Genomic DNA, 55922 nt, shown 5'->3' with positions numbered 1-55922 from the left:
ACGCCATCGCCGACCGGCCCGGGCTCGCGCCCGGCTTCATCATGGGCGCGCTCGCGACCAACCTCGCGGGCTTCGCGGCCGGCGACGGCGCCGCCGCCCCGCAGACGGGATTCATCGGCGCGATCGTCGGTGGCGTCCTGGCCGGCGTGGTCGCCCTGGCGATCAGCCGGTGGCGGGTCCCCGCGTGGGCGCGCGGTCTGATGCCGGTGCTCGTGATCCCGCTCCTCACCAGCATCGTCGCGGGCCTGGTCATGCTGCTCCTGCTCGGCCGGCCGATCACCTGGCTCATGGACCGTCTCAGCGACGGGCTCAACGGCATGAGCGGCTCCAACGCGGTCATCCTCGGCGTGGTGCTCGGCATGATGATGGCCTTCGACATGGGCGGTCCGCTCAACAAGGTGGCCTACAGCTTCGCCGTCGTCGGCATCGGTGGTGCCAGCCTCGCGAGCGACGCTCCCGAGCTGAAGATCATGGCCGCCGTCATGCTCGCCGGCATGGTGCCGCCGCTCGCGATGGCGCTCGCCACCGTTGTACGCCCCGCCCTGTTCAGCCCGGCCGAGCGGGAGAACGGCAAGGCGGCCTGGCTGCTGGGCGCGTCCTTCATCTCCGAGGGCGCCATCCCGTTCGCCGCGGCCGACCCGCTGCGGGTGATCCCGTCGATCGTCCTCGGCAGCGCGGTGACCGGCGGCCTCGCCGAGGCGCTGGACGTGAGCCTGCGCGCCCCCCACGGCGGCATCTTCGTGCTCTTCGCCGTCGACGGCGTCCTCGGCTTCTTCATCGCCCTGGTCGCCGGCGTGGTCGTCGCGGCCGCGGCCGTCGTCGTCCTCAAGTCGCTCGGACGCACGACGGAGCCCGACACCCGGCCCGACACCACCGCACCCGAGCCCGCCGTCGCCTGACGCCGATCACCCACCACCCGAGAGGAAATCCATGCACACCGTCACCGTCACCGTCGGCTCCGCCGTCGGCCTGCACGCCCGCCCCGCCCAGCTCATCGCCGAGGCCGCTGCCGACCTGGACTCCGAGGTCCTCATCGGGGTCCCCGGGGACGAGGCCGTCGAGGCCAGCTCGGCCCTGCTGATCATGACCCTCGGTGCCGGCAACGGCGATCAGGTCGAGGTCTCCGGCGAGTCCGAGGCCGACGTCGCCAAGATCGCCGCGCTGGTCGAACAGGACCTCGACGCCGAGTAGTCGCTGATCCGACGCTGTGCGGACCCCCTCGGCCGGTCGGTCCGGCCGAGGGGCGGGTCAGTCGAACGCGAGCCGGAAGTCGGCCATCCGGAACGACCCCAGCTGGCGGGCCTCGCGCATGAACCCGAGCGGCCCGTCGGCCGCGAACGTCCACCGGCCCCGGCACGGCAGTGCCTTGGCGGTGCCCTTCATCACGACGTCCGCGGTCTCGGGATGCTCCGCGATGCCGGGCTGCTCGACCAGGCCGGTGAACGGCGCTCGCACCGCGGCGCGCGAGACGTCGGTGAAGCGGGCCTCGACGATCGGTCGCCGCTCGACGGTGGCGGTCCAGTCGGTGGAGGTGACCGGTCCGCGGAAGCTGCTCTCCAGGTCGAAGTCGCACAGGTCCTTGGGGATCGCCCACAGGGCGCGCCCGCCGGCCCGCGAGGCGGGGGAGTCGACCCAGATGTCGGTGATCGTCACCGCGCCCTTGCCGGCGCTGTTGCGGACGGTCCGGGCCAGCAGCAGCTCGTGGTAGGTCAGCGGGCTGGGCTCCTCGTAGGACACCAGTGCGGCGCCGTACGTCCCCCGCGGGTGGCGCTCGTCGACGTCGTGCCCCAGCCGGAAGACCGAGAGCCACAACGATCCGTGCATGTGCCAGGGTGCCGGGGGATAGGGGTTCACCGGTCGTCCTCCAAGAAGAGCTGGGCGGTGTGCTCGAGCTCGGCCTCCATCGCGGCCGGCAGGGCGTCGGTCAGCTCGGCGGCGATCGGGCTCTGCTCGCGAGGTCCGAGCCCCGCCGCGGCCTTCTCGACGGCTGTGCCCACGTCGATGACGGTGGCCTGGCGGACGTAGGGCTGCTGGAGCTCCTTGGCGACGTACTTCGCCACGAACCGGCGCAGCTCGCCCTCGACGTTGGCCGCCCTGCTGGTGAACGAGGCGCGCAGGCCCTGCGCCCTGAGGCGGACGACCACCTGCGCGGGACGCGGCGGCGTCACCTCGAGGACGATCGCCAGGTCGGCGCGACCGCGCGCCGTGATGACCAGCGGCACCGTGATGTCGGCGTCGAAGTGCTGCCTGTCCATGCCGAGGTCGATGCTGAACGCCAGGGTGACCGGCAGGTCGATGTGGAAGGCGACGGGGTCGGCGCCGACGCGCTGTCCGGTGGCGGTGCCGATCGTCCCGGTCGCCGTCACCCTGGCGATCCGGCCCGGTCCCACGCCGAGGGGGCCGACGTCGATCGGGCGCCCGGCCAGCACGTTGACGCCGTCGAGCACGCGCTCGGCGGTGACGGCTGTCGCGAAGAAGCGCTCGCCCCAGGCCGCGTAGTCGATCAGCTCCTCGCTCACGCGGGAGACACTAGTGCTTGCGCGGTGCCCGAGGGCCGGTCGCCAGCCCGCGAATGACCAGGTCCAGCGTGCGGGCGATGGCGCTCTCGCGCTCCGCCTCGCCGAGCTCGGAGAGCGGCCCGTCGATGAGGAGCATCGCCAGCCCGTGCACCGCCGCCCAGGGGGCGGCCTCGCCGTCGGGACGGTCCTCCGGGGCGAGATAGCCCACCGCGACGAGCTCGTCGAGCATCTCGCCGAGGAGGAGGTACGGCGCCGGGTCGCCCATGCCGCTCCCCCCGTTGGCGCCGTCGTCCGGGATGCGGAGACCGCCGGTGAAGCAGGTCCGGAACACGCCCGGCTCCTGGATCGCGAACCTGATGTAGCCGCGGCCCGTCGACCGCAGGCGCTCGACGGCACGAGTCACGGGATCGCTGTCGGCCGGGACCTGGGCGAGGTAGTCGGCCATGGCCGCGACCATGCCGTCCATCGCGAGCGTGCGCGCCGCCTCGAGCAGCTCCGCCTGATTCTCGAAGTGGCGGTAGGCGGCCGTCGGTGTCACTCCGACCTCACGGGCCGCGCCGCGGATGGTCACCGCGTCGGGCCCTCCGGTCGCGGCCAGCTCCGCGGCCGCTCGGGCCAGCGCGTTGCGCAGGTCGCCGTGGTGGTAGCCGCGCTTGGCCTGCCGTGGCGTCGGGGTGCTCACCGGCACATGTTGACACCCGTACACATCTTATGCCAAGTTAACGGCAGCAAAGTTTACGGGCGTACACATGGGAGGTCGTCATGTTCGGCTGGATCGGTGGACTGGTCACGAGGCGGGCCCGCACGGTGCTCGCGCTCGGCCTGCTGGGGGTGGCTCTCGCGGCGGTCGTCGGTGTCGGCGCCTTCTCGAAGCTGCAGACGCAGGGCTTCGACGACCCGGACTCGGAGAGCAGCCGCGCGGCCGCCCTGCTCGAGGAGCGCTTCGCCGGGGGAGCCGACTACGTGCTCGTCGTCGAGGCCGCCGCGGGCGACGTGGACGCCCCCGCGGCGAGCGAGGCCGGCGCGGCGCTGACCGAGCGGCTGCGCTCGGACCCGGCGCTGTCCGACGTCGTCTCCTACTTCGACGGCCGGCCGGCCCCGATGCGCTCGACCGACGGGCGGTACGCGCTGGTCACGGCGTCGGTCGCTCCCGGCGAGGAGGCCGACCCCGCTGCGGTCCTCGACGAGTACGCCGGCGCCGACGGCCCGCTCAGCGTCGACGTCGCGGGCGGCGAGGTCGTCGGCGAGGAGATCGGAGCCCAGATCGGCACGGACCTCGGGCTGGCGGAGAGCATCGCGATCCCGCTCATCCTGGTGCTGCTGGTGCTCGCGTTCGGCAACGTCGTCGGCGCGCTGGTCACCCTGGGGGTCGGGGTCGCGGCCATCCTCGGCACCTTCGCCGAGCTGTCCGTCCTCGGCTCGGCGACCGACGTCTCGATCTACTCGGTCAACCTGACGACCGGCCTCGGCCTCGGCCTCGCGGTCGACTACGGCCTGCTGATGGTCGCCCGGGTGCGGGAGGAGCGCGCCTCGGGACGCACCCACGTCGACGCCGTACGACGCGCGGTGGAGACCGCCGGCCGCACGATCGCCTTCAGCGCCACCACGGTGGCCGTGGCCCTCGCCGCGCTGCTGGTGTTCCCGATGTACTTCCTGCGCTCGTTCGCCTACGCCGGCATCGGCGTCATGCTGATCACCGCCTTCGCCGCGGTCGTCGTCCTCCCGGCGGGGCTCAGCCTCCTGGGCGACCGGGTCGACGCCTGGCGGGTGCCGGGCGTGCGCGGGATCCGGGGCGAGGAGGCCCCGGCCTGGTCGCGTCTCGCGCGCTTCGTCGCCCGGCGCCCGCTGCTCAGCGCCCTCCCGGTGCTCGCCGGGCTGCTGGTGATGGCGGTGCCGCTCGCCGGCATCGAGCTCGGCACGCCCGACGACCGGGTGCTCCCGACGAGTGCCTCCAGCCGGCAGGCCGGCGACGTGCTGCGCTCCGCCTTCGCCGGCGACGGCACCCACCCGATCCAGGTCGTCACCACCTCCGCCGTGGACGAGGCCGACCTCGCGTCGTACGCCGCGAGGCTCGGCGAGCTGCCCGGCGTCGTCCGGGTCGACACCCGAGCCGGACGGGATGCCGACCTGGTCTCCGTCGTGACCGATCTCGACCCGATGTCGGGTGAGGCCCGCAGCCTGGTCGAGGACGTCCGGTCGGTGCCCACTCCCGCCGGTGGCGACGCGCTCGTCGGCGGCGCGAGCGCGGAGCTGCTGGACCAGATGTCCGGCATCGGCGCTCGCCTGCCCCTGGTCGCGGGCTGGCTGGTGCTGACCACCGCGGTGATCCTGTTCCTGTTCACCGGCAGCGTCGTCCAGCCGCTGCGCGCGCTGGCGCTCAACGCGGTGGGTCTCGGCGCCACGCTGGGGGCCATGGTCTGGGTGTTCCAGGACGGCCATCTGGCCGGGGTGCTCGGCTTCACCCCCCAGCCGATGGACAGCTCGATGATGGTCCTGCTGTTCTGCGTCGCCTTCGGCCTCTCGATGGACTACGAGGTCTTCGTGATGAGCCGGATCAAGGAGATGCGCGAGCGCGGGATGGCCAACGAGGAGGCGCTGGTGCACGGTCTGGCCCACACCGGCCGGATCGTCAGCACGGCGGCGGCGCTGATCGCGATCAGCTTCTTCGCCTTCCTGGTGAGCTCGGTCAGCTTCATCCAGTTCTTCGGGCTCGGCACCGGGCTGGCCATCCTCATCGACGCCACCCTCATCCGGGGCGTCCTGCTCCCCGCGAGCATCCGGCTGCTGGGGGAGCGGTCGTGGTGGGCCCCGCGCCCGCTGCGCGCGCTGCACCGCCGGTTCGGCCTCTCCGAGGCGGCGCGTCCGGCCCCGCGACCCGTCGCATCCTGACCTCGGAATCCCGTCGACCCGGCCCGTCCCTCCCCTCAAATGACATCGACCCGGCGCATCCTTACCCCAGAGAGGTAAAGATGCGCCGGGTCGACGTGATTTCCGGGTCAGGATGCGCCGGGTCGACGAGAATTCCGGGTCAGGATGCGCCGGGTCGACGTACGCGCGGCGGCCTCAGTCCTCGGGGTCGTCGAGGCGGGCCAGCCAGGTGGCGAACCGCTCGACGGCGACCTCGAACTCCGGGTGGGTGTCGACGAACTCCTGCAGCCGCTCGCCGAGCCACGCCAAGGTGACCTCCTCGTCGCCCCGGCGCTGCTCGAGCTCCTCGATGCCGCGGTCGGTGAAGTACATCAGTCGCCGAACGCCTCGCCGATGAGGACCTTCGCCTCCTCCTGGTGGCGCTTGGCCGTGCCGACCGCGGTGGTCGAGGACGCCGCGCGGGTGACGGGCTGGATGGCCCGGCCCAGCTCCGGCACCACGTTGAGGTAGAACGACGGCCACGGGCCCTGGTTGTAGGGCTCGTCCTGGACCCACTTGACGGTGGCGTTGGGGTACTTGTCGAGCTCGGCCTTCACCTGCGCGGTCGGCCAGGGGTAGAGCTGCTCGACGCGCAGGATCGCCACGTCGTCGCGCTCGGCCTTCGTGCGCTCGACCATGAGGTCCCAGGTGAGCCGGCCGGAGACCAGCAGCACCGTCTTGACGTTCGCGGGGTCGACCGTCGCGTCGCCGATCACCGGGCGGAACTCGCCGGAGGTGAAGTCGGACGGCACCGACGCCGCCTCCTTGCGCTTGAGCATCGACTTCGGGGTGAAGACGATGAGCGGCTTGTGCTCGCCACCCAGCGAGTGGCGGCGCAGCAGGTGGAAGTACGACGCCGGGGTCGACGGCTGGGCCACGACCATCGCCTCGTCGGCGCACAGCGCGAGGAACCGCTCGATGCGCGCCGAGGAGTGGTCGGCGCCCTGGCCCTCGTAGCCGTGCGGCAGCAGCAGCACGACGCCGGAGTCCTGGCCCCACTTGGTCTTGCCGGCGGAGATGTACTCGTCGATGACCGACTGGGCGCCGTTGACGAAGTCGCCGAACTGGGCCTCCCACAGCACGAGGGCCTCGGGACGGGCCACCGAGTAGCCGTACTCGAAGCCGAGCGCGGCGTACTCCGAGAGCAGGCTGTCGTAGACGAAGAACTTCGCCTGGTCCTCGGTGAGGTTGGCCAGCGGCGTCCACTCGTCGGCGTTGATCCGGTCGATGATCGTGGCGAACCGCTGCACGAAGGTGCCGCGCCGCGAGTCCTGGCCGGCCAGGCGGACCGGGCGGCCCTCCATGAGCAGCGAGCCGAACGCGAGGATCTCGCCGGTGCCCCAGTCGATCGGGCCGTCGGAGATCGCGGCGGCGCGGCGCTGGAGCTGGGGCATCACCTTCGGGTGGACGGTGAAGCCGTCGGGCGGGGTGACGTAGGCGTCGGCGATCCGCTTGAGGACCTCCGGGGTCACGGCCGTCTGGGTCTCCCCGACGGGCTTGTCCGGGTAGTCCGGGACGGTGGTCCACTCCGACGGCGCGGCGCTCGCCTCGCGCACCTCGGTGGAGACCCGCTCCAGCTGCTGCTGGTAGTCGCGCAGGACCTGCTCGGCCTCCTCGATGGTGATGTCGCCACGACCGATGAGGGACTCGGTGTAGAGCTTGCGCACCGAGCGCTTCTGCTCGATGAGGTCGTACATCAGCGGCTGGGTGTACGACGGGTCGTCGCCCTCGTTGTGACCGCGGCGGCGGTAGCACACGAGGTCGATGACGACGTCGCTGTTGAACGCCTGGCGGTACTCGAAGGCGAGCCGGGCGACGCGGATGCACGCCTCCGGGTCGTCGCCGTTGACGTGGAAGATCGGCGCCTGGACCATCCGGGCCACGTCGGTGCAGTAGAGCGTGGAGCGCGACGAGCCGGGGGAGGTCGTGAACCCGACCTGGTTGTTGATGACGACGTGGATCGTCCCGCCCGTGCGGTAGCCGCGCAGCTGCGAGAGGTTGAGGGTCTCGGCCACGACGCCCTGGCCGGCGAAGGCGGCGTCGCCGTGGATGAGCATCGGCAGGACCGGGAACTCGGCGCCACGGTCGAGCACGTCCTGCTTGGCGCGCGCGATGCCCTCGAGGACGGGGTCGACGGTCTCGAGGTGGGAGGGGTTCGCGGCCACGGAGACCGCGATGGTCTCGCCGGTGTCGGCGACGAAGGTGCCCTCCGCGCCGAGGTGGTACTTCACGTCGCCCGAGCCCTGGACCGTGCGCGGGTCGATGTTGCCCTCGAACTCGCGGAAGATCTGGTTGTAGGACTTGCCGACGATGTTGGCCAGCATGTTGAGCCGGCCGCGGTGGGCCATGCCGATCGCGACCTCGACCAGGCCGGCCTGTGCGGCCGCCTCGGCGATCTCGTCGACGACGGGGATGGTCGTCTCGCCGCCCTCGAGCGAGAACCGCTTCTGGCCGACGAACTTGGTCTGCAGGAAGGTCTCGAAGGCCTCGGCCTGGTTGAGCTTGAGCAGGATGCGCAGCTGCTCCTCGCGCGGCGGCTTGCTGTGCGGCTGCTCGACGCGCTCCTGGATCCACTGGCGCTGCTCGGGGTCCATGATGTGCATGTACTCGATGCCGGTGGTGCGGCAGTAGGAGTCGCGCAGGATGCCGAGGATGTGGCGCAGCTTCATGAAGCGCCGGTCGCGCCCGCCGAAGGAGCCGGTCGGGAACTCGCGGTCGAGGTCCCACAGGGTCAGCCCGTGCGACTCGATGCGCAGGTCGGGGTGGCTGCGCTGCTTGTACTCCAGCGGGTCGGTGTCGGCCATCAGGTGACCGCGCACGCGGTAGGCGTGGATCAGCTCGAGGATCCGGGCCTGCTTGTCGATCTCGTCGTCGTGCGAGGTCGCGATGTCGCTGTTCCAGCGGATCGGCTCGTAGGGGATCCGCAGGGCGCGGAAGATCTCGTCGTAGAAGCCGTCCTCGCCGAGCAGGTAGCGGTGCACGAGGCCGAGGAACTCACCCGACTGCGCGCCCTGGATGACCCGGTGGTCGTAGGTCGAGGTCATCGTCATGATCCGGGAGATCGCGTTGCGCGCGATGGTCTCCTCGGAGGCGCCCTGGAACTCCGGCGGGTAGTCCATCGACCCGACGCCGATGATCGCGGCCTGGCCCTGCATCAGCCGCGGCACCGAGTTGTTGGTGCCGAGGCCACCCACGTTGGTGAGGCTCACGGTCGTGCCGGAGTAGTCCTCCATCGTGAGCTTGTTGTCCTTGGCCTTGCGCACGATGTCCTCGTACGCCGTCCAGAACTGCGCGAAGTCCATCGACTCGCACGCCTTGATGCTCGGCGCGACGAGCTGGCGGGTGCCGTCCTTCTTCTGCTGGTCGATCGCCAGGCCCAGGTTGATGTGGGCCGGCGTCACCATGGTCGGCTTGCCGTCGATCTCGGCGTAGGTGTTGTTCATGGCCGGCAGCGCCTTGATCGCCTTGATGATCGCGTAGCCGATGATGTGGGTGAACGACACCTTGCCGCCGCGGGCGCGCTTGAGGTGGCTGTTGATGACGATGCGGTTGTCCCACAGCAGCTTGACCGGGATGTTGCGCACCGACGTCGCGGTCGGGACCGACAGCGAGATGTCCATGTTCTTGGCCGTCGCGGCCGGGATGCCGCGCAGCACGGTCAGGGTCGGCTCGTCCTTGGCGGTCACGGGGGCCGGACGCGGGGCGTCCTTCGGCGTCGGCCGCTCGGCGTCGGCCTTCGGCGGCGTCGGCGTCCTCGAGGAGGCGGGGCTCACCTGGGGCGCCGGCGTGGCCTTCGGGGTCGGGGCCGCCGGCGCCGCGGCGGCGGGAGCGGGAGCCGCGGCCGGCGGGGCGGCCGGAGGAGTCGCGGCCGCCGGGGCGCTGGCTGCCGTGGCGGTGGCTGCCGGAGCGGCCGCCGCGGTCGTCGTACCGTTGCCGCCGCTGCCGTTCCGGAAGTACGTCGCCCACGCGGGATCGACGCTGTTCGGATCGGCCTCGAAGCGCTCCTTCATCTCCTCCACGAGCCACTCGTTGGCTCCGAAGTCAGCAGGAACGGGAGATCCGGTGGACTGGTCTGACGACTGCGTCACGACGTGCTTCGCCTCTTCCGATGAGCGGGACGCACCCGCCGCCGATAGCGGGTGGCTGTCGACCGCCAAGGCTAGTCCCCCGAGAGGGCAAATACCGACCTGTGGTCACCCAATGTCTTCGAGGTGTTGTCGAACAGACACCGATCACGCCCCGAGGCGGGGCTCGGGAGCACCGACGACGCCGTCGCGCGCCTCGCGGGCACCGCGCCCGGCGAGCGCGTCGGCCCGCTCGTTGCCGGGGTCGCCCGCATGGCCCTTGACCCAGTGCCAGGTGACGTCGTGACCCGTCGCGGCGGCGTCGAGCCGGCGCCACAGGTCGTCGTTCTTCACGGCGGCCTTGGCCGTCGTGCGCCAGCCGTTGGCCTTCCACTTCGCGACCCACGACATGATCCCGTTGCGGACGTAGCTGCTGTCGGTGTGCAGGTCGACCGCCGAGCGCCGGTTGAGCGACTCCAGTGCCTGGATGGCCGCCATCAGCTCCATCCGGTTGTTGGTGGTGGCCGGCTCGCCGCCGTACAGCTCCTTCTCGTGCTGGCCGTACCTGAGCAGGGCGCCCCAGCCGCCCGGCCCCGGGTTGCCCAGGCAGGCGCCGTCGGTGTGGATGGTGACGCGGGAGGACGATTCGGTCGGCACAGGGGCAGAGCGTACGGCCCATGGACCCTCGAGAACCGGCGCCTCCAACCCTCCGCCCTACCCTCGCTGCATGGACGACGCGCCAACGCCCGCCGGTCGATCGGTCCGGACCTCCGCGTCCGGGACGTTCCGGAAGTCTGAGCTCAGCCTGGAGAAGGCCGGCTGGGTGACGGCGATCCTCTTCCCGCTCGTCGGCATCGTCATCGGGATCATCCTGACGAGGCGCGGCACCCGGTCCGGCGTCCAGGTCATCCTGCTGTCGCTCGCGATGGCGATGCTCACCGGGATCCTCCTGCACCAACGGTCGGCCTGAGGTCGAACGAACCATCCTGGCCGGACACGTGGTCGGGTACGACGCAGGCCCTCGACCTGCTGATGCAGGCCGGGGGCCTTCTCGTGCGCCTCCGGCAGGATTCGAACCTGCGACACCTGGTACCGGAAACCAGTGCTCTATCCCCTGAGCTACGGAGGCAATGCCCCCGATCTGTGCAGGTCGGGGGCGCGGTGAGGAACCTTACCGGTCGATATCGCTGCGGAGGAAACCGGTGCCCGCCGATACCCTTGCCGCGTGACTCCTGCTCAGCTCTCCGCCACGATCGTCGACGCCCTCTCGGCGCTCGTCGCGCACGGCGATCTCGCCCTGCCCGACGGCGTCCCCAGCGAGGTGACGGTGGAGCGACCGCGGCAGAAGGGGCACGGCGACTACGCCACCAACGTCGCGCTGCAGCTGGCGAAGCGGGCCGGCACCAACCCCCGGGCGCTCGGCGAGCTGCTGGCCGCCCGGCTCAGGGAGGCCGACGGCATCGCGGCCGTCGAGCTGGCCGGCCCCGGCTTCCTCAACATCAGCGTCGAGGCCGGCGCGCAGGGCCAGGTGGCGGCCGAGGTCGTCGCGGCCGGAGCGTCGTACGGACGCACCGAGACGCTGGGCGGTCAGCGGATCAACGTCGAGTTCATCTCGGCGAACCCGACCGGCCCGCTCCACCTCGGCCACACCCGGTGGGCGGTGCTCGGCGACGCCATCGGCCGGGTGCTGTCGGCGGCCGGCGCGGACGTGACGCGCGAGTTCTACATCAACGACCGCGGCGTGCAGATGAACCACTTCGCCGACTCGATCATCGCCGCGGCGCTCGGCCGGCCCAAGCCCGAGAACGGGTACGCCGGCGAGTACATCGAGGACCTCGCCAAGGCCGTCGAGGCGGCCAGCCCCGGCATCTTCCAGCTCGAGGGCGAGGAGCGGCGCAGCGCGGTCCGGGCCAAGGGCTACGAGATCCAGCTCAAGGAGCAGCAGGAGACCCTCGACCGGTTCAACACCCACTTCGACGTGTGGTTCTCCGAGCTCTCGCTCCACGACTCCGGATCGGTGCCGGAGACCCTGCAGCGGCTCACGGACCTCGGCCACGTCTACGAGGAGGGCGGCGCGCTGTGGATGCGCACGACCGACTTCGGGGACGACAAGGATCGGGTGCTCATCAAGTCCGACGGCGAGCTGACCTACTTCGCCTCCGACACGGCGTACTACCTCAACAAGCGGGCGCGCGGCTTCGAGCACTGCATCTACCTGCTCGGTGCCGACCACCACGGCTACGTCAACCGTCTGCGTGCGATGGCGGCCTGCGTCGGGGACGACCCGGACCAGACCCTCGACGTGATGATCGGGCAGCTCGTCAAGATCCTGCAGGGCGGCGAGGAGCTGAAGCTCTCCAAGCGGGCGGGCACGATCGTGACCCTCAACGACCTCGCGGAGGAGATCGGCGTCGACGCGCTGCGCTACTCCCTGGCGCGCTACCCGGCGGACTCCCCGCTGACCCTCGACGTCGTCGAGATCACCAAGGCGTCCAACGACAACCCGGTCTACTACGTGCAGTACGCCCACGCGCGGACCTGCCGGATGATCGCCAACGCCACCGACCTCGGCATGGCGCTCCCCGAGGGCGCCGCGTCGGACGGCGGCTTCGACCCGAGCCTGCTCGACCACGAGCGGGACGGCGAGCTGCTGCGCGCCCTGGCCGAGTACCCGCGCGTGGTCGCCAGCGCCGCCGAGCTGCGCGAGCCGCACCGGGTGGCGCGCTACCTGGAGGACACCGCGTCGGTGTTCAACAAGTGGTACGACACCAAGGAGTGCCGGATGCTGCCGCAGGGCGACGAGCCGGTGTCGGCGGCCAACCTGGCGCGCCTCGTGCTGGTCGTGGCGACGCAGACGGTGATCGCCAACGGCCTGGGCCTGCTCGGCGTCTCGGCGCCGGAGCGCATGTGATGGCGGCCGGCATGCACCGGGTGCCGCCCGGCGACTACGCCGGCACCTCGCCGCACTGGCTGCGCGAGCCCGTGGACGTCGATGCCCTGGTCCCGGTGCTGTGGTCGTCGACGGCCCGCAAGGACGACGACGGCGTGCTGCACGTCGGCGGGCTGGCGATTCCCGACCTCGTCGCCGACGTGAACACCCCGGCGTACGTCCTCGACGAGGACGACTTCCGCTCGCGCGCCCGGGCCTTCCGCGACGGCTTCGCCGGGTACGACGTCTACTACGCTGGCAAGGCGTTCCTGTGCACGGCCGTCGCCCGCTGGGTCGCGGAGGAGGGGCTCTGCCTCGACGTGTGCAGCGACGGCGAGCTGACCGTGGCCCTGCGCGCGGGCACCGACCCGGCGCGGATCGGCTACCACGGCAACAACAAGACCGCGATGGAGCTGCGTCGCGCGGTCGACGCGGGCGTCGGTCGGATCATCGTCGACTCCTTCCACGAGATCGAGCGGGTCGCCGACGTGGCCCGCCAGCTCGGCGTACGCCAGAGCGTGATGGTCCGGGTGACCGCCGGCGTCGAGGCGCACACCCACGAGTTCATCGCCACCGCCCACGAGGACCAGAAGTTCGGCTTCTCGATCTCCTCCGGCGACGCCTTCGAGGCGGCGTCGCGCGTCGTCGCCCACGACAGCCTCGAGCTGCGCGGCCTGCACAGCCACATCGGCTCCCAGATCTTCGACACCTCGGGCTGGGAGGTCGCCGCTCGCCGGGTCCTCGCCCTGCACGCGCGGATCGGCGCCGAGCTCGGCACCGTCCTCCCCGAGCTCGACCTCGGCGGCGGCTTCGGCATCGCCTACACCACGCAGGACGACCCGGCCGACCCCGCGCTGCTCGCCGAGCAGATCACCAAGATCGTGACGGGGGAGTGCGCCGCGCTCGGCCTGGACGTGCCGCACCTGTCGATCGAGCCGGGCCGGGCCATCGTCGGGCCCGCGATGTGCACGGTCTACACGGTCGGCACCGTCAAGCAGGTCGCCCTCGACGGCGGCGCCACCCGCACCTACGTGTCGGTCGACGGGGGGATGAGCGACAACATCCGCCCCGCCCTGTACGACGCCGACTACTCCTGCACCCTCGCCTCGCGCGCCTCCTCGACCGAGCCCGTGCTGGCGCGCGTGGTCGGCAAGCACTGCGAGTCCGGCGACATCGTGGTCAAGGACGAGTTCCTGCCCGGAGACATCGCCCCCGGCGACCTGGTCGCCGTCCCCGGAACCGGCGCCTACGGCCGGTCGATGGCGTCCAACTACAACCACGCCCTCCGGCCGCCGGTGGTCGCCGTCAAGGACGGCGCGGCCCGGGTGGTCGTGCGTCGCGAGACGGTCGACGACCTCCTCGCCACCGACATCGGCTGACTGCGCCCGGCCGAGCGTCAGCCGCGCCCGACGAGCCGGACCGGGCCGTCGCCGTACTGCTCGAGGACGTCGCCGGGGTTGGCCAGCGTGCACGACTTCAGTGACAGGCAGCCGCAGCCGATGCAGTCGTCGAGGGTGTCGCGCAGTCTCTCCAGTCGGGCGATGCGGTCGTCGAGGCTGCTGCGCCAGGTCCGCGACAGCCGCGCCCAGTCGGCCTTCGTCGGGGTGCGGCCCTCGGGGAGGGTGGCGAGCGCGTCACGGATCTCCGCGAGCGAGACGCCGACGCCCTGGGAGACGCGGATGAACGCGACCCGGCGCAGCACGTCGCGGTGGTAGCGCCGCTGGTTGCCGGCGGTGCGCACGCTGGTGATCAGCCCCTCGCGCTCGTAGTAGTGCAGTGCCGACACGGCGACGCCCGAGCGGTGGGCGACCTCGCCCGGCGTGAGGTCGTGGCTGCGGAGGGTGCGGTTGAGGTCCATTTGACCTCAACCCTAGTTCAGGTTGTCGAATGCCGTCATGCATGCGATCCGTCACCATGCCTTCGGGCCCGCCGATCTCCTCCGCCTCGAGCAGCTGCCCGACCTCGAGCCCGGCCCCGGTCAGCTCCGGATCGCGGTCGAGGTCGCCGGCGTCCACCTGCTCGACACCTCGATCCGGGCAGGGGAGTCCTTCGGCGCCGGTGACCCGCCGGAGCTTCCGGTCGTCCCCGGTCGCGAGGTCGCCGGCGTCGTCGACCGGGTCGGCGACGGCGTGGACGGGAGCCGGCTCGGGCAGCGCGTCGTGGCGCATCTCGGCTTCGCCGGAGGCGGGTACGCCGACCAGGCGGTCGTCGACGCGAGCCGCGCCCACCCGCTGCCGGACCACCTCGACGCCCCCACGGCGGTCGCGGCCATCGGGACCGGCCGGACGGCCGCCGCCGTCCTCGAGTTCGCGGAGATCGCCCCGGAGGACATCGTCGCCGTCACCTCGGCCGCCGGCGGACTCGGCACCCTCCTGCTCCAAGGAGCGCGCGCCGTCGGCGCGGCGGCGATCGGCATCGCCGGCGGACCCGACAAGGTCGCCCTCGCGGCGAGGTACGGAGCCGACCCGGCGCTGGACCGTCGTACTCCCGGCTGGATCGACGACGTCGCCGCGCACGGACCGCTCACCCTCGTCCTCGACGGCGTCGGGGGAGAGGTCGGCCAGGCGCTCTACGACCGGCTCGCCCCCGGCGGCCGCCTGGTGCGCTACGGCTGGGCCTCCGGCACGCCGAACGCGTACGACGACCCGCAGCGCCGCGTCGTCGACGTGCTCGGCCCGCCGATCATGAGCCGGTTGGCCGAGTTCGAGCGGGCCGCCCTCGACGCCGCGGCCGACGGCACCCGGGTCCCGTACGTCGGCAACGCCTTCCCCCTCGCCGACGCGGCCGCGGCCCACCGCGCCCTGGAGGCGGGTGCGACCATGGGCAAGGTGGTCCTCCTGGTCGAGCGGTCCGCGCGGTGACCGCGCTCGCCGAGCCCACGGCGAGCTCGCCATGGCGGGGGCGCCACGGCCGGACCACGGTCGGTGTCTTCTCCTTGGCCTTCCTCTTCGCCTTCGAGGCGCTCGCCGTCGCGACGGTGATGCCCGACGTGGCCGACGACCTCGACGGACTGAGCTGGTACGCCGTCGCCTTCGCCGCACCGCTCGCCGCGTCGGTCGTCGCGCTCGCGGCCGCCGGCGCCGAGGTCGACCGCCGCGGCCCCGGGCCGGCCCTGCGCGGAGGTCTGCTGATCTTCTGCGCCGGCGTCGTGATCGCCGGCCTCGCCCCGTCGATGCCGGTGTTCCTGCTCGGCCGCCTCGTCCACGGGTACGGCGGAGGCGTGCTCGGCGTCGCGCTCTATGTCGTGATCGCCCAGGCCTATCCGGCGGACCTGCGGCCGCGGGTCTTCGCCGTGCTGACCACCGCCTGGGTGCTGCCCGCGCTCGTCGGGCCGGTGCTCGCGGCCCAGGTGGCGGCCGCGGTCGGCTGGCGCTGGGTGTTCCTCGGCGTCCCCCTCGTCGCGGTGGCTGCCTGGTTGCTCGTCGCCGACGCGCCGTCCCGTCCGGGCCTCGACCGATCCGAGCCCGGCCGGCTGCGGTTCGCACTGCTCGCGGCCGGCGGCGTGCTGCTGGTCAGCCTGGCCGGCCAGCGCACCCTGCCGGCCTGGCCGGTGCTCGTGGCCGTGGGCCTGGTCGCGATCGGCACCGGCGCCCGCCGACTCCTGCCGCCGGGCACCCGGCGGATGGGCCGCGGTCTCCCCGCCGTCCTCGGCTCGAGAGCCGCGATCGGCACCGCCTTCGCCGCAGCGGAGGTCTACATCCCGCTCCTGCTCACCCTCCAGCGCGGCCTCTCCCTGGCCCAGGCCGGTTGGGTGCTGACGGTCGGCGCCGTGACCTGGTCGACCGGGGCCGTCCTGGCCGCCCGCTGGCGCCTGCTGGCCGACCAGCCGCGGAGGGTCAGGCTCGGTGCCGTGCTTCTCGGCGGCGGCATCGGCGGCTTCGCCCTGGTCGCCGCTCCGGGCATGCCGCTCGTCGTACCCGTCCTCGGGTGGGCCGTCGCCGGGCTCGGCATCGGCATGGCCTTCTCCACGCTGTCGGTGCTCGCCCTCGCGACCGCGCCGGCCGGAGAGGAGGGGCGCACGTCGTCGGCCCTGCAGCTCAACGACTACCTCGCCAACAGCGCCGGCCTGGCCCTCGGCGGAGTCGTCTTCGCCGGGTTCGCGGTCACGGCGCCGGTCGCGGCGGCCACCGGCCTCGTCCTCGCCGCGGCCGTCGTGGCGGCGCTCGCCCTGGTCCCGGCGGCTCGACTGGGCTAGTTGAGCGCCCGCACCGAGAAGCGGGAGCGGTACTGCTGCGGGGACAGCCCCACGCGGTCGCGGAAGTGCTTGCGCAGCGCGGCCGCCGTACCGAACCCGGCGAGGTCGGCGACCCGGTCGACGCCCGCGTCGGTGGTCTCCAGCAGCTCCTTGGCCCGCTCGACCCGGGCCTGGGCCAGCCAGTCGCCGAGGGTGACACCGGTCTCCGCGCGGAACCTCCTCGTGATCGTCCGCACGCTCAGGCCGAAGGCGGAGGCGACCTCGTCCAGGCTGACCGGCCGGTCGAGGCGGTCCAGGAGCCAGGCGCGGACGTCGGAGGTGGTCCCCGGGCCCTCGGCCACGACGGGACGCGCGACGAACTGCGACTGCCCGCCGCCGCGGTGCGGCGGGGCGAGGGTCGCCCGCGACACGTCGCCGGCCACCGCCGCGCCGAGGTCCTTGGCGATGATGTGCAGGGTCAGGTCGATCGCGGCCGAGGCGCCCGCCGCGGTCAGGACGTCGCCCTCGTCGACGAACAGGGCGTCCGGCCGGAGGTCGACCTGCGGGAACGCGGCCCGGAACCGCTCCGCCTTGCGCCAGTGGGTCGTGGCGGCCCGGCCGTCCAGCCGTCCGGAGGCGGCGACGGTGAAGGCGCCGGTGCAGTACGACACCACCCGCTGGGGACGGCCCGCGAGCCCGATCGGGTCCGCGCCGTCGAGGGCCGTGTCCCACGGAGGTACGACGATCGTGTCGACCTCGTCGAGCACCGAGCGGTCCGCGGCCACGGTGACCGAGAAGTCGGCGGAGGTCGTGACCGGCCGCCCGTCCAGGCTGCACGTCACCACCTCGTAGGCGGGCCGGCCGTCGACCGCGGCGGCGCCGAAGAACCGCGAGGCGATGCCGAGCTCGTAGGCGTAGACGCCCGGCAGGGCCACGACGCCAATGCGGTGCGGGGTGGCGGGACGCATGGCCAGATCATGACATATATCGACCATCCGGCCACTGGTGAGCGATCCGTTCTGCCGGGAGGCTTGAGGCTCCGCAAGCCAGAGAACACGGCGAGAACACGCCAGAGAACACGCCAGAGAACACGGAGGAGAAGTCATGCGCGCAGTGCGCTACAGCGCGGCCGGCGCCGCGGCCGAGGTCATCGAGCTGGTCGAGATCGCCGACCCCGTCCCCGCGGACGACGAGGTGCTCGTGCGCGTCGCCGCCGTCGGCCTCAACCCGATCGACGTGAAGATCCGGGCGGCCGGGAGCGACGTCGGCCCGATCGAGTACTCACCCCTGCCGGGGTGGGACGTGGCCGGCGAGGTGGTCGCGACCGGTGCGGCGGTGACGTCGCTCGAGGTCGGTGACGCGGTGTTCGGGCTGGCCCGCTTCCCGCGCGCGGCGCACACCCTGGCCGAGCTCGTCGCCGTACCGGCGGCCGATCTGGCGAAGGCGCCGACCTCGTGGAAGGTCGAGCAGCAGGGCGCCGCTCCGCTGGCCGTGCTCACCGCCTGGCATGCCTTCGAGGCGGCCGGTCTCGTCGGCGACGCCGCCGGCGAGCGGGTGCTCGTGCTCGGCGGCGCCGGCGGAGTCGGCCACCTCGCCGTCCAGGTCGCCAAGGCGCGCGGCGCCCACGTCGTCGCGACGGCCAGCCCGGCCAAGCACGCCCTCCTCGCCGAGCTCGGTGCCGATGAGACGGTCGACTACCGCGACCAGGCCGCGCTGGCCGCGATCGAGCCGGTCGACGTGGTGCTCTCGACCATCGGCGACGGCGTCCCGCCGCGCGGCGCGGTGAAGGAGGGGACCGCCGTCATCACCATCACCGGCTTCCCCGACGGCGCGGTCGAGGCGCTGCGGGCCGCCGGTGCCACCGGTCTCGAGCGGATCATGGTCGCCGCCGACGGGGCGGCCCTGGAGGAGGCCGCGGCGCTCGCCGACGCGGGCCGGCTCACCGTCGTGATCGACTCGGTCTTCGGACTCGCCGACCTCGTCGCCGCCCAGGAGCGGCTGGAGACCGGCCGGGTCACGGGCAAGGTGGTCGTCACCGTTCCCTGAGCCCGCCGCGGGCCGCAAGGTGTCCGCGTTCTGCCGTCGCTGACGGGAGGGTCCACGGCCGCCGATACGATCTGGGGGTGAACAGTCCTCTCAAGGTTGCCGTGCTCGGCTGCGGGTCGGTGGGGTCGCAGGTCGTGCGCCTCCTCCGTGAGCAGGCCGACGACCTGGCCGCCCGGATCGGGGCCCCGGTGGAGCTGGCCGGGGTCGCCGTACGACGCCTCGACGGCGCTCGCGAGGTGGAGGTCCCGGCCGAGCTGCTCACCACGGATGCGGCGGCCCTCGTCGCGCGCGACGACGTCGACGTCGTGATCGAGGTCATCGGCGGCATCGAGCCGGCCCGCTCGCTCATCCTGTCCGCGCTCGAGCACGGCGCCTCGGTCGTCACGGCCAACAAGGCCCTGCTCGCCGAGGACGGAGCGACGCTGTTCGAGGCCGCGGAGAAGGCCGGTCGCGACCTCTACTACGAGGCGGCCGTCGCCGGCGCCATCCCGATCCTGCGCCCCCTGCGGGAGTCGCTGGCCGGTGACAAGGTGACCCGGGTGCTCGGCATCGTCAACGGCACGACCAACTTCATCCTCGACAAGATGGACACCTCGGGCGCCGGCTTCGGCGATGCGCTCGAGGAGGCCCAGGCGCTCGGGTACGCCGAGGCCGACCCGACCGCCGACGTCGAGGGCTTCGACGCCGCGGCGAAGGCCGCGATCCTGGCGAGCCTGGCGTTCCACTCCCGGGTGACCGCCAACGACGTGCACCGTGAGGGCATCACCGAGGTCAGTGCCGGCGACGTCCGCTCGGCCCGCGACATGGACAGCGTCGTCAAGCTGCTCGCGATCGCCGAGCTGCGCACCGACGATCAGGGTGAGGAGGCGGTCAGCGTCCGCGTCCACCCGGCGATGATCCCGAGGTCGCACCCGCTGGCCAGCGTGCGTGAGGCGTACAACGCGGTGTTCGTGGAGTCCGAGGCCGCCGGCCAGCTGATGTTCTACGGCCCCGGCGCCGGTGGCTCCCCGACGGCGAGCGCCGTCCTCGGTGACCTCGTCACGGTCGCCCGCAACCACCGCCAGGGCACGCGCGGCGTCGGTGAGTCGGCGTACGCCGACCGGGCCGTGCTGCCGATGGGGGAGACCCGCACCCGCTACCACGTCGCCATCGACGTCGACGACAAGGCGGGCGTGCTCGCGGCGGTGGCATTGGCCTTCGCCGAGCACGGCGTCTCGATCCAGACCGTTCGTCAGGAGGGGCGGGGCGACGACGCCCAGCTCGTCGTGGTCTCGCACGAGGCGACGGATGCGGCGCTCGCCGCGACCGTCGACCACCTGCGTGGCATGGACATCGTGCGCGAGGTCACCTCGGTGATGCGCGTCGAGGGAACCGAAGAGTGAGCATGAGCAACACCCCCAACGGCCAGGCCAACGGCCAGTGGCGCGGCGTCATCGAGGAGTACCGCGAGCTCCTCGACATCCCCCAGGACACCCCGGCCGTGACCCTGCGCGAGGGCGGCACGCCGCTGGTCCACTCCGAGTGGCTCTCGGGGCTGACGGGTGCCCAGGTGTGGCTCAAGGTCGAGGGCAACAACCCCACCGGGTCGTTCAAGGACCGTGGCATGACCACCGCGCTGTCGGTCGCCGTCCACGAGGGCGCCAAGGCCGTGGTGTGCGCCTCGACCGGCAACACGTCCGCGTCGATGGCGGCGTACGCCGCGAAGGCCGGCGTCACCCCGATCGTGCTGGTGCCCGAGGGCAAGATCGCCGCCGGCAAGATGGCGCAGGCGGTGCTCCACGGCTCCCAGGTCATCCAGGTGCGCGGCAACTTCGACGACTGTCTGCGGATGGCGCGGGAGATGGCGTGGAAGTACCCCGTCGCGCTGGTCAACTCGGTCAACCCGCACCGGCTGGAGGGCCAGAAGACCGCCGCGTTCGAGGTCGTCGACTTCCTCGGCGACGCGCCCGACTTCCACCTCCTGCCGGTCGGCAACGCCGGCAACATCTCGGCCTACTGGCTCGGCTACACGCAGTACGCCGCCCTCGGCCGTGCCTCGCGCAAGCCGGTCATGCGCGGCTTCCAGGCCGAGGGCGCGGCCCCGCTGGTGACCGGTGAGCCGTTCCCCGATCCCGAGACCCGGGCCACGGCGATCCGGATCGGCAACCCGGCGTCGTGGAAGCTGGCCGAGGCCGCCCGCGACGAGTCGGGCGGTCGCTTCGCCGCGGTCTCCGACGGCCAGATCCTCGCCGCCCAGAAGGCCCTCGCCGCCAACGACGGCGTCTTCGTGGAGCCCGCGTCCGCCGCCGGCATCGCCGGGCTGCTCGCCGAGCTCGACGCGGGGGAGTCCTACCAGGGCGCCACCGTCGCGATCACGGTCACCGGTCACGGGCTCAAGGACATCGCCACCGCGCTCGACGGCCTGGCCCTGCCCGATGTCGTGGTCGACGCCGAGGTCGACGCCGCCGCCCAGGCAGCCGGTCTGTGACCTTCGTCGACGGCCCGGTCCGGGTGCGCGTGCCCGCGACCTCGGCCAACCTCGGTCCCGGGTTCGACACCCTCGGCCTCGCCCTCGACCTGCACGACCGGCTCGAGGCCGAGGTGCTCGCCGAGGGCCTGCGGGTCGAGGTGAGCGGGTACGGCGAGGGCGCGGTGCCCCTCGACGAGCGGCACCTCGTGGTCCGGGCGATGCGCGCCACCTTCGACCGGCTCGGCAAGCAGCCGACCGGGCTGCGGCTCTCCTGCACCAACGTCATCCCGCACGCCCGGGGGCTCGGCTCCTCGTCGGCCGCGATCGTCGCCGGCGTGTGGCTGGCGCGCGAGCTGGTCGCCGGCGGACGGCTCCTCCTCGACGACGCCGCGCTGCTCGACCTGGCAGCGCAGCTCGAGGGCCATCCGGACAACGTGGCGCCGGCCCTGCTCGGAGGCTTCGTGATCTCCGGCCAGGACGGCGACGGCACCTTCTGGGCGGTCCGCGGCAGCGTCGACCCCCGCGTCGGTGCGGTCGTGTTCGTGCCCACCACGCCGGTCGCGACCAAGGCCGCGCGCGGGCTGCTCCCGGCCGCCGTACCCCATGGCGACGCGGCGGCCAACGCCGGACGCGCTGCGCTGCTGGTCGCGGCACTCTCGGGCCATCCCGAGGAGCTGATGCGCGCCACCGAGGACCGGCTGCACCAGGAGTACCGCCGGCCCGCCATGCCCGAGAGCCTCGCGCTCGTCGAGGCGCTGCGCCGCGACGGCGTCCCCGCGGTGATCTCCGGCGCCGGTCCCACCGTGCTCGCCTTCACCGACGGTCCCGGCTCCTCCGGCGCCGAGGACCTGGTCGCGCGGTGCCCGGCGGGCTGGGGCGTCCACGCCCTGACGGTCGACGGCACGGGCGCCGCGCCGGACGACGGAGCAGCCTGATCCGCACCACCGTGGTGGTACATTGACGCTGCGCCGCAGTTCTCGGCGCCCCGGCGAGCTCGACTCGCCCCTTCTTTCCAGGTCCACCTCGGCATCGGTCGGGCGGGCCTTCGCAGAATCAGACCAGTGCGTGTTCCGCGCCGCATCCGATCGTGGAACCCACGAGATACGTGGGAAGGACTCACGTGACCGAGACCTCCGAATCCACCGCGCCCGCCCCGGCGGCCGACTCCACGGTCGCCTCCACGGCCGCCTCCACGGCCGGCTCGACGGCCCCGAAGAAGCGCGCGGGTGGATTGAACGGCATGCTGCTCGCCGACCTCAAGGCGATGGCAGGCGGCATGGGCATCCGCGGTGCCGGCTCGATGAAGAAGGCCGCCCTCGTCGACGCGATCAAGGCCGCCCAGGCCGGAGCCGCCACGACGCGCAGCGCGCCGCCCGAGCGGCCGGAGCAGCCCCGGAGCGAGCAGCCCAAGGCCGAGCAGCCCAAGGCCGATCAGCCCAAGGCCGAGCAGTCCGAGCAGTCCGAGGCGCCCCCGAAGTCCGACCAGCCGCGGGTGCAGCAGCGCCAGCGTGCGCAGCGCCAGCCCAAGCAGGACGGCCAGGCGAAGCAGGACCAGCCCAAGCAGGACGGCCAGCCCAAGCAGGACGGCCAGCCCAAGCAGGACAGCCAGCCCAAGCAGGACGGCCAGGCGAAGCGGGACGGCCAGCCCAAGCAGGAGCAGGCCAAGCAGGAGCAGCCCAAGCAGGAGCAGGCCAAGTCCGAGACCCAGGGCAGGCAGGACGCTCAGGGCAAGGGCCAGCAGAGGCAGGACCAGCCGGGCCAGGGCAGGCAGAACCAGCAGAGCGACCGCCAGGACCAGGCCAAGGCGCCGGACCAGGCCAGGGGCGCCGGCGACAGCGACGACCTCGACGACGACGGCGAGGGCGGCAGCCGGCGCAACCGTCGCCGCCGCGGGCGCGATCGCGACCGTCCGAACCGGACGACCCGCGAGCCCGACACCGAGGTGCGCGAGGACGACATCCTGGTGCCCGCGGCCGGCATCCTCGACGTGCTCGACAATTACGCGTTCGTGCGGACCGGCGGCTATCTCGCCGGTGTCGACGACGTCTATCTCTCGCTCTCGATGGTCCGCAAGTACGGCCTGCGCCGCGGCGACGCCGTCAGCGGCCAGGTGCGTCAGCCCCGCGACGGGGAGCGGCGCGAGAAGTTCAACCCGATGGTGCGCATCGAGGCGATCAACGGCGTTGACCCCGAGCAGGCGAAGAACCGGGTCGAGTTCACCCAGCTGACGCCGGTGTCGCCGACCGAGCGGCTGCGCCTCGAGATCGGCCCGGACGACCTCACGGGCCGGCTGATCGACATGGCCGCCCCGGTGGGCAAGGGCCAGCGCGGTCTCATCGTCTCGCCCGCCCGCGCGGGCAAGACGACGCTGCTCCAGTCGATCGCCAACGCGATCACGGCCAACAACCCCGAGTGCCATCTCATGGTCGTCCTCGTCGACGAGCGGCCCGAGGAGGTCACCGACTTCGAGCGCTCGATCAAGGGCGAGGTCATCGCGAGCACCTTCGACCGTCCCGCGATCGACCACACGACGGTCGCCGAGCTCGCGGTCGAGCGGGCCAAGAGGCTCGTCGAGCTCGGCCACGACGTCGTGATCCTCCTCGATGGGTTGACCCGCCTGGGCCGGGCCTACAACCTGGCCGCTCCCGCGAGCGGGCGGATCCTGTCGGGCGGTGTCGACTCGTCGGCGCTGTTCCCCCCGAAGCGCTTCTTCGGGGCGGCGCGCAACATCGAGAACGGCGGCTCGCTCACGATCCTCGCGACCGCGGTCGTCGACTCGGGCTCGCGGGTGGACGAGGTGTTCTTCGAGGAGCTCCGGGGCACCGAGAACCTCGAGCTGCGGCTGCGCAGCGACTTCGCGGAGAAGCGGCAGTTCCCGGCCATCGACGTGGTCGCCTCGGCGACCCGCCGCGAGGAGCTGCTGCTCGGCAAGGAGGAGCTCGAGATCATCTGGAAGCTGCGCAAGGAGCTGGCGGAGGGCGACCGCGCCGAGGCGCACGCCGCGCTGCTGCAGCGTCTGCGGAACACCCGGACGAACTACGAGTTCCTCCTGAAGGTCCAGCGCGACTGACCCCGGGGCCGAGGCCCGCCGGGATCCCGCGCCGGCATTTGGGCGGGCGCGGACCGGCCCGTAGAATCGTCTGTTGGCTCCGGTTCACGCTCCACAACCCGTGGTGCGACCCGGACCCCCGTGAGAGGACACCATGAAGAAGGACATCCACCCCGACTACGTCGTGACCCAGGTGACCTGCACCTGTGGCGCGTCGTTCACCACCCGCAGCACCGCGACGTCCGGCTCGATCCACGCCGACGTGTGCTCGCAGTGCCACCCGTTCTACACCGGCAAGCAGAAGATCCTCGACACCGGCGGCCGCGTGGCCCGTTTCGAGGCCCGCTACGCCAACGTCGGCAAGAAGTAGCCGTCTCCGAGCGCCGGTCGTCCGCCCCGCGGACGGCCGGCGCTTCGTATTTGTCCCGGCCCGGTCCCCGGACGTCCGGGGAAACATGTCGCCGAAGGAGTCCAGGTGTTCGAAGCCGTCGAGGGCATGCTCGCCGAGCATGCCGAGCTCGAGTCCCGGCTGGCGCTTCCCGAGACCCACGCCGACGCCCGGCTGGCGCGCACCCTCAACCGCCGCTATGCCGAGCTCAACGCCGTCATCGCGACCTGGCGGGAGTGGCAGCGGTACGGCGAGGACGCCGACGTTGCTCGCGAGCTGGCCGACGACGACCCGAGCTTCGCCGACGAGGTCGACACCCTGCTCGCCCAGCGCGAGGACGCGGCGGAGCGGCTGCGCCGGCTGCTCGTGCCCCGCGACCCGGCCGACGACAAGGACGTCCTGCTCGAGGTGAAGTCGGGGGAGGGCGGCGAGGAGAGTGCGCTGTTCGCCGGCGACCTGCTGCGCATGTACACCCGCTACGCCGAGCGGCGCGGATGGAAGACCGAGATCCTCGACGCCACCGAGTCCGATCTCGGCGGCTACAAGTCCGTCACGGTCGCGGTCAAGAGCACCGGCAGCGCCGGGACATCGGGGCCGGGCCAGACGCCGTACGCGCTGTTGAAGTTCGAGGGCGGCGTCCACCGCGTGCAGCGCGTCCCCGTGACCGAGTCGCAGGGCCGGATCCACACCAGCGCCGCCGGCGTGCTCGTGATGCCCGAGGCCGAGCAGGTCGACGTCGACATCAACGAGAACGACCTGCGCATCGACGTCTTCCGCTCCTCGGGCCCGGGCGGGCAGAGCGTCAACACCACCGACTCGGCCGTGCGGATCACCCACCTGCCGACCGGGATCGTCGTCAGCTGCCAGAACGAGAAGTCGCAGCTGCAGAACAAGGACCAGGCGATGCGCATCCTGCGGGCGCGCCTGCTGCAGGCCGCCCAGGAGGCCGCCGACGCCGAGGCGAGCGACGCCCGGCGCAGCCAGGTCCGCACCGTCGACCGGTCCGAGCGGATCCGCACCTACAACTTCCCCGAGAACCGCATCTCCGACCACCGCACCGGCTACAAGGCCTACAACCTCGACCACGTCCTCGACGGCGACCTCCAGCCGGTCCTCGACTCCTGCGTCGACGCCGACATGGCCGCCCGCCTCGCGGCCCTCGAGGACTGAGGGTGGGCGACCCCAGGCAGTTGCTGCGCGAGGCCGCCGACCGGCTGCGCGCGGCCGGCGTCGCGAGTCCCGAGTACGACGCCGGCGAGCTGCTCGCCCACGTCCTCGGCACGACCCGGGGCGGCCTGCACCTCGTCACCGAGGTCGATCCCGCCCTGCTCCGGAGGTACGACGACCTGGTGGCCCGCCGCGCGGCGCGCGAGCCGCTCCAGCACCTGATCGGCACCGCGTGGTTCCGTCACATCGAGGTGGCCGTCGGTCCGGGGGTGTTCGTCCCCCGCCCGGAGACCGAGCTGTTGGCCGGGTGGGCGATCGAGCACGCGGCGGCGCTCGCGGCCACGGGCGCCAGCCCGGTCGTGGTCGACCTGTGCACCGGCTCGGGCGTGATCGCCAAGAGCATCGCCCACGAGGTGCCCGCGGCGCGGGTGTTCGCCGTCGAGCTCGACCCGCCCGCCCACGCCTGGGCCGAGCGCAACCTGGCGGGAACCGGCGTCGAGCTGCGCCTCGGCGACCTGGCCACCGCGTTCGACGACCTCGCCGGCCGCGTCGACGTGCTCGTCAGCAACCCGCCCTACGTCCCGCTGGAGGCGTGGGAGTCGGTGGCTGCTGAAGCCCGCGACCACGATCCCCACCTCGCCCTGTTCTCCGGGGACGACGGCCTCGACGCGATCCGGGTGATCGCCGAGCGCGGCCTGGTCCTCCTCCGACCGGGAGGTGTCGTCGGCGTCGAGCATGCCGACGCGCAGGGCGAGTCGGCGCCCGCGGTGTTCAGCCGCGAGGCCCGATGGGAGGAGGTCCGCGACCACCTCGACCTGGCCGGGCGTCCTCGCTACACCACGGCACGCCGCCCACGCCACGGTGACGACGCAGTGGAAGGATGGAGCGCGTGAGTGCCGAGCGTTTCCCGACCGAGAGCGACGAGGAGCGCGAGGCGGCCCTGGACGCGGCGAGCCGCGCCGTCCGCCTGGGTCGCCTGGTGGTCCTGCCGACCGACACCGTCTACGGAGTCGGGGCCGACGCCTTCGACGCCGAGGCCGTGGCCCGGCTGCTGGCGGCCAAGGGCCGCGGTCGCGAGATGCCCCCGCCTGTCCTGGTCGGCACGAAGGGCACACTCGAGGCGCTCGCGACCCGGGTGCCGTCGTACGTCGCCCCGCTGGTCGAGCGGTTCTGGCCCGGTGCGCTGACGATCGTGTGCCACCAGCAGCCCTCGTTGCAGTGGGACCTGGGGGAGACTCGCGGCACCGTCGCGGTCCGGATGCCCGACCACGCCGTCGCCCGCGAGCTCCTCGACCGCACCGGCCCGCTCGCGGTCAGCTCCGCCAACCTGACCGGCCGGCCGGCGGCCCTCGACGCCGCCGCTGCGCTCGAGATGCTGGGCGAGTCGGTCGCCGTCGTGGTCGACGCCGGGGCGTCGCCCGGGGGAGTGGCCTCGACGATCATCGACGCCACCGGCGAGCGGCCGCGGCTGCTGCGTCTCGGCGCGATTCCGGTCGCGGACCTCGACGCCGTGCTCGCCGATCTCGGTGTGAGCGTCCAGGTCGAGTCGGACGAGCCCGGGAGCACGCAGGAGGCCGATCCGGCCGATGCGTGAGTACCTCGTCGTCTTCCTGGTCGCAGCCGTCGTCACCCACCTGCTGACGGTCGTCGCCCGGGAGATCGCGCTGCGCACGGGCGCGGTCGCGAAGGTCCGCGATCGCGACGTCCACGCCGAGCCCATCCCGTACCTCGGCGGACTCGCGATGCTGGGCGGGCTGTGGGCGGCCTACCTGGTCGCGCAGCAGCTGCCGTTCCTGAGCACGCGGAACCCGTTCTCGAGCGACGCGCTGCCGGTGCTCGTGGCGGGCTCGCTGGTGTGCGCCGTCGGCGTGGTGGACGACATCTTCGACCTCGACGCCCTCACCAAGTTCGGCGGCCAGGTGCTCGCGGTCGGCGTGCTCGTCTACGCCGGCATCCAGTTCAAGTACTTCTACCAGTCCACCGGCGAGGTCTTCTCGCTCGACACCGGCCAGGGAGCCCTGCTCACCGCCTTCGTGGTCCTGGCGACCGTCAACGCGGTCAACTTCATCGACGGCCTCGACGGGCTGGCGGCCGGCGTGATCGGCATCAGCGCGGCCGCGTTCTTCCTGTTCTGCTACGCACTGGCCTATCTCAACGACCTCACCCTGGCGACCACCGGAGCGCTCCTCGCCGCAGCGCTGACCGGCGCCTGCGCCGGCTTCCTGGTCCACAACTTCCACCCGGCCCGGCTGTTCATGGGCGACAGCGGGTCGATGCTGATCGGACTGGTCCTCTCCGCCACCGCGATCACGATCACGACCCAGTTCCCGCCGGGCGACCTGGTCCAGGGCGCCGACGGCGCGCGCGCGAGCCTGCTCCCCGTCCTGCTGCCGTTCGCCCTGCCGATCCTCATCCTGATCGTGCCGCTGGCCGACCTGGTCCTGGCCGTCGTACGACGCACGCGGGCCGGGCGCTCACCCTTCGCCCCGGACAAGCAGCATCTGCACCACCGCTTGCTGGAGATCGGGCACTCGCACCGGCGGGCGGTGATCATCATGTGGCTGTGGGCCGGCCTGATCGCCTTCGGGGTGGTGCTGGCCAGCGTGTTCACCGGTCCGATCGTGTGGGCCGGCCTCGGCCTGAGCCTGCTCGTCACGCTCGCCCTGACGTTCGCCCTCCCGCATGTGCACGACCCCGCCGAGGCGCTCAAGGAGCCGCAGCCGACCCCCGATTCGGAGCCCCGGACGACTTTGTGATAACTTTCACGAAGTCTCGGAGAGCAGTCTCCGCAGACCGCCCAGGACGCTCCCGAGCAGAACGGCCGCCGATGCTGACGACCGAGACCCGGACACACCGCGTGGTGATGCGTGCGGCCCTGGTGGCCGCCGTCGCCGCGGTGCTCCTCGTCCTGGTCGCCGCTCTCGTCGCCGGCTCCGCCGCCGCCCTGGGAGCCGCTGTCGGGGGAGTGGTCGCCGTGGGCGTGTTCGCGTTCGGCTCGCTGAGCGTCGAGCTGGTCGCGCGGCTGATGCCGGCCGCCTCGCTCCTCTTCGCGCTGCTGACCTACACCCTGCAGGTCGTGCTCATGGCGCTGGTGTTCGTGGCGCTCAACCGATCGGGTCTGCTGGGCGAAGAGCTCGACGGCACCTGGGTCGGCGTGGCCATCATCCTCGGCGCGTTCGTGTGGATGACGGCGCAGATCCTGCTCGCCACCACGGCCCGGATCCCGGCCTTCGAACCGCGCGCGTCCAGCCCTGCCGAGGGCGGTGCGCGATGACCCGGCGCTGCTGCTATTGTCCGGGTCGCAATGAGTCAGCCCGAGGAGAAGCCCCAGGGCGACCCGTGGCACGCGTTCGGCTACATCGTGGCCGGGGTCGCGTTCTACGGCTTCCTCGGATGGCTCGCGGACCGGTGGCTCGGGACGACGTTCCTGGTGGTGATCGGCATCCTCCTGGGTGCCGCGCTGGGGATCTTCATGACGGCCGCCCGGTTCCGCGCGGTTCCACCAGATCGGCCCGCAAGCCCGAAGTCAGACAGTCCGGACGAGCAGTGAACGCAGAGGAGACCTGGTGATCATCGCAGCCAGCGCCACCATCGCAGCCGAGAGCAGCAGCGAGGGCGGCTTCCCGGCACCGGGCCCGCACACCTTCGAGCTGCCCGCGGTCTTCCCGTGGCACGGCGCCGAGGGCGTCACCAAGCCGATGCTCCAGCTGGTCCTGGCCGCGATCCTCGTGTTCGGCTTCTTCTACCTCGCCTCCCGCAAGCGGGCCCTGGTCCCCGGCAAGCTCCAGTTCGCCGGCGAGGGCGCCTACGGATTCGTTCGCAACAGCGTGGGCCGCGACATCATCGGCAGCCACGACTTCGCGAAGTTCGTGCCCTACCTCGTCACGGTCTTCTTCTTCATCCTGGTCAACAACCTCTTCGCGTCCGTCCCCTTCATCCAGTTCCCGACGTTCAGCCGTGCCGGCATGGCCTACGCGCTGGCCGGGATGTCGTGGTTGATCTACAACGGCGTCGGCATCCACAAGCACGGGCTGGTGGGCTACCTCAAGCTGCAGTGCGTGCCGTCGGGCGTCAGCCCCGCGATGTACCCGCTGCTGGTCCCGCTGGAGTTCTTCTCCAACATCCTGGTCCGCCCGGTGACGCTGGCCCTGCGTCTGTTCTGCAACATGTTCGCCGGCCACATCCTCCTGGTCCTCTTCTCGACCGGCGGTCTCTACCTCATCGAGCACGTCGGAGGGATCGGGTACGTCGCCGGGCCGCTGGCCTGGGTGCTCGCGATCCTGGTGAGCTTCCTGGAGATCCTGGTCCAGTTCCTGCAGGCCTACGTCTTCACCCTGCTGAACGCCATGTACATCCAGGGCGCGCTCGCCGACGAGCACTGATCCGACCCGGATCCACCGACTTCCACCTCAACCACCACAGTTTTCCACCTCAGGAAACAACCGAAAGGAAAATGGCCGTGAACGCACTGGCTATCACCGGCGACATGGGCGGCTCGCTCAACATGATCGGCTACGGCCTGGCCGCCATCGGCCCGGGCATCGCGATCGGTCTGATCTTCGCCGCGTACATCAACGGCGTCGCCCGTCAGCCCGAGGCGCAGAGCCGTCTCCAGTCGATCGCGATCCTCGGCTTCGCGCTCGCCGAGGCGCTCGCCATCATCGGCATCGCTCTCGCGTTCGTGCTCACCGGCAAGTAACTCACCGGTCCAGTCCGTCCGCATCTCTAGATCGACAAGGTCAGGTCCATGAAGTCACTCTTGATCGTCGCCGCCTCGGAGGGCGAGGGGGGCCACAACCCCCTCATCCCCGAGTGGATCGAGATCGTGCTCGCCCTCGTGGTGTTCGCGATCCTGTTCTTCGCCATCAAGAAGTTCGTCGCTCCGAACTTCGAGAAGACGTTCGCCGAGCGCACGCAGGCGATCGAGGGCGGCATCGCCGCGGCTGCGACCAAGCAGGCCGAGGCGGACGCCAAGTTGGCCGAGCTCGAGCAGCAGCTGGCCGACGCTCGTCACGAGGCCGCACGCATCCGTGAGGAGGCGCGCGAGCAGGGAGCCGCGATCGTGGCCGAGATGCGGGAGCAGGCCCAGGCCGAGTCCACCCGCATCGTCGAGCACGGCAAGGCGCAGATCGAGGCCGAGCGCCAGCAGGCGGTCACCTCGCTCCGTGCCGAGGTCGGCGCCCTCGCGACCGGTCTCGCCGGGCGCATCGTCGGTGAGTCGCTCGAGGACGACGCCCGCCAGTCGCGGGTCGTCGAGCGGTTCCTCGCCGAGCTGGAGACGGCTGACGCCTCCGACGCGGGCAAGGACGCCTGATGGTGTCCTTCCGCGGCCCCTCCGCCGACGCCATGGCCGCCCTCACCGACCAGGTCGGTGGGGTGGCCGAGGCGTCAGCATCGGTGGTCGCCGGCGAGCTGTTCTCCGTCGCCGGCACCGTCCGGACCGAGGCCGCCCTGCGCCGGGTCCTCACCGACCAGTCGGTTCCGGCCGAGTCGCGTGCGGGCCTGGTCGGCGACATCTTCGCGGGGAAGGTCGACGCAGCCACGCTCGGTCTGCTGCGCGATGCCGTCGGCCGCCGCTGGACCCGTCCGCGCCATCTCGCCGACGCCCTGGAGCAGCTCGGCGTCGTCGCGGCCGTCCGCTCGGTCGGCCTGCAGGCAGGCACCCTGGTCGACGAGCTGTTCGCCGTGCGCCAGCTGGTGACCGGCAACGGCGACCTGCGCAACGCGCTCTCCGACCCGGCCCGTCCGGACGCCGACAAGAGCGCGCTGATCGACACGCTGCTCGGCGGCAAGGTCCTCCCGACGACCGCGCAGCTCGTCAAGCAGGCGCTGTCCGGGTCGTACCGCACCGTGGTCGCCGCGCTCGAGGACTACGAGCGCACCGCGGCGAAGGTGCAGGGCGAGGGCGTGGCCACCGTCCACGTCGCCCGCCCGCTCAGCGACGCCGACCAGCGGCGCCTCGCGGCCGCACTGACGCGCCAGTACGGCCGTCCGGTGCACCTCAACACGGTCGTCGACCCGGGCGTGCTCGGCGGCATGAAGGTCGAGATCGGGGATGACGTCATCGACGGCACGGTCCTGAACCGCCTCGACGACGCCCGCCGCAAGATCGCCGGCTGACCGGCAACCACCAGACTTCGAAGCAGCAGAGAAGAGAGAAGGCACCTGAGATGACGGAACTCTCCATCCGTCCGGACGAGATCCGCGACGCCCTCGCCAAGTACGTCGCGGACTACAAGCCCGCGGCCGCCAGCAAGGAGGAGGTCGGCGCCGTCGCCTCCGCCGGCGACGGCATCGCCCGGGTGTCGGGCCTCCCGTCGGCCATGGCCAACGAGCTCCTCGAGTTCGAGGACGGCACGCTCGGCCTCGCGCTGAACCTCGAGGAGCGCGAGATCGGTGTCGTCATCCTCGGTGACTTCGACAAGATCGAGGAGGGCCAGACGGTCCGCCGTACCGGAGAGATCCTCTCCGTCCCCGTGGGCGAGGGCTACCTCGGCCGCGTCGTCGACCCGCTCGGCAAGCCGATCGACGGTCTCGGCGACATCGCCACCGAGGGCCGCCGCGCCCTCGAGCTCCAGGCGCCGGGCGTGATGGCGCGCAAGTCGGTCCACGAGCCGCTCGCCACGGGCATCAAGGCCATCGACTCGATGACCCCCATCGGTCGCGGCCAGCGTCAGCTGATCATCGGCGACCGCGCGACCGGCAAGACCACGGTCGCGATCGACACGATCATCAACCAGAAGCAGAACTGGGACTCGGGCGACCCGACCAAGCAGGTCCGCTGCATCTACGTCGCGATCGGCCAGAAGGGCTCGACCATCGCCTCGGTGCGCGGGGCCCTCGAGGAGGCCGGCGCGCTGGAGTACACCACGATCGTGGCGGCTCCGGCGTCCGACAGCGCGGGCTTCAAGTACCTCGCGCCCTACACCGGATCGGCCATCGGCCAGCACTGGATGTACGACGGCAAGCACGTCCTCATCGTGTTCGACGACCTGACCAAGCAGGCCGAGGCCTACCGTGCCGTGTCGCTGCTGCTGCGCCGCCCGCCGGGCCGCGAGGCCTACCCGGGTGACGTCTTCTACCTGCACTCGCGTCTGCTCGAGCGCTGCGCGAAGCTCTCCGACGAGCTCGGCGCCGGCTCGATGACCGGCCTGCCGATCATCGAGACCAAGGCCAACGACGTCTCGGCGTTCATCCCGACCAACGTCATCTCGATCACCGACGGCCAGATCTTCTTGCAGTCGGACCTGTTCGCGGCCAACCAGCGCCCCGCCATCGACGTCGGCATCTCGGTGTCCCGCGTCGGCGGCGCGGCGATGACCAAGGCGATGAAGGCCGTCACCGGCTCGCTCAAGGTCGACCTCGCGCAGTACCGCGCGATGGAGGCCTTCGCGATGTTCGCCTCCGACCTCGACGCCGCCTCCAAGCAGCAGCTGGCCCGTGGCCAGCGGCTGATGGCGCTCCTCAAGCAGCCGGCCTACTCGCCGTACCCGCTCGAGGAGATGACGGTCTCGCTGTGGCTGGGCACGAGCGGCAAGCTCGACATCGTCCCGACCGGCGACGTGCTGCGCTTCGAGCACGAGTTCCTCGACTACCTGCGCCGCTCGCACGACGGCCTGCTCGCCGCGATCCGCGAGACGCAGAAGTTCGAGGACGAGGACGGCCTGAGCGCCGCCTACGACTCCTTCCTGAGCCAGTTCGAGACCTCCGAGGGAGGCAGCATCAAGGTCGGGCACGAGCCCGAGGCCGAGGCGCTGTCCGACGACGAGCTCGAGCAGGAGCAGATCGTCAAGCAGAAGCGGGGCTGACCATGGCCGTCTCGCTGCGTGAGTACCGCGCGCGGATCAAGTCGACGGAGTCGATGAAGAAGATCACGCGCGCCATGGAGCTCATCGCTGCGTCCCGGATCATCAAGGCGCAGCATCGGGCACAGGCGGCAGCGCCCTACGCCCGGGAGCTGACGCGTGCCGTGTCGGCCGTGGCGACGTACTCCAACGTCGACCACCCGCTGACCCGCGAGGAGGAGAACCCCAAGCGGGCCGCCGTCCTGGTCATCACCAGCGACCGCGGTCTGGCCGGCGCCTACTCCTCGAGCGTCCTCAAGGAGGTCGAGCGGCTCGCCGAGCGCCTGCGCGGCGAGGGCAAGGAGCTCGACTTCTACCTCGCCGGCCGCAAGGCGGAGGCCTACTTCAAGTTCCGCGGGCGCCCGTTCGTGCAGGCCTGGACCGGCTTCTCGGACCAGCCGACCTACGACAAGGCGGCCGAGATCGGCGCTGCGCTGATCGCGGCGTTCTTGAAGGAGCAGGGCGAAGAGGGTGACGTGGACGAGGTCCACGTCGTCTACACCCGCTTCCGCTCGATGCTCACCCAGGAGCCGACCGCGATCCGGCTGCTGCCGCTCGAGGTCGTCGAGGGCGAGGAGGCTCCGTCCTCGGACGAGCTGCTCCCGCTCTACGAGTTCGAGCCGTCGGCCGCGCAGGTGCTGGACGGGCTGCTGCCGCAGTACGTCCAGAGCCGGATCTTCTACGCCCTCCTGCAGGCCGCGGCCTCCGAGCTCGCTGCCCGCCAGAAGGCGATGAAGGCCGCGACGGACAATGCCGAGGAGCTGATCAAGAAGCTCACCCGGATCGCCAACCAGGCGCGCCAGGCCGGCATCACCCAGGAGATCAGCGAGATCGTCGGTGGCGTCAACGCGCTCGCCGACGCCCAGGCTGCGAACGACTGACCCACCAGAGAAAACACCAGACGGAGTAAGACATGACTGCAACGGTTGAAGAGACCACCGCCAGCGGTGCGGCCTCGGTGGGTCGGATCGCACGGGTCATCGGCCCGGTCGTGGACATCGAGTTCCCGACCGACGACATGCCCGAGATCTACAACAAGCTCGAGGCCGAGATCACCCTCGACGGGGAGACCACGACCCTCCCGCTCGAGGTGGCCCAGCACATCGGCGACGGCCTGGTCCGTGCCATCTCCCTGAAGCCGACCGACGGCCTGGTCCGCGGCCAGACGGTGACCAACACCGGCGGCCCGATCACCGTCCCCGTCGGTGACGTCACCCTCGGCAAGGTCTTCAACGCCACCGGCGACTTCCTCAACCTCGAGCAGGGCGAGACGGTCGACGTGACCGAGCGGTGGGGCATCCACCGCAAGGCGCCGGCCTTCGACCAGCTCGAGTCGAAGACCCAGATGTTCGAGACCGGCATCAAGGTCATCGACCTGCTCACGCCGTACGTCACCGGTGGAAAGATCGGCCTCTTCGGCGGCGCCGGCGTCGGCAAGACCGTGCTCATCCAGGAGATGATCGCGCGTGTCGCCAAGAACCACGGCGGTGTGTCGGTGTTCGCCGGTGTCGGCGAGCGCACCCGTGAGGGCAACGACCTCATCGAGGAGATGAAGGACGCGGGCGTCTTCGACAAGGTCGCCCTCGTGTTCGGCCAGATGGACGAGCCGCCGGGCACGCGTCTGCGCGTGGCCCTGTCCGCGCTGACGATGGCGGAGTACTTCCGCGACGTCCAGGGTCAGGACGTGCTGCTCTTCATCGACAACATCTTCCGGTTCACCCAGGCGGGCTCCGAGGTCTCCACGCTGCTCGGCCGGATGCCGTCCGCGGTGGGCTACCAGCCCAACCTCGCCGACGAGATGGGCACCCTGCAGGAGCGGATCACCTCGACCCGCGGTCGCTCGATCACCTCGATGCAGGCGATCTACGTCCCCGCGGACGACTACACCGACCCCGCCCCGGCGACCACCTTCGCGCACCTCGACGCGACGACGGAGCTGTCGCGTGAGATCGCCTCCCTCGGCATCTACCCGGCAGTGGACCCGCTGACCTCGACCTCCCGGATCCTCGACCCGCAGTACATCGGTCAGGAGCACTACGACTGCGCGATCCGCGTCAAGCAGATCCTGCAGCGCAACAAGGAGCTCCAGGACATCATCGCGATCCTCGGTGTCGACGAGCTGTCCGAAGAGGACAAGATCATCGTGTCCCGCGCCCGTCGCATCCAGCGGTTCCTGTCGCAGAACACCTACGTCGCCAAGCAGTTCACCGGCATCGAGGGCTCGACGGTTCCCGTGGCCGACACCATCGAGGCGTTCAACAAGATCGCCGACGGTGAGTACGACCACGTCGCCGAGCAGGCCTTCTTCATGTGCGGTGGTCTCGACGACGTCGAGCGCAACTGGGCCGAGATCCAGAAGAGCCTCTGATCATGGCTGAGAGCACGGTCGAGCACCTGCACGTCGAGCTCGTCGCTGCCGACCGGACCGTGTGGTCCGGTGAGGCGGCGATGATCATCGCGCGCACGCTCGAGGGAGACATCGGCGTGCTGCGCGGCCACGCGCCCACGCTGTCGCTGCTCTCCGCGTCGGTGGTCGAGATCCAGGTGGCCAACTCCAACCAGCTGGTGGTCGTCGCGGTGGACGGCGGCTTCCTGTCGGTGGCGAACGACCGCGTGTCGATCCTGGCCGAGCGGGTCGAGCTCGCCGAGGACATCGAGGTGTCCCAGGCGCGCATCGACCTCGAGGAGGCCAAGCGGCTGCTCGACTCGAGCAACGAGGCCGAGCAGCGCGTCCGCCACGCCGAGGCCCGCATCCGCGCCGCCGAGAAGGTCTCGTAGAAGGTCACTGATACGCAGATGGCATGGTGGGGGTGGCTGCTCGACATCTGTGGCGCCCTCCTGCTCGTGTGTGTGCTGTACGGCGCCGGACTCATCGTCCGGCGCCGTCTGCTCTCCCGGCACGGCGGAACCTTCGAGCTCAGCCACCGCTACCGCACCTCGTCACCGGGGCGCGGTTGGATGCTCGGCCTCGGTCGCTACTCCGGCGAGACCCTCGAGTGGTACCGCGTCTTCACCCTGTCGCGCCGCCCGAAGCGTTCGTGGCGGCGTGACGAGCTCTCGTACGACGGACGCCGCCAGCCCGCCGGCACCGAGCAGGCCTCGCTCTACCCCGACCACCTGGTGATCCGCTGTCAGGCGCCGGACGGCCCGGTCGAGCTCGCGATGAGCGTCTCCTCGCTGACCGGCTTCCAGGCCTGGCTCGAGGCGATGCCGCCCGGGACGGACTGGAACCGGCGGTGAGCCCGGGGCAGCTGCCCCGAGACGGTCGGCGCCTTCGTCGCCGAGCGACTGCTCAGTCGAACAGGCCGCGGATGTCCTCGGCGCTGATGGAGGTGCTCATCGCGCCCTCCCCGTCGATGACCTGGGCGAACAGCTCGGCCTTGCGGGCCTTGAGCTCCATCACCTTCTCCTCGATGGTGTCGGTCGCGACCAGGCGGTAGACGTGCACGTGGCGGCTCTGGCCGATCCGGTGGGCGCGGTCGACGGCCTGCGCCTCGGCGGCCGGGTTCCACCACGGGTCGAGGACGAAGACGTAGTCGGCCTCGGTGAGGGTCAGGCCGGTGCCGCCGGCCTTGAGTGAGATGAGGAAGACGGGGGCGTCGCCGGCGCGGAACCGCTCGATCACGCTGGAGCGGTCGCGCGTGCTGCCGTCGAGATAGGTCGTCGCGATGCCGGCGTCGTCGAGGCGCGAGCGGACCCGGGTCAGGAACGACGTGAACTGGCTGAACACCAGCGCGCGGTGCCCCTCGGCGGTGATCTCGTTGAGATGGTCGACCAGGACGTCGAGCTTGGCGGAGCCCACCGCCTCGTGCTCGTCGTCGACCAGGGCGGGGTCGAGGGCGAGCTGGCGCAGCTTGGTCAGCGCACTGAAGATCGCCACCCGGTTGCGGTCGAAGTCCTCGACCAGGCCCAGGATCCGCTGGCGCTCCTTGGCCAGGTGCGTGTCGTAGATCTTGCGGTGCGCGGGCCCGAGGTCGACCTGGAGCACCTGCTCCTGCTTGGGCGGCAGGTCGTCGGCGACCAGCTCCTTGGTCCGCCGCAGCAGGAACGGGCGGATCCGCGCCCGGAACCGGTCGAGGACGACCTGGTCGCCGTCGCGCTCCACCGGGCGCACCACCAGGTCCTGGAAGGTGCGCGGCCACGGGTACAGCCCGGGCACGGTGATCGAGAGCAGCGACCACAGCTCCATCAGCCGGTTCTCGAACGGAGTGCCGGTGACGGCGAGCTTGAAGGGCGCCTCGATGGTGCGCACGGCCTGGTAGGTCTTGCTCTGGTGGTTCTTGGCCTGTTGCGCCTCGTCGAGCACGACGCCGGACCAGGGGAGGGCGGCGTACTCCTCGTGGGCCAGGCGCAGCAGGGTGTAGGTCGTGACGACGATGTCGTGGTCGCGGGCCAGGGCCGCCACGTCGTCGGTACGACGCGAGGCGACCGCCACCCGCAGACCGGGCGCGTGCCGCGCGGTCTCCGTGGCCCAGGCGGTGACGACGCTGGTCGGCGCGACGACGAGGAACGGTGCGTCGTCGGGGCGCTCGGCGCGCGCGTGGGCGACGAGGGCGAGGACCTGGAGGGTCTTGCCGAGGCCCATGTCGTCGGCGAGGATCCCGCCCAACCCCTGCTGCCACAGGAAGGCGAGCCACCAGAAGCCCTCACGCTGGTAGCTGCGCAGGTCGGTGATCAGGCCGCGGGGCTCGGGGCGCGGGATGTCGACGAGGTCGCGCAGCGCCTGCGCCCGCTCGACCCACGCGGCGACCTGTGCGTCGACGAGCCCGGTCTCGGCGAGCTGGGCCCACAGGCCGAGGTCGTGGTGGCCGACGCCGATCCGGTCTCCGTCGCGCTCGCGCAGCTCCGCAGCCGCGGTGACGACCTCGCGCAGACGGTCGAACTCGGGCCGGTCGGTGGTGACGTAGAGGCCGCTCGGGAGGACGAGGAACTCCAGGCCCAGGGTGAGCGCGGCGAGCACGTCGGGCAGGGGGATCTGCTCGCCGGCGACGGTGACGCTCACCGCGAGGTCGAGCCAGTCCGTCGCGCCGGGCTCGGGCTCGACGAGGTCGAAGCGGATCTCCGGAGCCACGTCGACCTCGCGGAAGTCCGGACGCTCCTCCTCGACGACCCGGACCCCCTCGGTCTCGCGCAGGTGGGGCAGGTCGTGGATGGCGAGCGTGAGGGCGTCTCCGTCGCTGAGCGTGGAGACGTGCAACAGCGCCTGGGGGACCGACGCGAGCAGCCGCTGCTCGGCCTCGTGGTCACGGACCCCGCCGAGACCGTCGCCACTCGTCAGCGCGCAGCTGCGCTCGGGGTCGTCGCCGTACTGCCAGTGCCAGCCGAGACCGGCCTTGGTGGCGCTGTGCCAGGAGACGGTCAGCACGAGGGTGGGGGTGAGCGGCTCCGGCAGGTCGACGGTGGACGCCTCGGCCCGCACCGGCACCAGGCGCATCAGGCCGGGCAGCGTGGCCCGGAAGTCGGCCAGGTCCGCGGGCGGTACGACGATCGGCGGCCCGTCCACGAGGTGGCGCAGCGCCGCCGGGACCGGGGCCGTGGTCGTGGCGATGACGACCTGTCCGGCGTCGTCGAGGAGTCCGACCACGGTCGCCGGCTCTCCCATCAGGACCACCGCGTCGCCGCGCCAGGTCCGCTCGCCGAGGGTGACGGCCGCCCGGAGGGCGGTGCCGCCGTCGCTGTCGACGAGCTCGGTGACGACATGGGCCGGCTCGTCGGCGAGCTCCACCGAGGACAGCGGACGCGCCGCCACCAGGACGACGCCCGCCTCGCGCGCGTTGCGCAGCGCCCGCACGACCTGGTCCCCGAACTCGTCGAGCGAGGGAGCCATCCCCGCGTAGTAGTAGGCGCGGTGGCCCGACCACTGGGCCTGCAGCGCCGCCACCGCGTCCGCCTGCCCGCGCACGAAGCCGCGCGTCGAGCCGTTGGCGATGTCACGCCAGTCGGCGCCCGTCTTGACCCACGGCTTGCTCTTGCCGCGGCGCAGGGGACGAATGCGCAGGGTCGGGCCGGCCGACAGGTAGCCGTCGTCGTCGCCGAGCGACACCTCGAGCGCCAGGGGGACGTCCTCGCGCACCCGCGGCTGCTGCCGCTCGAGCTCGCCGACGAGGCGCTCCAGCGAGCGGCGCCAGGCGGCCTCGCCGGCCGGCTGCGAGAACGTCCGGCGCAGGGTCAGCGCGAGCGCGGCGCCGTGCTTGCACATCGAGCGCACCGGACAGGTGCACACGGTGAAGATCCAGCCGGCGTAGGCGTCCTTGGGAGCCTCGACGTGGAGCTGGACCTGGTAGGGCAGCTCGCGGCTGCCGATCACCTCCGCGCTCGCGGACACGGAGTCCGCGGCCAGCTTCCCGATCTCCGGGCGGCCCACGCCGCCCAGCGCCACGACGTCCTGCGCGCGTCCGAGCGTCCCGGCGTCGAAGTGGCGCGCCAGGAAGTCGTCGGTGAGATGGGCGAGGACGTTCACGGTCCGCTCATCGTGGCACGCAGGTCCGACGTGACCGGCATCCATCCACAGGGCCGGTCACAGGCCCGGTCACAGGCCGGGTCACAGGCCCGGTCACAGGCCGGGCGGACGTGTCGCCGGGCGGCTCACCCGTCGCCGCGCTCACCGCCCGGCACCCACAGCACGTCGCCCTGCTCGCGGTTCGCGTGGCGGGCCAGGATGAACACCAGGTCGGACAGACGGTTCAGGTAGGTGATCGCGAGCGGGTTCATCACCTCGCCGTGCACCTCGTACGCCGCCCACGCGGCCCGCTCGGCACGGCGGACGACCGTGCGCGCCACGTGCAGGTGGGCTGCGGCCGGCGTACCGCCGTTGAGGATGAAGGAGCGCAGCTTGGGCAGCGGGTCGTTGTAGTGGTCGCACCAGCGCTCGAGGCGGTCGACGTAGGCCTGCTCGATGCGCAGCGGGGGGAACTCCGGCTCAGCCACCACGGGCGTGCACAGGTCGGCGCCGACGTCGAAGAGGTCGTTCTGCACCCGCAGCAGCACCTGCGCCACGTCGTCCTCGAGCCCGCCCGTCGCCAGCGCGACACCGAGGACGGCGTTCGCCTCGTCCACGTCGGCGTAGGCCTGCAGGCGCAGGTCGGTCTTGGTCGTCACGCTCATGTCGCCCAGGCGGGTCTCGCCGGCGTCGCCGGTGCGCGTGTAGATGCGGGTGAGGTTGACCATGACTCGGAGGGTAGTCCGGCGCCGCCACGGAAAAAGTTCGGCCCGAGATGCAACCGATCGGACTGCGGAGGCGTCATGGTGGGTAACAGGCCGTGTGGGACGCCTGTCCGGATCGGTCTCGGGAGGGAACATGGCAGCACGGCAGTCCAGCGCCATCCGTGTCGAGCATGTCGTCGGCGAGCCCGTTCTCGTCCTGGCCGGCGATCTGGACGTGCGCTCGACGGCGCAGGTCAGGGACGCGGTCCACGATCACATCCGTGAGTGCGGCACCGACCTGATCAGCCCGGTCGTCATCGACATCAGCGATGTCGGCTCGGTCGACGCCACGGCCCTGAAGATGCTCGCCGCGGCGAGCCGCCAGGCCCAGCGGTACGGCGTCCGCGTCGTCCTGCGCGGCGCCCAGCCCGCCGTACGCCGCATGCTCCACCTCACCCACCTGATCCGGCTGATCGAGCTGGAGCGGGAGCCGATCCCCGCCTGAGCCGACGCCGATCCGCCCGACGCAACCTCGGGCGCTGTGGACAACCCCACATGGAACGGCGGTTACCAAGGGGTAGTGATCGGCCTACTCTTCGACGTATGAGCTCCTCCGACGCAGCAGGCACACGGCACCCGAAGGACCGTCCCTGGGTCATGCGGACCTACGCCGGCCACTCGACCGCGGAGGCGTCCAACGCGCTCTACCGCACCAACCTGGCCAAGGGCCAGACCGGACTGTCGGTGGCCTTCGACCTGCCGACGCAGACCGGCTACGACCCCGACAGCCCGCTGTCGCGCGGCGAGGTGGGCAAGGTCGGCGTCCCTGTGCCGCACCTGGGGGAGATGCGCAAGCTCTTCGACCAGATCCCCCTCACCGAGATGAACACCTCGATGACGATCAACGCGACGGCGATGTGGCTCCTCGCGATGTACCAGGTGGTCGCCGAGGAGCAGAACCCTGACCTCTCGCCGTCCGAGGTCGCCCACCAGTTGGCGGGCACGACCCAGAACGACATCATCAAGGAGTACCTCTCCCGCGGGACCTACGTGTTCCCGCCGGAGCACTCCCTGCGCCTGATCGGCGACATGATCGCCTACACGGTCCACGAGATCCCCAACTGGAACCCGATCAACGTCTGCAGCTACCACCTGCAGGAGGCCGGCGCCACGCCCGTGCAGGAGATCGCCTACGCGATGTGCACCGCGATCGCCGTCCTCGACCAGGTCAAGGGCTCCGGTCAGGTGTCCGACGAGGACTTCGAGAAGGTCGTCGGCCGGATCTCGTTCTTCGTCAACGCCGGTGTGCGGTTCGTCGAGGAGATGTGCAAGATGCGCGCCTTCGTCGAGCTGTGGGACGAGATCACCCGTGAGCGCTACGGCGTCCAGGACCCGAAGATGCGCCGCTTCCGCTACGGCGTGCAGGTCAACAGCCTGGGCCTGACCGAGGCGCAGCCGGAGAACAACATCCAGCGCATCGTCCTCGAGATGCTGGCCGTGACGCTGTCGAAGAAGGCCCGCGCCCGCGCCGTCCAGCTGCCGGCGTGGAACGAGGCCCTCGGCCTCCCGCGTCCGTGGGACCAGCAGTGGTCCCTGCGCCTGCAGCAGGTGCTCGCCTTCGAGTCCGATCTCCTCGAGTACGACGACATCTTCGACGGCTCGCCCGTCATCGAGGCCAAGGTGCGCGAGCTCGTCGAGGGCGCGAAGGCCGAGATCGACCGGGTCCAGGCCATGGGCGGCGCGATCGCCGCCGTCGACTCCGGCTACATGAAGCAGGAGCTCGTCTCCTCCCATGCCCGTCGGCGCGCCGCGATCGAGGCCGGCGAGGAGATCATCGTCGGCGTCAACAAGTTCGACACCACCGAGCCCTCGCCGCTGACCGCCGACCTCGACGCCGCGATCATGGTGGCCGACCCCGAGGCGGAGAAGGCGGCCCTCGCCTCCGTCGAGGCGTGGAAGGCCCAGCGCGACCAGGCCGAGGTCGACGCGGCGCTGGCCCGCCTCGCCGAGGACGCCAAGACCGGCACCAACCTGATGGCGGCGACCCTCGCCGCCGCGCGGGCGGGCGCGACCACCGGGGAGTGGGCCGGGGTGCTGCGCGAGGTGTTCGGCGAGTTCCGCGCCCCGACCGGCGTCGCCGGCGCGGTCGGTGTCGCCGAGGCCGGCGCCGAGCTGACCGCGGTCCGCGAGGCCGTGCGTACGACGGGAGAGGAGCTCGGCGGTCGGCTGCGCCTGCTCGTGGGCAAGCCCGGCCTCGACGGTCACTCCAACGGAGCTGAGCAGGTCGCCGTGCGGGCGCGCGACGCGGGCTTCGAGGTGATCTACCAGGGGATCCGGCTCACCCCGGAGCAGATCGTCGCCGCGGCCGTCGCCGAGGACGTGCACTGCGTCGGCCTCTCGATCCTGTCCGGCTCCCACATGGAGCTGGTCCCTGCCGTCCTCGACGGGCTGAGGGCCGCCGGGATGGGCGAGGTGCCCGTGATCGTCGGTGGCATCATCCCCGAGTCCGACGGCAAGGCGCTCGTCGAGCTCGGCGTCGCCGCGGTCTACACGCCGAAGGACTTCGGCCTGACCGAGATCATGGGCGGCATCGTCCAGGTGATCCGCAGGGCCAACGGTCTCTCGGTCGACGAGTAGCCAGCCGTCAGTCGGCCGCGATCACCCGGGCGAGCGACGCGGGGTCGCGGCCCACGACGGTCGTGCCGTCGGAGGCCGTGAGGATCGGGCGCTGGATGAGCCGAGGGTGGTCGACCAGCAGCTCCAGCCACTGCCGGCGGTGGGTGGAGTCCTTGGCGGGCAGGGACACGCCCAGCTTGGTCGCGTCCGCCGTGCGCGCGATGTCCCACGGCTCGAGGCCGAGGCGGGCCAGCACGTCCTCGAGCTCGGCGACCGTCGGCGGCTCGTCGAGGTAGCGTCGTACCGTGTAGTCGACGCCGGCGGCCCTCAGCTCGCCCTCGGCGGTGCGGCACTTGGAGCAGGCGGGGTTCAGCCAGATCTCGATCACAGCCCCGGACCCTACCGCCGGCGTCCATCTGTGACGCAGGTCACGTTGGTGAGGTATACCTTCCTTGGCGTACCCTGAGTCCGTGGGCAAGGCGAAGAAGAAGTCGAAGGGGCGGGTGCACAAGCTCCCCAAGACGAAGTGCTGCGCCTCGAAGTCGCGGTGCGGCCGCTGCCCCATCCGGATGCTCAAGGAGGGCACGCTGCCGGAGGGCTACACGGTCAAGAAGCGCGTGCTCGTCCGCGCCGACGGCAAGAAGGCCACCAAGAAGGGCCTGCAGAAGGCCGCGTGAGTCGAGGGCGCGCGCATTCACTACGCTGACCCCCATGGCCGCCCCGCGCTTCACCGACCAGCTCAACGTCCAGATCGGCAACGAGTTCGCCGCGCACAACCAGTACCTCGCCTGCGCCGTGCACTACGACGCCCTGACGATGCCGCGGCTGGCGGCGTTCTTCTACGGCCAGGCCCTCGAGGAGCGGCTGCACGCGATGATGATGGTGCAGTACCTCCTCGACACGGATGCGCCGGTGGTCATCCCCGGCGTGGACGCACCGGTCTCGACCTTCGACGACGTCGTCGCCCCGGTGGCGCTGGCGCTGGACCAGGAGAAGCGGGTCACCGAGCAGATCAACGGCCTGCTGCGCATCGCCCGCGAGGAGAACGACTTCGCCTCGGAGCAGTTCATGCAGTGGTTCATCAAGGAGCAGGTCGAGGAGGTCGCGACGATGAACGACCTCCTCGCGGTCGTGACCCGCAGCAAGGACGACGTCAACGCCATCGAGGACTGGGTCGCCCGGGAGCAGGGCGCCGGCGACACCGACCCGACCGCGCCCCCGGCCGCCGGAGCCTAGGACCCTGGATGATCGGCGGCGCGGTGACGTCGCCGGAACAGCAGCGCGGCCACCACGACGCCGATGACGATGCCGGAGAGGCCGCCGATGCCCGTGCCCCCGTCGTCCGCGACGGCATGGCCGGCCAGTGCGCCCACCAGCCCGACGGCCACGACGACGCACAGCAGCGCGACGTTGACGAACATCTCGCGGAAGTAGGCGCGCGAGAAGCTCTCCTGAGCTCCCCACGGCCGCGCCTCCTCGTCCTCAGGTGCCGCCGGTCCCGCCTGGTGTGCCGTCGTCGGCGCCCCGAGCGGGATGGCCTTGACGACCGCGCCCACGGGCAGCGGTCCGTAGATGTGCGGGTACGTCTCGGTGGCGCCCGGCTCGGGAAGCTCGTCGACCACGGGTACGTCGAGGCGCGCCGGGTCGATCTGGAGCAGCACCATCGGCTCCGTGACCTCGGCGTAGAAGCGCTCGCGCACGCCGGTCCACTGATCCGCGCGGCTGGCGTGGATGAAGCCCTCCTCCGCCAGTGAGCGGCCGAGAGTGGACACCGTGTAGGAGCCGGCGCGCTGCGCCTGCTCCCAGTCGCGGAGCAGGGCCAGGTGGAAGATCGGGGTCGGCGCTGTCATCGGGGGCTCGGGCCGGCGCTCAGAAGAGCCGGTCCTCGACGTTGTCGAGTCCCCGCAGCGCGTCGTAGTCGACGACGGCGCAGGTGATCCCGCGGTCCTCGGCCAGGACGCGGGCCTGGGGCTTGATCTCCTGGGCGGCGAAGATGCCGCGCACCGCGCCCTTGCCGGTGAGCAGCGGATCGCGGTTGAGGAGGTCGAGATAGCGGGTGAGCTGCTCGACGCCGTCGATCTCGCCGCGCCGCTTGATCTCCACCGCGACCGAGAGGCCCGCGCCGTCACGACACATGAGATCGACGGGACCGATGGCCGTCGGGAACTCGCGGCGTACCAGCGTCAGGCCGGCGGCGAGGGTGGCGGGATGCTCCGCGAGGAGCTCCTGGAGGTGCTTCTCGACGCCGTCCTTCTGCAGGCCGGGGTCGATACCCAGGTTGTGGGACGAGTCGTGGAACATCTCGTCGATCAGGATCCGCAGGGTGTCGGGGGTCTGGCCCTTGGCCGCCTTCGCGGTGACCGTCCACTCCACCCGTCCGTCGTCGGACTGGCCCTCGCGCACGGTGCACGGCGGGGACATCCAGTTCAGCGGCTTGTAGGACCCTCCGTCGGAGTGCACCAGGACCGAGCCGTCCGCCTTGATCATGAGCACCCGGGTCGCCATCGGGAGGTGGGCGGTCAGCCGCCCCGCGTAGTCCACCTGGCAGCGCGCAACGACGAGTCTCACGGGCCCTGAATCTACAGTCTGATCCGTGGAGATCGATCCAGCCCAGCCCTGGTGGCGAGCCGAGCGGCGCGCGGGGGAGGAGAGCCCGACGACCTGGCTCCTCGCCGTGCGCGTGCAGCCCGGTGCGTCGCGCACGGGCGCGGTCGGGCCCGCGGGAGTCGACGGCGCCGAGCTCAAGGTCCGGCTCGCGTCGCCGCCGGTGGATGGCCGGGCCAACGACGAGCTGGTGCGCTGGCTCGCCAAGGAGCTCGGTGTGCCGAGGTCCGCGGTGAGCCTGGTGCGCGGGCAGGCTTCCCGCTCGAAGGTCGTCCGGGTGGAGACTCTCCAGCGCCGGATGTGATGTCCGTCTCGACCTGTCCACATGGTTACCGATAGGTAGTCACGTCGCTTCCCGGGTGCGACACTGCCGCCCATGACTTCGAGCGAGCAGATCTTCAACACGCTGGTGCTGCCGTACCTCAACCATGCGGTGCGCACCTACGAGTCCGGCTACGCCTCGGTGAGCGACATCGACGCGGCCATGCGCTTCGGCTGCGGCTACCCGAAGGGGCCGCTGACCGTCGTCGACGAGATCGGCGCCGCCCAGGTCCGTGACCTGCTCGCCGCCCGGTACGCCGAGACCGGCGACCACCTGCACGAGCCGGCCGGCCTGCTCGACAAGCTCGTCGCCGAGAACCGCACCTTCGCCGACGAGGCCGCCGCCGCGGGCGAGGGCGCCGCGCCGCAGCTCAAGCACGACATCGCCAAGGTCGGCGTCGTCGGCACCGGCACCATGGCCTCGGGCATCGTGCAGGTCTTCGCCCAGGCCGGCTACGAGGTCGTCTACGTCGGCCGTGGCCAGGACAAGCTCGACGGCGTCGTCGGCTACATCACCAAGAACCTCGACCGCGCGATCGCCAAGGGCAAGGGCACCGAGGGCGACAAGGACGCGCTGCTCGGTCGGCTGACCGGGTCGACCGAGCGCGAGGCGCTCGGCGGCGTGGACATCGTCGTGGAGGCCATCGCCGAGGACCTCGAGCTCAAGCTCGAGCTGTTCCGCGACCTCGACCGCATCTGCAAGCCGGGGGCGATCCTCGCGACCACCACCTCCTCGCTCCCGATCACCAAGCTGGGCGAGGCCACCGGCCGTCCGCAGGACGTCATCGGCATGCACTTCTTCAATCCGGCGCCGGTCATGAAGCTGGTCGAGATCATCACGACCTCCGCCACCTCGGCCGACGTCGACGAGACCGTCCGAGCGCTGACCGCCAACGTCGGCAAGGTCGGCGTCTCCGCGGGCGACCGCGCGGGCTTCATCGTCAACCTGCTGCTCTTCCCCTACCTCAACGACGCGATCAAGCTCGCCGAGGGCGGGGAGGAGCTCGCGACCATCGATGCCGCGATCAAGGAGACCGCCGGATTCCCGATGGGTCCGTTCGAGCTCCTCGACGTCGTCGGCAACGACGTGTCGCTGGCCATCCAGAAGGAGCTCTACGCCGAGTTCGGCGAGCCCGGCTTCGAGCCCGCGGCCACGCTGGTCGCCAAGGTCGAGGCAGGCGAGCTCGGCCGCAAGACGGGCAAGGGCTTCCACGACTACTCCTGATGGTGCGACCGCGTCGTCGCTTCGCTCCGCCGCGCCTCCGCGCGCGCTGTCGAGTCCGGTAGGTGGATGCGTCCGCCTGGCGGCCACACCGTCGGCTCGCGGAAAGCTCGGCTCCTGCGCTCCGGTCGCTCCTTCGTCGCTCTCTGCGCTCCGTCGCCGGCGCTTCCCGCGACGACCGACACGATAGGGTCGCCGGCGTGACGCTTCACCACACGGCTCTCGGTTCCACCGGGAGCCGTGTGGTCTTCCTCCACGGCCTGTTCGGCCAGGGGAAGAACTGGACCGGGATCGCCAAGCAGCTGAGCGCCGAGCACCGGGTGCTCCTCGTCGACCTGCCCCATCACGGTCGCTCGCCCTGGCCCGAGCGGTTCGACTTCGTGGCAGCCGCCGAGGACGTGCTCGCGGTCCTCCCGCCCGAGGAGCCGGTCACCCTGGTCGGGCACTCCCTCGGCGGCAAGGTCGCGATGGTGCTGGCCCTGCTCCACCCCGAGCGCGTCGGGCGCCTCTGCGTGGCCGACATCTCGCCGGTCGCCTACGCCGAGAGCCGCGAGTTCCCCGGCTACATCTCGGCGATGCGCGAGATGGACCTGAGCCGGGTCGTGCGCCGATCGGACGCCGACCAGCTGCTCGAGGCGGCGGTGCCGGACCCGACGGTGCGCTCCTTCCTGCTGCAGAACCTGCGCCGCGATCCGGCCGCCCCGGACGGCTGGAGCTGGCAGGTCAATCTCGACGTCCTCGCCCGCGACCTCGCGGTGATCAGCGACTGGCCGGAGGCCGAGCTCGCCGACGCTGCGCCGTACGACGGGCCCGTGCTGTGGCTCGCGGGCGGGCGATCGTCCTACGTCCGCCCGGACTACGAGCCGGCGATGGACCGCTGGTTCCCGCGCAACCGCAAGGTCACCCTCAAGGACACCGGCCACTGGCTGCACTCCGAGCGTCCCGAGCTGTTCCTCGAGGTCCTCCGGCGCTTCCTCGGCGACTGACGCCGGGCCGAGTGGTCAGGACTCGGCCTGGCGTGCCCGGTAGGCCGCCACCGCGTTGCGGTTCCCGCAGGTGAGCGAGCAGAACCGCTTCGAGCGGTTGCGGGAGAGGTCGAGCACGATGCCCTCGCAGCCGTCGTCCGCGCACACGGACAGGCGCGACATCTCGTCGGCACGGATCACGTCGATCATCGCCATGGCCGTCTCGACGACGATCCGCTCGGCCAGCGGCGCGTCGTTGCCGACCGCGTGCAGGTGCCAGTCGTGTCCGTCGTGGCGGCGCAGCTGGGGGAGGGCGGAGGAGTCGCGCAGCATGGCGTTGACGATCCCGGCCGCCTCGTCGCGGCCGGCCGTGAGCAGGGCGCGCAGTCGCGGCGCGATCGCCAGGACCGCCTCCACCTCGCCCTGGTCGCCGTCGTGGCGACCGGTGTAGCCGAAGTCGGTGAAGAAGGCGTCGAGCTCGTCGGGCGTCCCGATCGTCACCGGATCGAGGCTGGCGTTGACCAGGGCCACGGCGGCCTGGAGGGCCAGGGAGGTGTCATGGGCGAAAACCACTTTGACAGGTTACCGCAGAGCGGCCTAGTGTCATCAGTCATGACGACCTTGACTCGTGACACCCCGCGGGACGCGACCCGGGCCGGACTCGGGTTCGCGCTCACCTCGGCGATCACGTTCGCCCTCTCGGGCGCCCTGGCCCGGCCCCTGCTCGACAGCGGCTGGACCGCGGGCAGCGTCGTCCTGCTGCGCATCGCGATCGGGGCGCTGGTCGTGCTCCCGTTCGGGCTGGCCGCCCTGCGCGGTCGGTGGGGCCTGCTGCGCGGCGCCGCGCCGACGGTCGTGCTGTACGGCGCTCTCGCGGTGGCCGGGGCGCAGTTCTGCTACTTCTCGGCCGTGCGCACCATGGAGGTCGGCCCGGCGCTCCTCATCGAGTACACCGCGCCCGCGACGGTCGTCCTCTGGATGTGGCTGGTCCACGGCCAGCGCCCCGGCCGGCTCACCGTCCTCGGCGCGATCGTGGCCGCGCTCGGCCTGGTCCTGGTGCTCGACCTGTTCGCCGGTGCCGATGTCGACCTCCGGGGCGCGGCCTGGGCGCTGGGCGCGATGGTCGGCGCGGCGGCGTACTTCGTCATCTCCGCCGACGACCGCAGCGGTCTCCCGCCGATCACCCTGGCCGCCGGCGGCCTGGTCGTCGGCGGCGGGCTGCTGGGCGGCCTGGGCCTGGCCGGCCTCATGCCCATGGCCGGATCGTCGGCGCACGTCGCCTACGCCGGCGTCGAGACCCCGCCCTGGCTGGCGCTGATCGTGCTCGGCCTGGTCACCGCCGCGCTGGCCTACGTGAGCGGCATCGCCGCGAGCCGGCGGCTGGGCTCGCGGCTGGCCTCGTTCGTCGCGCTCAGCGAGGTCGTGATGGCCGTCGTGTGGGCCTGGCTGCTCCTCGACCAGCTGCCCGCGGCGATCCAGCTCCTCGGCGGGGGACTGATCCTCGTCGGCGTCGTCGCGGTCAAGCTCGGGGAGAGCGGCGTCGTCGTGGAGCAGGACGAGCCGGTCCTGGTCTGACCGGCAGCTACCGCAGGTCCTGCTGCTTGACCACGACCTCGCGGACGATCAGCAGGATGGCCGCGGCGACGGGGATCGCCAGTAGCGCGCCGACGACGCCCAGCAGGGCAGTGCCGACGAGCGCGGCGATCACGATGACGGCCCCGGGCAGGTCGACCGACTTGCTCATCACCCGCGGGTAGACGACGTAGTTCTCGAACTGCTGGTAGAGCACGTAGAAGACCACGCAGGCGATGCCGGTCTTGACGTCGGTCGCGAACGCGATCGCACAGACCAGCACGGCGCCCAGTGTCGCGCCGATCATCGGGATGACGTCGAGGACCGCGACCACGAAGGCCAGGGCGACGGCGTACTCCCTGATGTCGGTGAGCGAGAGGAACACCAGCGACGTCAGGCCCGCGCACAGCGCCACCAGGAAGGCGCCCGAGACGTAGCCGCCGATGTTGGCGATCACCTTGTCGCCCAGGCGGGAGACCCGGTCGCGGCGCGTGGCGGGGGCGAGCTTGTAGAGGGCCCTGGTCGTGGTCTTCAGCGACGCCAGGAAATAGAGCGTCAGCACGACGATCACGAACAGGTTGAACAGCGCCGAGACGATCTTGAGACCGAACCCCAGCGCCCCGCCGAAGAGCGCCGAGAGGAAGTTCTCGTCGGTGACCTTGGCCTTCAGCTTGTCGATGACGTCGTACTCGTCGTTGAGGTCCTGGATCCGCTTGTTCTTCTGCAGCTCGTCGAGCCAGCCGGGCGCGTTCGAGGTGATCGCGGCGACCTGGTCGGTGATCACCGGCACGATCGCCACCAGGAAGAGCGCGACCGTGCCGAGCGCGGCGACGATGACGAACGCGACCGCGAGCGAGCGCCGCAGCCCCCGGCGCTCGAGGAAGGTCACCGCCGGGTTGAGCCCAGCTGCGAGGAAGAACGAGACCACCACCAGCATCAGCACGGAGCCGATGCCGAGGATCGCCTGGAAGAGCCAGAACGCCGTCAGCGCGCCGAGCGCCCCGATGAAGCCGTAGTAGAACGGCGAGCGCCGGTCGAAGGGCCGGCCGAGCTCGCCGTACGGCGCCGCGTCGGCCTCGCTCTCGACCGGCGCCGCGGGGTCGACCCCGCCGTGCTCGGCGAGCGGGTCGGGACCCGCCTCGACGCCCTCCTGCTCGGCGGCGCGGCTCAACTCTCGTCCTCGCCGAAGCCGGCGACGAGCTCGGCCAGCGAGGACAGTTGGGCGGTGATGGAGGCGCGACGCTTGGTCAGGCGGTCCAGCTCGGCCCGCTTGGCCGCGATCTCGCGCTGGAGCTCCGCGTCGCCGCTGGCGGTGATCGCCTCGGCCTGGGCGCGCGCCGACGCGATGACCTGCTCGGCCTCGCGGCGAGCACGGGTGAGCATGGCCTCGGCCTCGGTCTGGGCGGCGGCGCGGTTGGCCGCGGACTGCTTGCTCGCCTCGGCCGCACGGGCCTCGGCGGCGTTGGCACGCTGCTCGGCCTCCTCGACCAGCCGGCGGGTCTCGGCGACGGCCGAGTTGTGGTGGTCGGTGGCCTCGCGCGCGAGGCGCTCCTTCTCCATCGCCAGGGCGCGCCGGGCCTCCTGCACCTCGCGGTCGACGGCCGCGCGGGCCTGCTCGACCTCACGCTGGGCCTGGCTGCGCTGCTCGGTCGCCTCCTGCTGGGCGGCCAGCCGGAGCTGGTCGGCCTCACGGCGGGCCGCGGCGAGGGTGTCCTCGGCCTCGCTGCGAGCCAGCTCCCGCTCCTGCTGGGCGTCGGTGAGCAGGCGGGTGCGGTTCTCCTCGAGCTCACGCAGCTGCACCGCGCGCATGTCGTCGGCCTCGCGGGCCGCCTCCGCGCGGATCGCCTTGGCGTCGCGCTGCGCCTGGCCCAGGATCTCCGCGGCGTCGGCCTCGGCGGTGGAGCGGATCTCCGCGGCCTCCTCCTCGGCGAGGCGCAGCATCGCGCTGGCGCGGCCACCGAGTCCGGCGTACGACGGGTTGTCGGACTCCTCGAGCTCGGAGCGGAGCCGGGCCGCCTCCTGCTCGAGGTCGATCACCCGCTGCTCGGACTCGGCCAGGCTGGCGCCGAGCGTCGCCTTCTCACTGGAGAGCTGGCGGATCTGCGCGTCGACCGCCTCACGGTCGTAGCCGCCCTTGCGGACGATCGGCAGCGCACCGGGGGTGCCGGGGGTGGTGAAGCCGACCGTGCGCGCCTGGGCGCCGGAGGGGCCCGGCGCGGGGGGACGCGGCGCGGGGGGACGCGGGGCGGAGGCCGGCGGCGCGGCCGCGGGCCGCTGCGCGGCGGCGGGCGTCTCGGCCGTCCTCACCGCCGGCATGACCTGGGTGGGCTCGTCGTCGGTGGCCTTGGTGGTCACGGTCTTGGACTCCTCGGTCGGGGTGGGCTCGTCGTCGAAGATGGACAGACCCTCGTCGCTCATGGAAGGGAGCCTCCCTGGCTCTTGTTGCGGTCATGGGGGGAACGTGCTCGTGCAACCCGCCCCATGATCCCTGATCGCACCAGGGTTTCCCACCCCGCCTCGCCGGACCGGAGTCCTCGAGGCCCGGACGACCCCGGACGACGCCGGGCGGGCCCGCGCTCGCGCGCGGACCCGCCCGGGTCGTCGTACCGCTGGATCCGGTGTCGGCTCAGATGCCGCGGAACAGGTTGATCTTGTCGAGGTGCTTCTCGCGCAGCTCGTCGTTCTTGACGCCGAGGCCCTCCTCGGGCGAGAGGCAGAGCACGCCGACCTTGCCCTGGTGCTTGTTGTGATGCACGTCGAGCGCGGCCTGGCCGGTGTCCTCGAGCTTGTAGGTGCGCGACAGGGTCGGGTGGATCTTGCCCTGCGCGATGAGGCGGTTGGCCTCCCACGACTCGCGGTAGTTGGCGAAGTGGCTGGAGATGATCTTCTTGAGGTTCATCCACAGGTAGCGGTTGTCGTACTCGTGCATGTAGCCCGAGGTCGAGGCGCAGGTGGTGATGGTGCCGCCCTTGCGGGTGACGTACACGCTCGCGCCGAAGGTCTCGCGCCCCGGGTGCTCGAAGACGATGTCGATGTCCTCGCCGCCGGTCAGCTCGCGGATGGCCTTGCCGAAGCGCTGCCACTCCTTCGGGTTCTGCTGGGTGCCCTCCTCGTTCCAGAACTTCGGGGCGAGCTCGGAGCGGTTGATGACCATCTCGGCGCCCATGTTGCGCACGATCTGGGCCTTCTCCTCGTTGGACACCACGCAGACCGGGTTCGCGCCACCGTTGAGGGCGTACTGCGTCGCGAACCCGCCGAGGCCGCCGGACGCGCCCCAGATCAGCACGTTGTCGCCCTGCTTCATGTTGCCGCCGTTGGCCGAGACGAGCTGGCGGTACGCCGTGCAGTTGACCAGGCCGGGGGAGGCGGCCTCCTCCCAGGTGAGGTGCTCGGGCTTCGGCATCAGCTGGTTGGCCTTGACCATCGCGACGTCGGCGAGGCCGCCGAAGTTGGTCTCGAAGCCCCAGATGCGCTGCGAGGGGTCCATCATCGTGTCGTTGTGGCCGTCGGGGGCCTCGAGCTCGACCGAGAGGCAGTGGGCGACGACGCGGTCGCCGGGCTTCCACTTGGTCACGCCCGCGCCGACCTTGAGGACGACGCCGGACAGGTCGGAGCCGACGACGTGGTAGGGCAGGTTGTGCCGGGCGCCGAGGTCGGACTCGCGGCCGTAGCGCTCGAGGAAGCCGAAGGTGGAGACGGGCTCGAAGATCGAGGTCCACACCGTGTTGTAGTTGATCGCGGAGGCCATGACGGCGACGAACGCCTCGCCCGGCCCGAGCTCCGGCAGGGCGACGTCCTCGACATGCAGGGACTTGCGGGGGTCCTTCTCCTTGGAGGGGATGCCCTCGAACATGTCGACCTCGTCCTTGTGGACCGTCACGGCCCGGTAGGACTCGGGGAGCTCGAGGTTGGCGAAGTCCTCGCTCGAGGCTTCGTTCTGGATGGCGTCGAGGATGTGCTGCACGGTCGTCGTCTCCCTGGGAATCGGTGCGTGCCGGATGGCTGGGCAATACGGCCGCCGCGAAGATACCCGCCGGTAATGACTGGATGGCGGGTTCGTGACCCTCGTCTCACCGAGGGGCACGCTCACGGCTGCTGCACCGTCCTGGGCTCGGCGGCGCCTCGATGGGCCACCATAGGGCCATGACGTTGCATCCGGGTTCTGCGTCCACGTCGGACCCGGCAGGCCCGTCGGCGGTCGACCTCAACGCCGACGTGGGCGAGTCCTTCGGGCGGTGGACCCTGGGCGACGACGACGCCCTCCTGCCGCACCTGACCAGCGCCAACGTCGCGTGCGGGTTCCACGCGGGCGACCCGCTCACGCTGCGTCGTACCTGCGCGCGGGCGGTGTCGCTCGGGGTCTCGATCGGCGCCCAGGTGGGCTATCGCGATCTCGCCGGGTTCGGACGGCGATACATCGACGTCCCGGCGGCCGAGCTGGCCGCCGACGTCCTCTACCAGCTCGGCGCCCTCGACGCGATGGCCCGGGCCGCGGGCGGCCGCGTCGCCTACCTCAAGCCGCACGGCGCGCTCTACCACGCGGTGAGCCGGCAGGAGGAGCAGGCGGAGGCGGTCGTCGAGGCGGTCGTGGCGTTCGGCGGGCTGCCGGTGCTCGGCCTCGCCGGGTCGTCCTTCCTGGACGTCGTCCGCGCGGCCGGTCTCGAGGCCGTGGGCGAGGGCTTCGCCGACCGGGCCTACCTGCCGGACGGCGGCCTCGTGCCCCGCTCGGCCCCGGGCGCGCTGCTCACGGACCCGGTGGCAGCCGCCGCACAGGCGATCGAGCTGGCCCGGTCGGGAGAGGTGCGCTCGCTGTGCGTCCACGGCGACTCGCCCGGCGCGCCGCAACTGGCCGCCGCCGTGCGCGCCGCCCTGGCCGAGGCGGAGATCCCCGTGGGCGCCTTCGCATGACCGACGGCCCCCGCGGCCCCCGCGTCCGCCGGTACGGCGACCGCGGCCTGCTCATCGAGCTCGACGACACGGCCACGGCGGTGGCCGTCGCCGACCTGGTCCGAGGACATCCGGCGGCCGGCGAGCTGGTGGGCGACGTCGTCCCGGGCGCCCGCACCGTGCTGGTCGTGGCGCTTCCCGGGGTCACGGTCGACCAGCTCCGTGCGATGGTCCCTGCCGAAAAGCACCGAGACCTGTCGAATCCCCGTGCTTTCGAGCAGGGACGATCGCAGGGGGAGACCGTCATCCCGGTCGCGTACGACGGCCCGGACCTGGCCACGGTGGCCGACCTGACCGGGCTGAGCGAGGCCGAGGTCGTCGCGGCGCACACCGGCACGTCGTGGCGGGTGGCGTTCGGCGGCTTCGCACCGGGCTTCGCCTACCTGGCCGGCGGCGATCCGCGCCTACGGGTGCCCCGGCGGGAGGAGCCGCGGACCAGCGTGCCCGCCGGCTCGGTCGGGCTGGCGGGGGAGTTCAGCGGCGTCTACCCCCGCGAGTCGCCGGGTGGATGGCAGATCATCGGGCGCACCGAGCTGAGCGTGTGGGACCTCGACCGGGATCCGCCGGCGCTGCTGACGGCGGGTGCCGCCGTGCGGTTCGAGGCCGTGTCGTGACGGAGCTGCTCGTGCACGCGGTCGGCGGCTCCTGCCTCGTGCAGGACGCCGGCCGGCCCGGTCACGCCGCGATCGGGATCGGGGCCAGCGGGGCGGCCGACCGGTCGTCGTACGCGCTCGCGAACCGGCTCGTCGGCAACGCCGAGGGTGCGGCCGCGCTGGAGGTGGTCCTCGGCGGGCTCGAGGTCGAGGCCACCGCCACGGCCTGGGTCTGCGTCACCGGAGCGCCCGTGCCTCTCTCGGTCGACGGACGTGAGGAGCCGACCGGGGCCGTGCTGGCACTGCGGCCCGGCCGGCGGCTGCGCCTGGGCCCACCGCCGACGGGCGTGCGCAGCTATCTCGCCGTCCGGGGCGGGCTCGCCTGCCGGCCCCTGCTGGGCTC

General features: G+C 71.8%; 57 protein-coding genes and 1 tRNA gene (1 of these 58 only partly in view). 40 read left to right on the top strand and 18 right to left on the bottom strand.

Annotation, left to right across the window (positions count from 1 at the left end; translation table 11 throughout):
• Together FHP29_RS03135 and FHP29_RS03130 are read left to right on the top strand one after the other, a co-directional pair.
• Positions 1 to 899, top strand: partial view of a PTS fructose transporter subunit IIABC gene (locus FHP29_RS03135; protein ID WP_139621411.1) — the 3' end only. The gene continues 1216 nt to the left of window position 1, outside the view; only the last 899 of its 2115 coding nucleotides appear in the window; the start codon falls outside the window, past its left edge; the stop codon is at positions 897 to 899.
• 31 nt (positions 900 to 930) lie between these two features.
• Positions 931 to 1191, top strand: coding sequence for an HPr family phosphocarrier protein (locus tag FHP29_RS03130; protein ID WP_139621410.1), 261 nt, complete (start codon positions 931 to 933; stop codon positions 1189 to 1191).
• 57 nt (positions 1192 to 1248) lie between these two features.
• Here the strand turns inward: FHP29_RS03130 and FHP29_RS03125 are convergent, their stop codons facing one another.
• The 3 genes from FHP29_RS03125 to FHP29_RS03115 are packed head-to-tail and all read right to left on the bottom strand — an operon-like array spanning position 1249 to position 3201.
• Positions 1249 to 1854, bottom strand: coding sequence for an acetoacetate decarboxylase family protein (locus FHP29_RS03125; protein WP_139621409.1), 606 nt, complete (start codon positions 1852 to 1854; stop codon positions 1249 to 1251).
• On the bottom strand, positions 1851 to 2519 hold the full coding sequence (locus FHP29_RS03120) for a hypothetical protein (protein ID WP_139621408.1): 669 nt from the start codon (positions 2517 to 2519) through the stop codon (positions 1851 to 1853). The genes FHP29_RS03125 and FHP29_RS03120 overlap by 4 nt, the downstream gene beginning before the upstream one ends.
• 10 nt (positions 2520 to 2529) lie before the next feature.
• Positions 2530 to 3201 (bottom strand): TetR/AcrR family transcriptional regulator, encoded by a 672-nt coding sequence (locus tag FHP29_RS03115; RefSeq protein ID WP_139621407.1) that lies wholly within the window; start codon positions 3199 to 3201, stop codon positions 2530 to 2532.
• Positions 3202 to 3281: 80 nt separating this feature from the next.
• On the opposite strand from FHP29_RS03115, the gene FHP29_RS03110 reads away from it, so the two are divergent.
• Entirely contained in the window at positions 3282 to 5408 is a 2127-nt protein-coding gene (locus tag FHP29_RS03110; RefSeq protein WP_139621406.1) for an MMPL family transporter, read from the top strand.
• 174 nt (positions 5409 to 5582) lie between these two features.
• On the opposite strand, the gene FHP29_RS21985 is transcribed toward FHP29_RS03110, so the two are convergent.
• The 3 genes from FHP29_RS21985 to rnhA form a co-directional block, all read right to left on the bottom strand.
• The gene (locus tag FHP29_RS21985) at positions 5583 to 5759 is read right to left on the bottom strand and encodes a DUF6104 family protein (protein ID WP_179650634.1); all 177 of its coding nucleotides are present in this window, start codon (positions 5757 to 5759) and stop codon (positions 5583 to 5585) included.
• The gene (locus FHP29_RS03105) at positions 5759 to 9436 is read right to left on the bottom strand and encodes a multifunctional oxoglutarate decarboxylase/oxoglutarate dehydrogenase thiamine pyrophosphate-binding subunit/dihydrolipoyllysine-residue succinyltransferase subunit (protein WP_240044279.1); all 3678 of its coding nucleotides are present in this window, start codon (positions 9434 to 9436) and stop codon (positions 5759 to 5761) included. Before FHP29_RS03105 ends, FHP29_RS21985 begins: the two co-directional genes overlap by 1 nt.
• A gap of 222 nt (positions 9437 to 9658) precedes the next feature.
• Positions 9659 to 10147: a ribonuclease HI gene (rnhA, locus tag FHP29_RS03100; protein ID WP_139621404.1), complete on the bottom strand. Its 489-nt coding sequence runs from the start codon at positions 10145 to 10147 to the stop codon at positions 9659 to 9661.
• A 70-nt stretch (positions 10148 to 10217) separates the two neighbouring features.
• Here rnhA and FHP29_RS03095 point away from each other — a divergent pair, with 70 nt between their 5' ends.
• A complete protein-coding gene (locus tag FHP29_RS03095; RefSeq protein WP_139621403.1) occupies positions 10218 to 10460 on the top strand; it encodes a Z-ring associated ZapG family protein in 243 nt (80 codons plus the stop codon).
• Positions 10461 to 10546: 86 nt separating this feature from the next.
• Here FHP29_RS03095 and FHP29_RS03090 read toward each other — a convergent pair.
• Positions 10547 to 10619, bottom strand: a tRNA-Arg gene (locus tag FHP29_RS03090).
• Between the two features lie 96 nt (positions 10620 to 10715).
• Here FHP29_RS03090 and argS point away from each other — a divergent pair.
• Together argS and lysA are read left to right on the top strand one after the other, a co-directional pair.
• A complete protein-coding gene (gene argS / locus FHP29_RS03085; RefSeq protein ID WP_139621402.1) occupies positions 10716 to 12401 on the top strand; it encodes an arginine--tRNA ligase in 1686 nt (561 codons plus the stop codon).
• Between the two features lie 11 nt (positions 12402 to 12412).
• Complete coding sequence (lysA, locus tag FHP29_RS03080; RefSeq protein ID WP_240044272.1) at positions 12413 to 13798, top strand: diaminopimelate decarboxylase; 1386 nt, start codon at positions 12413 to 12415, stop codon at positions 13796 to 13798.
• Between the two features lie 17 nt (positions 13799 to 13815).
• On the opposite strand, the gene soxR is transcribed toward lysA, so the two are convergent.
• The gene (soxR, locus tag FHP29_RS03075) at positions 13816 to 14277 is read right to left on the bottom strand and encodes a redox-sensitive transcriptional activator SoxR (protein WP_139621400.1); all 462 of its coding nucleotides are present in this window, start codon (positions 14275 to 14277) and stop codon (positions 13816 to 13818) included.
• Between the two features lie 37 nt (positions 14278 to 14314).
• On the opposite strand from soxR, the gene FHP29_RS03070 reads away from it, so the two are divergent.
• Both FHP29_RS03070 and FHP29_RS03065 read left to right on the top strand, forming a co-directional pair.
• Positions 14315 to 15280 carry a zinc-binding dehydrogenase gene (locus tag FHP29_RS03070; protein WP_139621399.1) on the top strand — a complete coding sequence of 322 codons (966 nt, stop codon included), beginning with the start codon at positions 14315 to 14317 and terminating at the stop codon, positions 15278 to 15280.
• A complete protein-coding gene (locus tag FHP29_RS03065) occupies positions 15277 to 16614 on the top strand; it encodes an MFS transporter (RefSeq protein WP_139621398.1) in 1338 nt (445 codons plus the stop codon). The genes FHP29_RS03070 and FHP29_RS03065 overlap by 4 nt, the downstream gene beginning before the upstream one ends.
• Here FHP29_RS03065 and FHP29_RS03060 read toward each other — a convergent pair.
• Entirely contained in the window at positions 16611 to 17561 is a 951-nt protein-coding gene (locus FHP29_RS03060; protein ID WP_139621397.1) for a GlxA family transcriptional regulator, read from the bottom strand. The two genes, FHP29_RS03065 and FHP29_RS03060, sit on opposite strands and share 4 nt — an antisense overlap.
• A 136-nt stretch (positions 17562 to 17697) precedes the next feature.
• Here FHP29_RS03060 and FHP29_RS03055 point away from each other — a divergent pair, with 136 nt between their 5' ends.
• From FHP29_RS03055 to FHP29_RS02960, 21 genes are all read left to right on the top strand, one after another.
• Positions 17698 to 18639, top strand: a complete 942-nt coding sequence (locus FHP29_RS03055) for an NADP-dependent oxidoreductase (protein ID WP_139621396.1) — start codon at positions 17698 to 17700, stop codon at positions 18637 to 18639.
• Positions 18640 to 18716: 77 nt separating this feature from the next.
• Entirely contained in the window at positions 18717 to 20021 is a 1305-nt protein-coding gene (locus FHP29_RS03050; protein ID WP_139621395.1) for a homoserine dehydrogenase, read from the top strand.
• A gap of 2 nt (positions 20022 to 20023) precedes the next feature.
• The gene (gene thrC, locus FHP29_RS03045) at positions 20024 to 21106 is read left to right on the top strand and encodes a threonine synthase (RefSeq protein WP_139621394.1); all 1083 of its coding nucleotides are present in this window, start codon (positions 20024 to 20026) and stop codon (positions 21104 to 21106) included.
• The gene (thrB, locus tag FHP29_RS03040; protein ID WP_139621393.1) at positions 21103 to 22023 is read left to right on the top strand and encodes a homoserine kinase; all 921 of its coding nucleotides are present in this window, start codon (positions 21103 to 21105) and stop codon (positions 22021 to 22023) included. The genes thrC and thrB overlap by 4 nt, the downstream gene beginning before the upstream one ends.
• 185 nt (positions 22024 to 22208) lie before the next feature.
• Positions 22209 to 24158 carry a transcription termination factor Rho gene (rho, locus tag FHP29_RS03035; protein WP_139621392.1) on the top strand — a complete coding sequence of 650 codons (1950 nt, stop codon included), beginning with the start codon at positions 22209 to 22211 and terminating at the stop codon, positions 24156 to 24158.
• Positions 24159 to 24291: 133 nt separating this feature from the next.
• On the top strand, positions 24292 to 24507 hold the full coding sequence (rpmE, locus tag FHP29_RS03030) for a 50S ribosomal protein L31 (RefSeq protein WP_139621391.1): 216 nt from the start codon (positions 24292 to 24294) through the stop codon (positions 24505 to 24507).
• 105 nt (positions 24508 to 24612) lie between these two features.
• The gene (gene prfA, locus FHP29_RS21980; RefSeq protein WP_192903952.1) at positions 24613 to 25695 is read left to right on the top strand and encodes a peptide chain release factor 1; all 1083 of its coding nucleotides are present in this window, start codon (positions 24613 to 24615) and stop codon (positions 25693 to 25695) included.
• Positions 25696 to 25697: 2 nt separating this feature from the next.
• The gene (gene prmC / locus FHP29_RS21975; protein WP_192903951.1) at positions 25698 to 26585 is read left to right on the top strand and encodes a peptide chain release factor N(5)-glutamine methyltransferase; all 888 of its coding nucleotides are present in this window, start codon (positions 25698 to 25700) and stop codon (positions 26583 to 26585) included.
• A complete protein-coding gene (locus tag FHP29_RS03020) occupies positions 26582 to 27286 on the top strand; it encodes an L-threonylcarbamoyladenylate synthase (protein ID WP_240044271.1) in 705 nt (234 codons plus the stop codon). Before prmC ends, FHP29_RS03020 begins: the two co-directional genes overlap by 4 nt.
• Entirely contained in the window at positions 27279 to 28448 is a 1170-nt protein-coding gene (locus tag FHP29_RS03015) for an MraY family glycosyltransferase (RefSeq protein WP_139621389.1), read from the top strand. Before FHP29_RS03020 ends, FHP29_RS03015 begins: the two co-directional genes overlap by 8 nt.
• A 71-nt stretch (positions 28449 to 28519) precedes the next feature.
• A complete protein-coding gene (locus FHP29_RS03010) occupies positions 28520 to 28966 on the top strand; it encodes a hypothetical protein (protein ID WP_139621388.1) in 447 nt (148 codons plus the stop codon).
• A gap of 30 nt (positions 28967 to 28996) precedes the next feature.
• Positions 28997 to 29242 (top strand): AtpZ/AtpI family protein, encoded by a 246-nt coding sequence (locus tag FHP29_RS03005; protein ID WP_139621387.1) that lies wholly within the window; start codon positions 28997 to 28999, stop codon positions 29240 to 29242.
• Between the two features lie 16 nt (positions 29243 to 29258).
• The gene (atpB, locus tag FHP29_RS03000) at positions 29259 to 30074 is read left to right on the top strand and encodes a F0F1 ATP synthase subunit A (protein WP_240044270.1); all 816 of its coding nucleotides are present in this window, start codon (positions 29259 to 29261) and stop codon (positions 30072 to 30074) included.
• Between the two features lie 104 nt (positions 30075 to 30178).
• On the top strand, positions 30179 to 30391 hold the full coding sequence (atpE, locus tag FHP29_RS02995; protein ID WP_056706247.1) for an ATP synthase F0 subunit C: 213 nt from the start codon (positions 30179 to 30181) through the stop codon (positions 30389 to 30391).
• 48 nt (positions 30392 to 30439) lie between these two features.
• Complete coding sequence (locus tag FHP29_RS02990; RefSeq protein WP_139621386.1) at positions 30440 to 31006, top strand: F0F1 ATP synthase subunit B; 567 nt, start codon at positions 30440 to 30442, stop codon at positions 31004 to 31006.
• Positions 31006 to 31812, top strand: a complete 807-nt coding sequence (locus tag FHP29_RS02985; protein WP_240044269.1) for a F0F1 ATP synthase subunit delta — start codon at positions 31006 to 31008, stop codon at positions 31810 to 31812. Before FHP29_RS02990 ends, FHP29_RS02985 begins: the two co-directional genes overlap by 1 nt.
• A gap of 50 nt (positions 31813 to 31862) precedes the next feature.
• Positions 31863 to 33500, top strand: a complete 1638-nt coding sequence (atpA, locus tag FHP29_RS02980; RefSeq protein WP_139621385.1) for a F0F1 ATP synthase subunit alpha — start codon at positions 31863 to 31865, stop codon at positions 33498 to 33500.
• A 2-nt stretch (positions 33501 to 33502) separates the two neighbouring features.
• Positions 33503 to 34417: a F0F1 ATP synthase subunit gamma gene (locus FHP29_RS02975; RefSeq protein ID WP_139621384.1), complete on the top strand. Its 915-nt coding sequence runs from the start codon at positions 33503 to 33505 to the stop codon at positions 34415 to 34417.
• Positions 34418 to 34449: 32 nt separating this feature from the next.
• Complete coding sequence (atpD, locus tag FHP29_RS02970) at positions 34450 to 35904, top strand: F0F1 ATP synthase subunit beta (RefSeq protein WP_139621383.1); 1455 nt, start codon at positions 34450 to 34452, stop codon at positions 35902 to 35904.
• A gap of 2 nt (positions 35905 to 35906) precedes the next feature.
• Positions 35907 to 36314 carry a F0F1 ATP synthase subunit epsilon gene (locus FHP29_RS02965; protein WP_139621382.1) on the top strand — a complete coding sequence of 136 codons (408 nt, stop codon included), beginning with the start codon at positions 35907 to 35909 and terminating at the stop codon, positions 36312 to 36314.
• An 18-nt stretch (positions 36315 to 36332) separates the two neighbouring features.
• Positions 36333 to 36776, top strand: a complete 444-nt coding sequence (locus tag FHP29_RS02960) for a DUF2550 domain-containing protein (protein WP_139621381.1) — start codon at positions 36333 to 36335, stop codon at positions 36774 to 36776.
• Positions 36777 to 36828: 52 nt separating this feature from the next.
• On the opposite strand, the gene FHP29_RS02955 is transcribed toward FHP29_RS02960, so the two are convergent.
• Together FHP29_RS02955 and FHP29_RS02950 are read right to left on the bottom strand one after the other, a co-directional pair.
• Positions 36829 to 39996: a DEAD/DEAH box helicase gene (locus FHP29_RS02955; RefSeq protein WP_139621380.1), complete on the bottom strand. Its 3168-nt coding sequence runs from the start codon at positions 39994 to 39996 to the stop codon at positions 36829 to 36831.
• A 125-nt stretch (positions 39997 to 40121) separates the two neighbouring features.
• On the bottom strand, positions 40122 to 40703 hold the full coding sequence (locus FHP29_RS02950; RefSeq protein ID WP_139621379.1) for a cob(I)yrinic acid a,c-diamide adenosyltransferase: 582 nt from the start codon (positions 40701 to 40703) through the stop codon (positions 40122 to 40124).
• Positions 40704 to 40833: 130 nt separating this feature from the next.
• Here FHP29_RS02950 and FHP29_RS02945 point away from each other — a divergent pair, with 130 nt between their 5' ends.
• Together FHP29_RS02945 and FHP29_RS02940 are read left to right on the top strand one after the other, a co-directional pair.
• Positions 40834 to 41184, top strand: coding sequence for an STAS domain-containing protein (locus FHP29_RS02945; RefSeq protein WP_139621378.1), 351 nt, complete (start codon positions 40834 to 40836; stop codon positions 41182 to 41184).
• A 98-nt stretch (positions 41185 to 41282) separates the two neighbouring features.
• Positions 41283 to 43316, top strand: a complete 2034-nt coding sequence (locus FHP29_RS02940; protein ID WP_139621377.1) for a protein meaA — start codon at positions 41283 to 41285, stop codon at positions 43314 to 43316.
• Between the two features lie 7 nt (positions 43317 to 43323).
• Here the strand turns inward: FHP29_RS02940 and FHP29_RS02935 are convergent, their stop codons facing one another.
• Positions 43324 to 43683, bottom strand: coding sequence for an ArsC/Spx/MgsR family protein (locus FHP29_RS02935; protein ID WP_240044268.1), 360 nt, complete (start codon positions 43681 to 43683; stop codon positions 43324 to 43326).
• Between the two features lie 82 nt (positions 43684 to 43765).
• Here FHP29_RS02935 and FHP29_RS02930 point away from each other — a divergent pair, with 82 nt between their 5' ends.
• Together FHP29_RS02930 and FHP29_RS02925 are read left to right on the top strand one after the other, a co-directional pair.
• Positions 43766 to 43972, top strand: coding sequence for a hypothetical protein (locus tag FHP29_RS02930; protein ID WP_139621376.1), 207 nt, complete (start codon positions 43766 to 43768; stop codon positions 43970 to 43972).
• Between the two features lie 34 nt (positions 43973 to 44006).
• Positions 44007 to 44531 carry a ferritin gene (locus tag FHP29_RS02925; RefSeq protein WP_139621375.1) on the top strand — a complete coding sequence of 175 codons (525 nt, stop codon included), beginning with the start codon at positions 44007 to 44009 and terminating at the stop codon, positions 44529 to 44531.
• Here the strand turns inward: FHP29_RS02925 and FHP29_RS21970 are convergent.
• Together FHP29_RS21970 and nucS are read right to left on the bottom strand one after the other, a co-directional pair.
• Positions 44528 to 45145, bottom strand: coding sequence for a DUF952 domain-containing protein (locus tag FHP29_RS21970; protein ID WP_192903950.1), 618 nt, complete (start codon positions 45143 to 45145; stop codon positions 44528 to 44530). The two genes, FHP29_RS02925 and FHP29_RS21970, sit on opposite strands and share 4 nt — an antisense overlap.
• A 19-nt stretch (positions 45146 to 45164) precedes the next feature.
• Positions 45165 to 45863: an endonuclease NucS gene (gene nucS, locus FHP29_RS02915; protein WP_139621374.1), complete on the bottom strand. Its 699-nt coding sequence runs from the start codon at positions 45861 to 45863 to the stop codon at positions 45165 to 45167.
• A 25-nt stretch (positions 45864 to 45888) separates the two neighbouring features.
• Here nucS and FHP29_RS02910 point away from each other — a divergent pair, with 25 nt between their 5' ends.
• The 3 genes from FHP29_RS02910 (at position 45889) to FHP29_RS02900 (ending at position 48428) form a co-directional block, all read left to right on the top strand.
• Complete coding sequence (locus tag FHP29_RS02910) at positions 45889 to 46203, top strand: DUF167 domain-containing protein (RefSeq protein WP_205013841.1); 315 nt, start codon at positions 45889 to 45891, stop codon at positions 46201 to 46203.
• A gap of 72 nt (positions 46204 to 46275) precedes the next feature.
• Positions 46276 to 47445, top strand: a complete 1170-nt coding sequence (locus tag FHP29_RS02905; protein ID WP_139621373.1) for a 3-hydroxyacyl-CoA dehydrogenase family protein — start codon at positions 46276 to 46278, stop codon at positions 47443 to 47445.
• Positions 47446 to 47642: 197 nt separating this feature from the next.
• Positions 47643 to 48428 carry an alpha/beta fold hydrolase gene (locus FHP29_RS02900; protein WP_139621372.1) on the top strand — a complete coding sequence of 262 codons (786 nt, stop codon included), beginning with the start codon at positions 47643 to 47645 and terminating at the stop codon, positions 48426 to 48428.
• 15 nt (positions 48429 to 48443) lie between these two features.
• Here the strand turns inward: FHP29_RS02900 and FHP29_RS02895 are convergent, their stop codons facing one another.
• Positions 48444 to 48980, bottom strand: a complete 537-nt coding sequence (locus FHP29_RS02895) for a CGNR zinc finger domain-containing protein (protein WP_139621371.1) — start codon at positions 48978 to 48980, stop codon at positions 48444 to 48446.
• A gap of 39 nt (positions 48981 to 49019) precedes the next feature.
• On the opposite strand from FHP29_RS02895, the gene FHP29_RS02890 reads away from it, so the two are divergent.
• Positions 49020 to 49982 carry an EamA family transporter gene (locus tag FHP29_RS02890; RefSeq protein WP_139621370.1) on the top strand — a complete coding sequence of 321 codons (963 nt, stop codon included), beginning with the start codon at positions 49020 to 49022 and terminating at the stop codon, positions 49980 to 49982.
• A 7-nt stretch (positions 49983 to 49989) separates the two neighbouring features.
• On the opposite strand, the gene FHP29_RS02885 is transcribed toward FHP29_RS02890, so the two are convergent.
• From FHP29_RS02885 to ccrA, 3 genes are all read right to left on the bottom strand, one after another.
• The gene (locus FHP29_RS02885) at positions 49990 to 51150 is read right to left on the bottom strand and encodes an AI-2E family transporter (RefSeq protein ID WP_139621369.1); all 1161 of its coding nucleotides are present in this window, start codon (positions 51148 to 51150) and stop codon (positions 49990 to 49992) included.
• A complete protein-coding gene (locus FHP29_RS02880; RefSeq protein WP_139621368.1) occupies positions 51147 to 52397 on the bottom strand; it encodes a coiled-coil domain-containing protein in 1251 nt (416 codons plus the stop codon). Before FHP29_RS02880 ends, FHP29_RS02885 begins: the two co-directional genes overlap by 4 nt.
• Before the next feature lie 208 nt (positions 52398 to 52605).
• A complete protein-coding gene (gene ccrA, locus FHP29_RS02875; RefSeq protein WP_139621367.1) occupies positions 52606 to 53943 on the bottom strand; it encodes a crotonyl-CoA carboxylase/reductase in 1338 nt (445 codons plus the stop codon).
• 179 nt (positions 53944 to 54122) lie between these two features.
• Here ccrA and FHP29_RS02870 point away from each other — a divergent pair, with 179 nt between their 5' ends.
• The 3 genes from FHP29_RS02870 to FHP29_RS22435 all read left to right on the top strand — a co-directional run.
• Positions 54123 to 54887: a LamB/YcsF family protein gene (locus FHP29_RS02870; RefSeq protein ID WP_139621366.1), complete on the top strand. Its 765-nt coding sequence runs from the start codon at positions 54123 to 54125 to the stop codon at positions 54885 to 54887.
• Positions 54884 to 55540 carry a 5-oxoprolinase subunit B family protein gene (locus FHP29_RS02865; RefSeq protein ID WP_139621365.1) on the top strand — a complete coding sequence of 219 codons (657 nt, stop codon included), beginning with the start codon at positions 54884 to 54886 and terminating at the stop codon, positions 55538 to 55540. Before FHP29_RS02870 ends, FHP29_RS02865 begins: the two co-directional genes overlap by 4 nt.
• Positions 55537 to 55922 (top strand): 5-oxoprolinase subunit C family protein (locus FHP29_RS22435; RefSeq protein ID WP_476703658.1); only part of this gene is annotated, 386 nt, incomplete at its 3' end. The genes FHP29_RS02865 and FHP29_RS22435, both read left to right, overlap by 4 nt.

The organism is Nocardioides albidus, from assembly GCF_006335005.1.
Lineage (GTDB): Bacteria > Actinomycetota > Actinomycetes > Propionibacteriales > Nocardioidaceae > Nocardioides > Nocardioides albidus.
Note: the sequence above shows the minus strand (reverse complement) of the source record. Positions and strands in the feature narration are given on the sequence as shown.

Bases quoted from the DNA above. Each gene is read 5' to 3' on its own strand.
- FHP29_RS02925 (WP_139621375.1), top strand. From the start codon at position 44,007: ATGGCCGCCCCGCGCTTCACCGACCAGCTCAACGTCCAGATCGGCAAC.
- FHP29_RS02890 (WP_139621370.1), top strand. From the start codon at position 49,020: ATGACGACCTTGACTCGTGACACCCCGCGGGACGCGACCCGGGCCGGA.
- FHP29_RS02870 (WP_139621366.1), top strand. From the start codon at position 54,123: ATGACGTTGCATCCGGGTTCTGCGTCCACGTCGGACCCGGCAGGCCCG.
- FHP29_RS03015 (WP_139621389.1), top strand. From the start codon at position 27,279: ATGCGTGAGTACCTCGTCGTCTTCCTGGTCGCAGCCGTCGTCACCCAC.
- FHP29_RS02950 (WP_139621379.1), bottom strand. From the start codon at position 40,703: ATGGTCAACCTCACCCGCATCTACACGCGCACCGGCGACGCCGGCGAG.
- FHP29_RS02975 (WP_139621384.1), top strand. From the start codon at position 33,503: ATGGCCGTCTCGCTGCGTGAGTACCGCGCGCGGATCAAGTCGACGGAG.
- atpE (WP_056706247.1), top strand. From the start codon at position 30,179: ATGGGCGGCTCGCTCAACATGATCGGCTACGGCCTGGCCGCCATCGGC.
- FHP29_RS21985 (WP_179650634.1), bottom strand. From the start codon at position 5,759: ATGTACTTCACCGACCGCGGCATCGAGGAGCTCGAGCAGCGCCGGGGC.
- soxR (WP_139621400.1), bottom strand. From the start codon at position 14,277: ATGGACCTCAACCGCACCCTCCGCAGCCACGACCTCACGCCGGGCGAG.
- FHP29_RS02965 (WP_139621382.1), top strand. From the start codon at position 35,907: ATGGCTGAGAGCACGGTCGAGCACCTGCACGTCGAGCTCGTCGCTGCC.
- FHP29_RS02905 (WP_139621373.1), top strand. From the start codon at position 46,276: ATGACTTCGAGCGAGCAGATCTTCAACACGCTGGTGCTGCCGTACCTC.
- FHP29_RS02985 (WP_240044269.1), top strand. From the start codon at position 31,006: ATGGTGTCCTTCCGCGGCCCCTCCGCCGACGCCATGGCCGCCCTCACC.
- FHP29_RS21970 (WP_192903950.1), bottom strand. From the start codon at position 45,145: ATGACAGCGCCGACCCCGATCTTCCACCTGGCCCTGCTCCGCGACTGG.
- thrC (WP_139621394.1), top strand. From the start codon at position 20,024: ATGAGCAACACCCCCAACGGCCAGGCCAACGGCCAGTGGCGCGGCGTC.
- atpA (WP_139621385.1), top strand. From the start codon at position 31,863: ATGACGGAACTCTCCATCCGTCCGGACGAGATCCGCGACGCCCTCGCC.
- FHP29_RS02990 (WP_139621386.1), top strand. From the start codon at position 30,440: ATGAAGTCACTCTTGATCGTCGCCGCCTCGGAGGGCGAGGGGGGCCAC.
- FHP29_RS03005 (WP_139621387.1), top strand. From the start codon at position 28,997: ATGAGTCAGCCCGAGGAGAAGCCCCAGGGCGACCCGTGGCACGCGTTC.
- FHP29_RS03130 (WP_139621410.1), top strand. From the start codon at position 931: ATGCACACCGTCACCGTCACCGTCGGCTCCGCCGTCGGCCTGCACGCC.
- FHP29_RS02940 (WP_139621377.1), top strand. From the start codon at position 41,283: ATGAGCTCCTCCGACGCAGCAGGCACACGGCACCCGAAGGACCGTCCC.
- FHP29_RS03055 (WP_139621396.1), top strand. From the start codon at position 17,698: ATGCGCGCAGTGCGCTACAGCGCGGCCGGCGCCGCGGCCGAGGTCATC.
- FHP29_RS02865 (WP_139621365.1), top strand. From the start codon at position 54,884: ATGACCGACGGCCCCCGCGGCCCCCGCGTCCGCCGGTACGGCGACCGC.
- FHP29_RS03105 (WP_240044279.1), bottom strand. From the start codon at position 9,436: ATGAAGGAGCGCTTCGAGGCCGATCCGAACAGCGTCGATCCCGCGTGG.
- FHP29_RS02960 (WP_139621381.1), top strand. From the start codon at position 36,333: ATGGCATGGTGGGGGTGGCTGCTCGACATCTGTGGCGCCCTCCTGCTC.
- FHP29_RS03010 (WP_139621388.1), top strand. From the start codon at position 28,520: ATGCTGACGACCGAGACCCGGACACACCGCGTGGTGATGCGTGCGGCC.
- rpmE (WP_139621391.1), top strand. From the start codon at position 24,292: ATGAAGAAGGACATCCACCCCGACTACGTCGTGACCCAGGTGACCTGC.
- FHP29_RS02880 (WP_139621368.1), bottom strand. From the start codon at position 52,397: ATGAGCGACGAGGGTCTGTCCATCTTCGACGACGAGCCCACCCCGACC.
- FHP29_RS03110 (WP_139621406.1), top strand. From the start codon at position 3,282: ATGTTCGGCTGGATCGGTGGACTGGTCACGAGGCGGGCCCGCACGGTG.
- FHP29_RS03060 (WP_139621397.1), bottom strand. From the start codon at position 17,561: ATGCGTCCCGCCACCCCGCACCGCATTGGCGTCGTGGCCCTGCCGGGC.
- FHP29_RS03070 (WP_139621399.1), top strand. From the start codon at position 14,315: ATGCATGCGATCCGTCACCATGCCTTCGGGCCCGCCGATCTCCTCCGC.
- atpD (WP_139621383.1), top strand. From the start codon at position 34,450: ATGACTGCAACGGTTGAAGAGACCACCGCCAGCGGTGCGGCCTCGGTG.
- FHP29_RS02945 (WP_139621378.1), top strand. From the start codon at position 40,834: ATGGCAGCACGGCAGTCCAGCGCCATCCGTGTCGAGCATGTCGTCGGC.
- lysA (WP_240044272.1), top strand. From the start codon at position 12,413: ATGCACCGGGTGCCGCCCGGCGACTACGCCGGCACCTCGCCGCACTGG.
- FHP29_RS03095 (WP_139621403.1), top strand. From the start codon at position 10,218: ATGGACGACGCGCCAACGCCCGCCGGTCGATCGGTCCGGACCTCCGCG.